The 56484-nt window shown below is 66.7% G+C and carries 53 protein-coding genes, 1 tRNA gene and 1 pseudogene (1 of these 55 only partly in view); 20 read left to right on the top strand and 35 right to left on the bottom strand.

All coding sequences use genetic code 11. The features are described 5' to 3' along the window. Positions 1–288 carry the 5' portion of a thioredoxin gene (gene trxA / locus EPN51_RS00840; RefSeq protein WP_293035009.1) on the bottom strand. It extends 87 nt beyond the left edge of the window, so 288 of the gene's 375 nt are visible here — the first part of the coding sequence; its start codon is at positions 286–288; its stop codon lies off the left edge, out of view. Between the two features lie 104 nt (positions 289–392). Beyond that, on the bottom strand, positions 393–773 hold the full coding sequence (locus EPN51_RS00835; RefSeq protein WP_293035007.1) for a carboxymuconolactone decarboxylase family protein: 381 nt from the start codon (positions 771–773) through the stop codon (positions 393–395). A 196-nt stretch (positions 774–969) separates the two neighbouring features. Here EPN51_RS00835 and EPN51_RS00830 point away from each other — a divergent pair, with 196 nt between their 5' ends. Together EPN51_RS00830 and EPN51_RS00825 are read left to right on the top strand one after the other, a co-directional pair. After that, positions 970–2427 carry an FAD/NAD(P)-binding oxidoreductase gene (locus EPN51_RS00830; RefSeq protein ID WP_293035005.1) on the top strand — a complete coding sequence of 486 codons (1458 nt, stop codon included), beginning with the start codon at positions 970–972 and terminating at the stop codon, positions 2425–2427. A gap of 11 nt (positions 2428–2438) precedes the next feature. Further along, positions 2439–2612: a hypothetical protein gene (locus EPN51_RS00825; protein WP_293035003.1), complete on the top strand. Its 174-nt coding sequence runs from the start codon at positions 2439–2441 to the stop codon at positions 2610–2612. Between the two features lie 46 nt (positions 2613–2658). Here the strand turns inward: EPN51_RS00825 and EPN51_RS00820 are convergent, their stop codons facing one another. Genes EPN51_RS00820 through EPN51_RS00795 form a run of 6 tightly spaced genes read right to left on the bottom strand, consistent with a single transcriptional unit; the run spans position 2659 to position 9440 of the window. Then, positions 2659–3858, bottom strand: a complete 1200-nt coding sequence (locus EPN51_RS00820; RefSeq protein WP_293035001.1) for an acyl-CoA dehydrogenase family protein — start codon at positions 3856–3858, stop codon at positions 2659–2661. Beyond that, the gene (locus tag EPN51_RS00815; protein ID WP_293034999.1) at positions 3858–4904 is read right to left on the bottom strand and encodes an acyl-CoA dehydrogenase family protein; all 1047 of its coding nucleotides are present in this window, start codon (positions 4902–4904) and stop codon (positions 3858–3860) included. The genes EPN51_RS00820 and EPN51_RS00815 overlap by 1 nt, the downstream gene beginning before the upstream one ends. Before the next feature lie 2 nt (positions 4905–4906). Beyond that, positions 4907–5737: an amidohydrolase family protein gene (locus EPN51_RS00810; protein ID WP_293034997.1), complete on the bottom strand. Its 831-nt coding sequence runs from the start codon at positions 5735–5737 to the stop codon at positions 4907–4909. Continuing rightward, entirely contained in the window at positions 5734–7371 is a 1638-nt protein-coding gene (locus tag EPN51_RS00805; RefSeq protein ID WP_293034995.1) for an acyl-CoA synthetase, read from the bottom strand. The genes EPN51_RS00810 and EPN51_RS00805 overlap by 4 nt, the downstream gene beginning before the upstream one ends. Positions 7372–7393: 22 nt before the next feature. Beyond that, positions 7394–8596, bottom strand: coding sequence for an amidohydrolase family protein (locus EPN51_RS00800; protein WP_293034993.1), 1203 nt, complete (start codon positions 8594–8596; stop codon positions 7394–7396). Between the two features lie 19 nt (positions 8597–8615). After that, positions 8616–9440 carry an enoyl-CoA hydratase gene (locus tag EPN51_RS00795; protein ID WP_293034991.1) on the bottom strand — a complete coding sequence of 275 codons (825 nt, stop codon included), beginning with the start codon at positions 9438–9440 and terminating at the stop codon, positions 8616–8618. A 262-nt stretch (positions 9441–9702) separates the two neighbouring features. On the opposite strand from EPN51_RS00795, the gene EPN51_RS00790 reads away from it, so the two are divergent. Beyond that, on the top strand, positions 9703–9942 hold the full coding sequence (locus tag EPN51_RS00790) for a CsbD family protein (RefSeq protein WP_293034989.1): 240 nt from the start codon (positions 9703–9705) through the stop codon (positions 9940–9942). Positions 9943–10024: 82 nt separating this feature from the next. On the opposite strand, the gene EPN51_RS00785 is transcribed toward EPN51_RS00790, so the two are convergent. Both EPN51_RS00785 and EPN51_RS00780 read right to left on the bottom strand, forming a co-directional pair. After that, complete coding sequence (locus tag EPN51_RS00785) at positions 10025–11041, bottom strand: dihydrodipicolinate synthase family protein (RefSeq protein ID WP_293034987.1); 1017 nt, start codon at positions 11039–11041, stop codon at positions 10025–10027. Positions 11042–11085: 44 nt separating this feature from the next. After that, positions 11086–11883: an SDR family oxidoreductase gene (locus EPN51_RS00780; protein WP_293034985.1), complete on the bottom strand. Its 798-nt coding sequence runs from the start codon at positions 11881–11883 to the stop codon at positions 11086–11088. A 191-nt stretch (positions 11884–12074) separates the two neighbouring features. Here EPN51_RS00780 and EPN51_RS00775 point away from each other — a divergent pair, with 191 nt between their 5' ends. Further along, the gene (locus EPN51_RS00775) at positions 12075–12875 is read left to right on the top strand and encodes a TetR family transcriptional regulator (RefSeq protein WP_293034983.1); all 801 of its coding nucleotides are present in this window, start codon (positions 12075–12077) and stop codon (positions 12873–12875) included. Positions 12876–12894: 19 nt separating this feature from the next. Here EPN51_RS00775 and EPN51_RS00770 read toward each other — a convergent pair whose 3' ends face one another. Beyond that, positions 12895–13803 carry an enoyl-CoA hydratase/isomerase family protein gene (locus tag EPN51_RS00770; protein WP_293034981.1) on the bottom strand — a complete coding sequence of 303 codons (909 nt, stop codon included), beginning with the start codon at positions 13801–13803 and terminating at the stop codon, positions 12895–12897. After that, positions 13800–14495, bottom strand: a complete 696-nt coding sequence (locus EPN51_RS00765; RefSeq protein WP_293034979.1) for a hypothetical protein — start codon at positions 14493–14495, stop codon at positions 13800–13802. Before EPN51_RS00765 ends, EPN51_RS00770 begins: the two co-directional genes overlap by 4 nt. A gap of 167 nt (positions 14496–14662) precedes the next feature. Here EPN51_RS00765 and EPN51_RS00760 point away from each other — a divergent pair, with 167 nt between their 5' ends. The 6 genes from EPN51_RS00760 (at position 14663) to EPN51_RS00735 (ending at position 21759) form a co-directional block, all read left to right on the top strand. Beyond that, the gene (locus EPN51_RS00760) at positions 14663–15484 is read left to right on the top strand and encodes an enoyl-CoA hydratase-related protein (RefSeq protein WP_293034977.1); all 822 of its coding nucleotides are present in this window, start codon (positions 14663–14665) and stop codon (positions 15482–15484) included. 104 nt (positions 15485–15588) lie between these two features. Further along, on the top strand, positions 15589–16401 hold the full coding sequence (locus EPN51_RS00755; RefSeq protein WP_293034975.1) for an enoyl-CoA hydratase/isomerase family protein: 813 nt from the start codon (positions 15589–15591) through the stop codon (positions 16399–16401). Beyond that, complete coding sequence (locus EPN51_RS00750) at positions 16392–17198, top strand: enoyl-CoA hydratase/isomerase family protein (RefSeq protein ID WP_293034973.1); 807 nt, start codon at positions 16392–16394, stop codon at positions 17196–17198. Before EPN51_RS00755 ends, EPN51_RS00750 begins: the two co-directional genes overlap by 10 nt. Continuing rightward, positions 17198–18667 (top strand): AMP-binding protein, encoded by a 1470-nt coding sequence (locus EPN51_RS00745; protein WP_293034971.1) that lies wholly within the window; start codon positions 17198–17200, stop codon positions 18665–18667. Before EPN51_RS00750 ends, EPN51_RS00745 begins: the two co-directional genes overlap by 1 nt. After that, the gene (locus EPN51_RS00740) at positions 18657–20228 is read left to right on the top strand and encodes a class I adenylate-forming enzyme family protein (protein WP_293034969.1); all 1572 of its coding nucleotides are present in this window, start codon (positions 18657–18659) and stop codon (positions 20226–20228) included. Before EPN51_RS00745 ends, EPN51_RS00740 begins: the two co-directional genes overlap by 11 nt. After that, positions 20221–21759 carry a class I adenylate-forming enzyme family protein gene (locus EPN51_RS00735; RefSeq protein ID WP_293034967.1) on the top strand — a complete coding sequence of 513 codons (1539 nt, stop codon included), beginning with the start codon at positions 20221–20223 and terminating at the stop codon, positions 21757–21759. Before EPN51_RS00740 ends, EPN51_RS00735 begins: the two co-directional genes overlap by 8 nt. Here the strand turns inward: EPN51_RS00735 and EPN51_RS00730 are convergent. Beyond that, on the bottom strand, positions 21752–22468 hold the full coding sequence (locus EPN51_RS00730) for a TetR/AcrR family transcriptional regulator (protein ID WP_293034965.1): 717 nt from the start codon (positions 22466–22468) through the stop codon (positions 21752–21754). The two genes, EPN51_RS00735 and EPN51_RS00730, sit on opposite strands and share 8 nt — an antisense overlap. Positions 22469–22558: 90 nt before the next feature. On the opposite strand from EPN51_RS00730, the gene EPN51_RS00725 reads away from it, so the two are divergent. Then, complete coding sequence (locus tag EPN51_RS00725) at positions 22559–23971, top strand: NAD(P)/FAD-dependent oxidoreductase (RefSeq protein ID WP_293034963.1); 1413 nt, start codon at positions 22559–22561, stop codon at positions 23969–23971. Positions 23972–24007: 36 nt separating this feature from the next. On the opposite strand, the gene EPN51_RS00720 is transcribed toward EPN51_RS00725, so the two are convergent. From EPN51_RS00720 to fabG, 6 genes are all read right to left on the bottom strand, one after another. Then, a complete protein-coding gene (locus tag EPN51_RS00720) occupies positions 24008–24370 on the bottom strand; it encodes a hypothetical protein (protein ID WP_293034961.1) in 363 nt (120 codons plus the stop codon). 76 nt (positions 24371–24446) lie between these two features. Then, positions 24447–25121, bottom strand: a complete 675-nt coding sequence (locus EPN51_RS00715; RefSeq protein WP_293034959.1) for a GntR family transcriptional regulator — start codon at positions 25119–25121, stop codon at positions 24447–24449. A gap of 4 nt (positions 25122–25125) precedes the next feature. Further along, positions 25126–26319, bottom strand: coding sequence for an acyl-CoA dehydrogenase family protein (locus tag EPN51_RS00710; RefSeq protein WP_293034957.1), 1194 nt, complete (start codon positions 26317–26319; stop codon positions 25126–25128). 17 nt (positions 26320–26336) lie between these two features. Continuing rightward, positions 26337–27536, bottom strand: a complete 1200-nt coding sequence (locus EPN51_RS00705) for a CoA transferase (protein ID WP_293034955.1) — start codon at positions 27534–27536, stop codon at positions 26337–26339. Continuing rightward, the gene (locus EPN51_RS00700) at positions 27536–28759 is read right to left on the bottom strand and encodes an acetyl-CoA C-acetyltransferase (protein ID WP_293034953.1); all 1224 of its coding nucleotides are present in this window, start codon (positions 28757–28759) and stop codon (positions 27536–27538) included. Before EPN51_RS00700 ends, EPN51_RS00705 begins: the two co-directional genes overlap by 1 nt. Then, positions 28756–29505 (bottom strand): 3-oxoacyl-ACP reductase FabG, encoded by a 750-nt coding sequence (gene fabG / locus EPN51_RS00695; RefSeq protein WP_293034951.1) that lies wholly within the window; start codon positions 29503–29505, stop codon positions 28756–28758. The genes EPN51_RS00700 and fabG overlap by 4 nt, the downstream gene beginning before the upstream one ends. A 113-nt stretch (positions 29506–29618) precedes the next feature. On the opposite strand from fabG, the gene EPN51_RS00690 reads away from it, so the two are divergent. From EPN51_RS00690 to EPN51_RS00675, 4 genes are all read left to right on the top strand, one after another. After that, entirely contained in the window at positions 29619–30815 is a 1197-nt protein-coding gene (locus EPN51_RS00690) for an acyl-CoA dehydrogenase family protein (RefSeq protein ID WP_293034949.1), read from the top strand. After that, positions 30812–31633 carry a mycofactocin-coupled SDR family oxidoreductase gene (locus EPN51_RS00685; RefSeq protein WP_293034947.1) on the top strand — a complete coding sequence of 274 codons (822 nt, stop codon included), beginning with the start codon at positions 30812–30814 and terminating at the stop codon, positions 31631–31633. Before EPN51_RS00690 ends, EPN51_RS00685 begins: the two co-directional genes overlap by 4 nt. A 50-nt stretch (positions 31634–31683) precedes the next feature. Further along, a complete protein-coding gene (locus EPN51_RS00680; RefSeq protein ID WP_293034945.1) occupies positions 31684–32112 on the top strand; it encodes a pyridoxamine 5'-phosphate oxidase family protein in 429 nt (142 codons plus the stop codon). A 63-nt stretch (positions 32113–32175) separates the two neighbouring features. Beyond that, positions 32176–35493 carry a LuxR C-terminal-related transcriptional regulator gene (locus EPN51_RS00675; RefSeq protein ID WP_293034943.1) on the top strand — a complete coding sequence of 1106 codons (3318 nt, stop codon included), beginning with the start codon at positions 32176–32178 and terminating at the stop codon, positions 35491–35493. Here EPN51_RS00675 and EPN51_RS00670 read toward each other — a convergent pair. The 4 genes from EPN51_RS00670 to EPN51_RS00655 form a co-directional block, all read right to left on the bottom strand. Further along, a complete protein-coding gene (locus EPN51_RS00670) occupies positions 35479–36558 on the bottom strand; it encodes a phosphotransferase (RefSeq protein ID WP_293034941.1) in 1080 nt (359 codons plus the stop codon). The two genes, EPN51_RS00675 and EPN51_RS00670, sit on opposite strands and share 15 nt — an antisense overlap. 87 nt (positions 36559–36645) lie before the next feature. Continuing rightward, the gene (locus EPN51_RS00665) at positions 36646–38391 is read right to left on the bottom strand and encodes an ABC transporter ATP-binding protein (protein ID WP_293034939.1); all 1746 of its coding nucleotides are present in this window, start codon (positions 38389–38391) and stop codon (positions 36646–36648) included. Beyond that, positions 38388–41003 carry an ABC transporter ATP-binding protein/permease gene (locus EPN51_RS00660; RefSeq protein ID WP_293034937.1) on the bottom strand — a complete coding sequence of 872 codons (2616 nt, stop codon included), beginning with the start codon at positions 41001–41003 and terminating at the stop codon, positions 38388–38390. Before EPN51_RS00660 ends, EPN51_RS00665 begins: the two co-directional genes overlap by 4 nt. After that, complete coding sequence (locus tag EPN51_RS00655; RefSeq protein WP_293034935.1) at positions 41003–41188, bottom strand: hypothetical protein; 186 nt, start codon at positions 41186–41188, stop codon at positions 41003–41005. Before EPN51_RS00655 ends, EPN51_RS00660 begins: the two co-directional genes overlap by 1 nt. Before the next feature lie 95 nt (positions 41189–41283). Between EPN51_RS00655 and EPN51_RS00650 the strand changes: the two genes are divergently transcribed. Next, entirely contained in the window at positions 41284–41709 is a 426-nt protein-coding gene (locus EPN51_RS00650) for a DCC1-like thiol-disulfide oxidoreductase family protein (protein WP_293034933.1), read from the top strand. A 10-nt stretch (positions 41710–41719) separates the two neighbouring features. Here EPN51_RS00650 and EPN51_RS28935 read toward each other — a convergent pair. Together EPN51_RS28935 and EPN51_RS00645 are read right to left on the bottom strand one after the other, a co-directional pair. Continuing rightward, positions 41720–42076, bottom strand: a pseudogene (locus EPN51_RS28935) (hypothetical protein). A gap of 63 nt (positions 42077–42139) precedes the next feature. After that, positions 42140–42223: transfer RNA gene (locus EPN51_RS00645), tRNA-Leu, on the bottom strand. Positions 42224–42323: 100 nt separating this feature from the next. Here EPN51_RS00645 and EPN51_RS00640 point away from each other — a divergent pair. Further along, positions 42324–42704 (top strand): hypothetical protein, encoded by a 381-nt coding sequence (locus tag EPN51_RS00640; protein WP_293034931.1) that lies wholly within the window; start codon positions 42324–42326, stop codon positions 42702–42704. Continuing rightward, positions 42701–43051, top strand: a complete 351-nt coding sequence (locus tag EPN51_RS00635) for a DUF3817 domain-containing protein (RefSeq protein ID WP_293034929.1) — start codon at positions 42701–42703, stop codon at positions 43049–43051. The genes EPN51_RS00640 and EPN51_RS00635 overlap by 4 nt, the downstream gene beginning before the upstream one ends. A 169-nt stretch (positions 43052–43220) precedes the next feature. Here the strand turns inward: EPN51_RS00635 and rdgB are convergent, their stop codons facing one another. The 9 genes from rdgB to clpS form a co-directional block, all read right to left on the bottom strand. Then, complete coding sequence (gene rdgB / locus EPN51_RS00630) at positions 43221–43829, bottom strand: RdgB/HAM1 family non-canonical purine NTP pyrophosphatase (RefSeq protein WP_293034927.1); 609 nt, start codon at positions 43827–43829, stop codon at positions 43221–43223. 248 nt (positions 43830–44077) lie between these two features. Continuing rightward, the gene (locus EPN51_RS00625; protein ID WP_293034925.1) at positions 44078–44680 is read right to left on the bottom strand and encodes a DUF4395 domain-containing protein; all 603 of its coding nucleotides are present in this window, start codon (positions 44678–44680) and stop codon (positions 44078–44080) included. Positions 44681–44855: 175 nt separating this feature from the next. Beyond that, a complete protein-coding gene (gene rph, locus EPN51_RS00620; RefSeq protein WP_293034923.1) occupies positions 44856–45635 on the bottom strand; it encodes a ribonuclease PH in 780 nt (259 codons plus the stop codon). A 24-nt stretch (positions 45636–45659) separates the two neighbouring features. Further along, on the bottom strand, positions 45660–46442 hold the full coding sequence (locus EPN51_RS00615; protein ID WP_293034921.1) for a cyclic nucleotide-degrading phosphodiesterase: 783 nt from the start codon (positions 46440–46442) through the stop codon (positions 45660–45662). Between the two features lie 72 nt (positions 46443–46514). After that, positions 46515–47330, bottom strand: a complete 816-nt coding sequence (gene murI, locus EPN51_RS00610) for a glutamate racemase (RefSeq protein ID WP_293034919.1) — start codon at positions 47328–47330, stop codon at positions 46515–46517. Then, a complete protein-coding gene (locus tag EPN51_RS00605; protein WP_293034917.1) occupies positions 47327–47998 on the bottom strand; it encodes a rhomboid family intramembrane serine protease in 672 nt (223 codons plus the stop codon). The genes murI and EPN51_RS00605 overlap by 4 nt, the downstream gene beginning before the upstream one ends. A gap of 63 nt (positions 47999–48061) precedes the next feature. Continuing rightward, a complete protein-coding gene (locus EPN51_RS00600; RefSeq protein ID WP_293034915.1) occupies positions 48062–49111 on the bottom strand; it encodes a P1 family peptidase in 1050 nt (349 codons plus the stop codon). Positions 49112–49127: 16 nt separating this feature from the next. After that, positions 49128–49709, bottom strand: a complete 582-nt coding sequence (locus EPN51_RS00595) for a DUF2017 domain-containing protein (protein WP_293034913.1) — start codon at positions 49707–49709, stop codon at positions 49128–49130. A 24-nt stretch (positions 49710–49733) separates the two neighbouring features. After that, positions 49734–50039 carry an ATP-dependent Clp protease adapter ClpS gene (gene clpS, locus EPN51_RS00590; protein WP_293034911.1) on the bottom strand — a complete coding sequence of 102 codons (306 nt, stop codon included), beginning with the start codon at positions 50037–50039 and terminating at the stop codon, positions 49734–49736. Between the two features lie 66 nt (positions 50040–50105). Between clpS and EPN51_RS00585 the strand changes: the two genes are divergently transcribed. After that, positions 50106–51413, top strand: coding sequence for a nicotinate phosphoribosyltransferase (locus tag EPN51_RS00585; protein ID WP_293034909.1), 1308 nt, complete (start codon positions 50106–50108; stop codon positions 51411–51413). A gap of 8 nt (positions 51414–51421) precedes the next feature. Further along, a complete protein-coding gene (locus EPN51_RS00580) occupies positions 51422–53446 on the top strand; it encodes an ATP-dependent DNA helicase (RefSeq protein WP_293034907.1) in 2025 nt (674 codons plus the stop codon). A 10-nt stretch (positions 53447–53456) separates the two neighbouring features. On the opposite strand, the gene glgP is transcribed toward EPN51_RS00580, so the two are convergent. After that, a complete protein-coding gene (glgP, locus tag EPN51_RS00575) occupies positions 53457–56114 on the bottom strand; it encodes an alpha-glucan family phosphorylase (protein WP_293034905.1) in 2658 nt (885 codons plus the stop codon). Positions 56115–56484 lie beyond the last annotated feature (370 nt).

Below are 56484 nucleotides of genomic sequence, written 5' to 3'. Positions count from 1 at the left end.
CAGCACCACCGCTGACATTGCTCCCGGCTGGCTGTAAACGAGGATGCCCTCCCGGAACGCCATGATGGTCGGCACGGAGCGGATGCCTACGGTCGCCGCCAATTCGCGCTCGGTATCGGTGTCCACCTTGGCGTGGACGACGTCCGGGTGATTTTCCGCGGACCGTTCGAAGACCGGGGCGAATGCCCGGCATGGTCCGCACCACGGGGCCCAGAAGTCAACGAGCACGACGGGGCTCGCAAGTATCGTCGACTCGAAATCGGCGCCGGTCAGTGTTTTGACGGTCATGGTTGTTCCTTTCGGGTTGTGAAGGTTACGACGGGATCTGGGCCGAAGAGGCCCAGCGACCCCGACACGCGGGCTGACTAACTGCCCCGCGCGACCGGGCGTACTCATTGGGGCGATCCCGGGACGGTATCCGAGGTCTTGTCGGCGAATTCGCAGAAAGCGGTGTAGGCACGGGCACCGTAAATCGTGGCCGGCCCACCATGCATGAGGATGCTGACGCCGATCGCCTCGGCGGCCTCCTCCTTGGATGCGCCGGCGCGCGCCGCCCCCTGGGCGTGGGAGGCAATACAGCCGTCACATCCGGCTACGACGCCGATCGCCATCGCGATCAGCTCTTTGAACTTTTTGTCCAAGGCGCCCGAGGTCAGTGCGCCATTGCTCATCTCGGCAAAACCCCGGTACACGTCCGGGATCATCTTGCGCAGGGCGCGGTGCTGTGGGTTGAGGTCGTCCAGCACCTGCTGGTAGTGGTTGTGTTCCGTCATGACTGTTACAATACCTATACGGGTAGGGGTATTCCTGCTGGTGCATCTGAATCGTCTTTTGGTGCACATATACCTCCGCCAATAGAGTCCATCGGCCCTAGAGATGCGTGGTCGCGGGAGCGCAATCTGACCTCGGAGTGCCCGGCGTTTCACACGCGGAGCAACCCGAGGCGCCAATTTCGACAGAGGAGCAGCAATGGCACGAGTCGTGATCCTCGGCGCTGGTATCGCCGGGCATACCGCCGCTCTGCACCTGCGCCGATGGCTAGGTCGCAGTCACGAGGTCGTCGTGATATCCCCCAACGCCGACTGGAACTGGATCCCGTCGAACATCTGGGTCGGCGTGGGCCGGATGGATGCAGCCAAGGTGCTTATTCCGCTCAGGCCGATCTACCGGCGCAAGGGCATTGCGTTTCATCAAGCGCTTGCCACGGCAATCCATCCGGAGGGCACTGAAGACGAGTCGGCACCATCGGTGGACTTCACCTACACCGATGAGAAGCACGACGGCCAGACCGGCACCATGACATACGACTACCTCATCAACGCGACCGGACCGCGACTGAACTTCGCGGCTACTCCGGGGCTCGGGCCTGCCGGCCACTCATACTCGGTGTGCACCGCGGCCCACGCCGTCGAAGCGGCGCAAGCGCTCGACCAGGTCATCGCCAGAATGAAGGCCGGCGAGAAGCAGCGCCTCGTCATTGGCGTCGGACACGGCACCTGCACATGCGAGGGCGCGGCGTTCGAGTACGCCTTCAACGTTGAGCACACCCTGCGAGCCGCCGGCGTGCGACACCTCGCCGAAATCGTCTACCTCACAAACGAGTACGAACTGGGCGACTTCGGCGTCGGTGGCATGAGCTTTGTCGAGAAGGGCTTCATGCAGTCCAGCCGGCTGTGGACCGAGTCGCTGTTCCGCGAGCGCGGTGTCAGGGCCATCACCCAAGCGGCCGTCCATGAGGTGATGGACGGCAAGCTGCGCTACGAACAACTCGACGGCAAAGAGCACGAATTAGATTTCGACTTCGCCATGCTGCTACCCCCTTTCAGGGGAGCCGACCTCGCGGCATACGACAAGCGCGGCAACGACATCAGCTCCGTTCTGTTCGCACCGTCAGGTTTCCTGAAGGTCGACGCAGACTACTCGGGCAAGCCGTATGACGAGTGGTCCGCCGAGGATTGGCCGTACACCTACGAGTCGCCGGCCTACCCGAACATCTTCGCGCCCGGCATCGCGTTCGCGCCCCCGCATCCCATCTCTCGGCCGCGCTCGAGTGCCAACGGAACGGTCATCACCCCCAGTCCGCCGCGCACCGGTATGCCGTCGGGCATCATGGCCAAGACGGTTGCCGAGACCATCCACGATCGAATCACCAAGGGAACAACCAGTGTTGCGCACCGCGCCTCGATGTCGAGCATGGGCGCCGCGTGCGTTGCGTCGGCAGGCACCGGCTTGCGCGAGGGCTCGGCGGCCGCGATGACAATGTTTCCCGTTGTCCCCGACCCGGTGAAGTATCCCCAAACGGGTCGTGACATCGCTGGCACCTCCGGTGAGCTCGGCCTGGCTGGCCACTGGATCAAGCTGCTGTTGCATCACCTCTTCATCTACAAGGCGAAAGCCCGCCCATTCTGGTGGCTGATCCCTGAGTGAAAGGCACTCCGATGGACGACGAAACCAATTATTCGGACGTGAATGCGCTGACGGCCGAGCGCATTGGCGACGCACCGCTGCCCACCCCTGCGACGCTGCGGATGCGTCAGAACATCATCGTCCAGTTCGGGCGTTTCATCAGTATCAACCTCAAGATGCTGCGGATCATCTACGGGCACGGCTGACGGGCCGCTCGGGTTCGGGCCGCACCCACCGGGGGCAGTGGCAGGTTCAGGAAACCTTCTGGACCGGCGGCGCGTAAGCCGCCTTACCCAGGCCCAGCATGTACTGCGCGATCATGTTGCGGAACACCTCGAGGGTGCCACCGTAAATCCCGACCAGCGGCGCGAACCGGAATACATACTCCGACGCGCCGTCGTCGGCCGCCCCGTCGGTGCCGATCGGCAACGTGGACGCCGTGCCGAGGATGTCCATCAGCTCCGGAGCGATGTCGCGCATCGTCTGCGCGAGGGCGACGCGCCCGAAGATGCTGGGCGCACTCAGCGACGCTTCCATCCGCGCGGCGCTGCGCCCCAATCGGTACGCCACCGCCGCATCGTCAATGAGCCTGCGCCCGCCTTCGTCCCGCTCTGCCACCCTGCCCGCGGCCTTGTCCAGGGCGTCGGCCATGAAACCGGCCTGGTGCATCATGATCGACACGTCCTGCAGCCCGTCCGGGGCGGCCGCCACCGCGCCGTGTTCGACGTTGAGCGGCTCGCGCAGCACCGTCCAGCCGGCGTTCACCTCGCCCAGCCGGTACTTGTCGTCGACACGCACGTCGCTGTAGTAGACGATGTTGGTGCGGTCACCGTCGACCGTGCGGATGCCCTGGATTTCGATGCCCGGGGAATCCAGCGGGACCAGGAACATGGTCAGGCTCTTGTGCTTCGGGGCATTCGGATCGGTGTTGGTGATCAGGAACACGTACCGGCAGTTGTGCGCTCCGGTGGTGAACATCTTGGAGCCATTGATAATCCAGCTCGACCCATCCGCCTCCCGCACCGCCCGCGTCTTGCAGGTGGCGATGTCGGATCCGCCCTCGGGTTCGGTGTAGCCCAGACACAGCCGAACGTGTCCGCTGAAGACGCCCGGCAGCACTTCATCCCGCAATTCGCTCGACCCGAACCTCGCGACCGAACGGGCCACCATGGCGGTAGTGCCCCAGGTCACCCAGGGCACGTGCGCGCGCCGCTTCTCCAGCTCCCAGATGCGGCGATGCACCCGGCTGAAGCCGCCGTCGGCCTCCGGCTTCCATTCCCGTTCCAGGTAGCCGGCGGCACCCAGCGCCAGGTGCACCCCTTCGTTGAAATTGTCGCCCGTTTCGCGGTCCCGGCGCTTGACGTCGTCGGTCACATGGGTGCGCAGGAAATCGCGTGCTTCGTCCAGGAAACGCTGATCGTCGTCGGACAGCGTGACACGTGAGAAATCCACTATGCGCCCCTTCCGCTTTCGCGTGCGGCGACGAGTTCGCCGATGTACTTCGCGCTGGCGCCGGGGTCCCCACCGGCCAGGGCCCAGCCGCGGGCACGCACCAGGTACGCCGTCGCGGCCGCCTCCGCCGAAACACCAAGACCGCCTTGCACGTGCACCGCCATGGTCGCGGCCTTCGCCGCTTCTTCCGCCATGAACACGAACGCCGAGGGGGCCAACTCGGGGCGCTCGTCGGGCTCGTTGTCCAAGAACCAGGCCGCGCGCCGCGCCAGATTGCGACCACCCTGCACGGTGATCGCGATGTTGGCCAGTGGATGCGAGATGCCCTGCAGCGTCGAAATCGGCACGCCCAGCGTGTAGCGGGTCTTGGCGAATTCGGCGGCGATCGTCATGGTCTCCTCCACCAAGCCCACCAACGCCGCGGCGGACAGCACCCGCCACTCGTCCAGCGCGCGTTGATATTCCGCTGAGGCGTCGGGTCCGCTGGCCAGCACGGTGCGCGTGTCGGCGCTCGCCGGATCCACCCAGGCCATCGGCAGGCGGCCGATGTTGTCCACCTTCGTCGGGCGGGTGCCGAAGGTCAGCGCGACCACTTCCGCGCCGTCGCGCACGATGATCTGATCGGCGATCGATCCGGTGGGCAGCAGCCGCGCCCCGGAGGCGCTGTCGTGCCGCGGATCGAATGCGGCGAGTCGCTTGCCCTGCACGACATCGGGTTCCACCACGCCGAGTCGAGCCAGCAGACGCGCCGCGCAGACCTGGTCGATCCACGGCACCGGCGCCAGTGACCGGCCGATCTCCTCGGCCACCAACGTCAGGTCGACGAGCGTCGCACCGTCGCCGCCCGCTGATTGCGGCAGCGCCATGGTCGTTGCGCCCATGGCGCACAACCGCTCCCACAGGTTCTTGTCAAAGCCGGTTTCCTCCGCGGCGCGCACGGTCTCGATCGGGCAATGCGTCTTGAAGAAATCGCGATACGCGGCCTGCAACGCCTCGTGATCCGAGGTCAGGCTGTAGTCGAGCCTGCGTAGTTCGTAGCGGTCCATTCTCAGCGTTCCTCCTGGCCACCGAAGAAGAATTCTTGCGCATTGTTGTAGAGATAGTTTTCGAGCACGTCGGCGGGCAGATCCAGCGCAGCCGCCTCGGGCACGACGCGCTGCATTCTCAGTACCGGCCAGTCGGAAGCGAAGATCACCTTGCCCTGTCCACGGGTCCGCATGTAGTGCAGCAGGCTCTCCGGCAACCGCTTGGGCGACCACGCCGACGTCATCAGGCGCAGGTTGGCGTATTTGATCAACAGCCTGATCGCGATGTCCCACCAGGGATCCGCGCCGTGGATCATGCACAGTTTCAGCTCCGGGAATCGCACGCAGACCCGGTCGAGGTGGATCGGATTCTGCACTTCCCCAGGGATGGGCGGCCCGGGAATACCGGTGTTGATACACAACGGAAGCTCGAGCTCGGCGCATTTGGTGTAGAGCGGGTAATAGACGGCGTCGCTGGGCGGATACTGGCCGTCGCCCCAAAAGCTCGGCCCCACAGCCGCATACGCAACGGGCACGTCGTTGACGATGGCAGAAAGTTCCCGCAGGGAGGGCATCGGTCGCAGTAGGTTCACCCCGCCCATCGCCAGGGCGAACCGCTCGGGCCTCTCCTCGACGAATTTTCGCGCGGTCACCGACGGCTTGGCGAGGTTGTCCATCAGGATGGCTTTGCGCACACCCTGGGCGTCCATTTCGTCGAGCAGCGCGGACAACTCGACGGGCTCGAACATGGACTGGGGGCCCTTGAAGTAGTCGTCACGCACCTTGAGCATCCAGGTCGGTTGCTTCTCGGTCTCGCCGAAGTGCACATTGACCAGGCAATCGATTGCTTTCATGTGGACATCGGCGCCTTTGCTGTTGCTGGTGTCGAAGCGTGCCGTTTCGCCCAACGGTAATCGGCCTTTCCGTTGCCCAAGCGCTGGACGTGATCGACGAAGAGGAACTCCTTGGGCGTCTTGAACCGCGCCAATTGCGTGGTGCAGTGCGTGTGCAGTTCACCACCCGTCGCGGTGGCTTCCGCACGGAGTTCGACGAGGGCGACGATTTCTTCTCCCCAGCGCTCGCTGGGGCGCCCGACCACCAGCGCGTCGGCGATCGCCGGGTGGGCGCGCAGCACCTCTTCGACTTCCTCGACGAAGACTTTCTCCCCGCCGGTATTGACCACCAGCGAGTCACGGCCGAACAGCCGCAATGTGCCGTCGGGCTCCAACCCGGCGCGGTCGCCCGATATCACCACCCGCTTGCCGTCGATCTCGGGAAAGGTCTTGCGGGTGGCGTCGGGATCGTTGAAGTACCCCAACGGGATTCGCCCTTCCCTGGCGACCCAGCCCACCTCGGGCTCGCCCGGGGAGAGGAAGTGGCTGTAGTCCTCGGAGAGAATCAGCCCGCCTTCCCGCAGCGTGAACGTGTCGGATTGCGTATCGCGCCGGCTGTGGCCGAATCCCATGTTTCCGGTCTCCGATGAGCCGTAACCGTTGATCACCGTGACCTGGGGGATCAACTCCACAAGGGCGCGTTGGTATTTCGGGTTCGTTGCGGCGCCCCCGGTGCCTATGGCGTACAGCGACGACAGATCGTAGGAACCGCGGCGCAGTTCGGCCACCAGCGGCGCGGCGTAGGCGTCGCCGACCATCGTCATCAAGCCCACCTTCTCGCGCTGCGCCGTTTCCAACACCGATCGCGGGTCGAGTTTTTTGCCGGTGTCGTACATCACCACGGGCGTCCCGGCCATGATCGCCGAGAACGCGGTCCACATGCCGGCCGCGTGCATCAGCGGCGACACCGCGAACCACGGTGCCCCGGCCGCTCCGCGCACCTTGTCGTGGATCTCGGCAGCGCAGGCATGGTCTGCCCCCACCATCGACGACACATAGATGTCGGACTGCCGCCAGAGCACACCCTTGGGCCGGCCGGTGGTGCCGCCGGTGCAGATCATCAGCAGGTCATCCGGCGACGGGATCACGTGCTGGTCGGTATCACCCTGCGCCAGAGCATCTTCCAGCGTCACCGCACCCGGTAGTTGCGGGGCATCACTGCCGTCGTCGACCGCGATCAACAAATCGGTGCCGTCACGGTTGAGGACGTCGGCGAACCTTGCGCCCAGCGCGCGGTGGTAGATGATCGCCCGAGGCCTGACGTAATCGAGAAGTTCGCCGACCTCGCGCGGCGTGTAGTAATAGTTGATGTTCACCGGGACGGTCCGGGCCTTGAGGCACCCGATGACCATGTCGGGGTACAGATCGTTGTGCATCACCAGCGCAACCCGGTCCTGCCCGCATTCCCAGTTCCGCAGGGCCGCCCGCTCCCGGTGGGCGCCGAATCCCTTGCTCGCCAGGAAGTTCGCCAGCCGCCGGGTGCGGTCCGCCGACTCGGCGAAGGTGCTGCGGCGCTCGCCGCACACCGTCATCGTCCGATCGCCGACGACGCCGGCGATTTCGTCAAGAACCGCCCCGATGGTCCATTCACTCACGGAAGTAACCGGGCCCCGATCATCAAACGGCCGAGCCGACTTGGACGCCAAGAAGGTCTAGGGCGTTGTCTCGCATGATCTTTCGAATATCGGATTCACTAAATCCCTGCAGCTCCTCGGTGAACGACACCGGTGTCTCGAGGCCTTCCCCGTGCGGCCAGTCGGAGCCGAACAGGATCTTGTCGACGCCGATGACGTCGGCCAGCTCCGGTAAATCGTCCTCGTAGTAGGGGGCGATCCACACATTGTTGCGCAGCTGCTCCACCGGGTCTTCGGGAAAATGCTGGGGCTGGGTGTTGGCCGCCTTCTTCAGGCGCTTGACCAGCCGATGCACGAAGTACGAACCGTTTTCGATGCTGACCGCCTTGAGATTCGGATGACGGGTGAACACGCCGTGCACGATCATCGAGGCCATCGTGTCGTGAATGGCCCGGTCGTCGAGGAGCACCTGATCCAGAGGATCCTTCGCGCCGAAGCCCTCGAAGGTCGACTTGCCGCCCCACAGCGCGGCGATCGCCAGATAGCCGCTGTCGGACAGGTGGAATCCCACCGGAACCCCCGCCTCGGCCAGCCGGGCCCACACCGGGTCGTGGCTGGGGTCACCCAGCGACCGGGGCTTGACCAGCCCGGGCACCGGCGCCGGCCGCACCAGCACCAGCTTGGCGCCGCGCGCCAGCACGAACTCGACCTCCTCGACGGCTTTGACCGGATCGGCCAGCGAGATGATCGGGGCGGAGATGATCCGGTGATCGGGACGGTCGAAACCCCAGTCCTCGTCGAGCCACAGGTTGAAGGCGTGCACCGACGCCATCATCGCCTCGATGTCGTGCTTGAGCGCCTCCTCGACCCCGCACGCGAACGTCGGCAGCATGAACACCGTCTCGATGTCCTGGGTATCCATCACCGTGATACGGGCGTCGCGGTTCTGGTACTCGGGGTGCTCGGCCAGTCGCTCGACCTTCATCAGCGACGCCGGGTCGACGCCTTCCGGGATCTCGCCGCGGAACAACAGGTCAAGGCAACCCGGCACGATGATCGGATCGAAGGTGACATTCGGTATGAAGTGGTTGATGCGGTCGCCCATCAAGGCCCAGCTGCGTTTGCCGTCGCTGACTATCTGCACGCCGCGGCGTTTGAACTGCTTATCCAGGTGGCGGGTGAACGAGTCGACCGGCTCGTAGTAGTGGTTGTCGACGTCGATCGCTCGATAGTTCAGCGTGGTCATGATGATCCTTTCCGGCTGGTTAGGGGGCCAGTGGCGGGAACCGCGGTGGCCGCTTCTCCAGGAAGCTCGTGATGCCTTCGACAACGTCGGGCCGCAGCAGCGACTCGTGCATGAGTGTTTCGGCGCGGGCGCTGACATCGGCGACATCGCGCAACGCGTCGCCGTAGGCCTGGCGCTTGATCACCGCGAGGGACGCGGGTGAACAGTTGCGGGCGATGTCTTCCGCGTACGCCATGGCGCGGGGCATCAACTCGTCGGGTGTGACAGTTTCCTTGACCAGCCCGAGTTGCGCGGCCTCCTCGGCGAAGAACGTGCGCCCGCTCAACAGCAAGTCCATCGCCGCGCCCCAACCGGCGAGCCGCGGCAAGATCCAGGAGATCCCGTACTCGGCGATTAATCCGCGGCGGGTGAACGCGGTGGCGAATTTGGCTCCGGCGGCAGCGAACCGGACGTCACACATCAGGGCGTGCGTCAGGCCGATGCCGACACAGGCGCCGTTAACGGCGGCGATCATCGGCTTGCGCAGTTGGGTGAGGAAGTGCGGGTGGCGGTCGCCGACCAACTTGGTGACGTCGGTGTCGCCGTCGCCCAGCTTTTCGTCGATGGACCCCGCGCCACCCAGATCCGCGCCGGCGCAGAATCCCCTGCCGGCCCCGGTCAACACGATCACCCGGACCGCGGGGTCGGCTTCGGCGCGGTCGATGCTCGCGTAGAAACCCCTCGAGATGTCGGGGCCCCAGGCGTTGAGCCGCTCGGGCCGGTTGAGGGTCACGACCGCAACACCGGTTTCAGCGGTCTCATAGAGCACCGCCTCATCGGTGACCACACGGTCGGCGGCGCTCATCAGACCGTCCCCTCATAGCTGATCAACTGGCGAGTTTGTACCCATACTGTATACCTATCGGTACTGCATTCCACAACCGCGGCCACGCGCCCGTGAACCGCAACTAAACTGCGATTTTCGGTCGTCGGCCCGCCGCTGCGATCGCCCCCGGATCGACGGTCGGCGACTGTTGTGGTGATGGACATGTCGGCGCCATGTTTGCATCGACCGGGTGATCGGGAATGCGTACAAGAGCCAATGATCACGTGGGGAAGGAGACGCAATGGTTGACACCAAGAGCGGCCCGGTCGAGTTCGTTCGGGGCATCGTGGAAGAGGTTCTCGGCAAGACCAAGCAGGTCGTCGGCATCATCATCGGCCACAACGCCCTGATCGAAGAGGGCAAGGCTCAGCAGGACAAGGCGGACGCGCAGCGCAGCGCTGGGAAGAAGGAAGTCGCCGCCGAGAAGGCCCGTGGCAAGGCCAAGACGTACGAGGAACGTGAGCGGGCCGAGCAGCAGTAGACGGCCGGCTGAGGAAGCGGGCCCGGTTACCCACCGGGTCCGCTTCGCTTGGGTGATCCCTTCTACTGCAACGTAATCCGTCCTACCGCAGCACGGTTTCGATCAAACCCAGGCGCCGGTAGGCGTTCTCGATCTGGGCCCTCGCGTCGGCGGGCAGTTCGGCTTGCGGGGGGCGGGAATGCGGACACGCACCGATCGGCAGGCCCAGTAGCGACGCGGCGTATTTGAATGCGCCGCCCCAGTGGGTGAAGTAGTCCGCTCGCCCCGGGTAGCACGTCCACCACGATCCGATGTCGAGGTCGAACTGATCCAGCCCCGATTCGCGGCCGTAGTCCATGGCTTCGACGAGCTTGTCGCTGAGCATCAAATCCCAGTATTCGGAGAACAATCTGCGCTCGGGCGTCTCGAACAGATAGCCCGCGGTACCCAGTTGCGCCGGGCACACGATCCCGTCGCGCAGCCATCCGGCCCGGTACACCGTCTTATCGCACTCCCACACCGCAAGACCGGGCGCCAGCTCATGCAGCATGCGGCTGCTCGCCGGGCGGAAGGCGCCCTCCTTGGTGGCGCACACCGCGGGCACCTCGTCATAGATCCGTGCGCTCTCGGCGGGGGTCAACACGTATCCCGATGACGGCGAATTGAACATGCCCAAAGCGATATTCGTGCGCGCCGCCACGTAGTGGAAAAAGCGCAGCACGCCTTCACCGCCGTGGGCCTCCATCATCGGCGTCTGGATGTAAACGATGTCAGCGCCCGCCCCCTGGGCGTGCAGCGTCAAATCCAAACAGTCCTTCGCCGACATGGCCGCCGTGCATGCCTGCACAACCACACCGGGGTTGATGGCGCGCGCCTCCTCGACCGCCACCTCCAGCAGGCGTTTCCGCTCGTCGAGGGTCAGCGACCAGAACTCGGCGATGCCACTGGTGCACCACAACATTGGGTGCCCGAGGTCGCCGACGCAGTAGCGCACCAGCGCCCGGTAGGCATCCCAGTCGATGTCGTCTCCGTCGGTGCCGCAGAACGGGGTGTAGAGGGAGTCACCGATCCCCCGCAATGCGCCGGGCGCCCACGCACGCGCCTCTGCTGCCGTAGCCACAGTCGACTCCTTCTGTCTGCCAATCGATTTCTTTTTACCCGCGGTTAGGTGAAGTCCGAACCGCCGTCGACGTTGATGTTGGCTCCGGTCATGTAGGAGTTGCGCCGCGAGGCGAGGAACGCGGCGACCGGGCCGATTTCTTCCGGAAGGCCCGCCCGCGGCATGTGCGCAGGATGACCGAAATGCTTGCCAATGGCCTCCATCAGGGCATAGGGATCGTGGCCGTCGACGCCCACCGAATCCGCCCAGCCGACCAGTGATTCCGACGCGATGCTGCCCGGGGATACCACGTTGACCAAGATCTCGTCCTTGGCCAGCAGCAGGGACAGGTTCTTTGAAACGCTCGTCAGCATCGATTTCGCCGCCGTGTAGGCGGGCAGCATGACACTTTGTCGCTGAGTCGAGTGCGCCGAGAAGTTGACGATCCGCGCCCATTGCGCCTTGCGCAGCAACGGAAGCGCCGCACGCACACAGCGCACCATGCCCAGCACCCCGTCTTCGACGGATTGACGCCATTGGTCGTCGGTCAGATCCTCGAAGGTGCCGGCAGCGCCCGGCCCCACCGTAACCACCAGAGCGTTGAGCTCGCCGTCCCAGCGCTGGGAAAGCTCGCCGAACACCTCGCCGACCGCGGCGTCATCCCCGATGTCGGCTGCGAGTCCGAGAGCGTCCGGGCTACCACGTTGCGTGAGATCGGTCACCGCGGAGTCGAGCGCGTCGCGGCTACGGCCGACCACCGCGATACGGGCACCCTCATCGGCGAGGCAGCGCGCGGTGGCCAAGCCCATACCGCGACTACCGCCGACCACCACCGCGGTGGCATTCGCCAGCCCTAGATCCATTGCGTAATCCGTAGCCCTAACCTGGCCATTCTCGCCTGTCCAGTGGATTTACCAAAAAGCCTACGATAGGTATTACAGTAGCAGAGGGAAAATACGACACGTAAGCGTATACGCAGGTCAGAACAGAAGAGCCGGTAAGTTTGACTTTACCGGCAGCACCGCTGCCAGACCGCATGCACGAAACAGATTTGATGGAGGTGCCCGTAGTGGCAAAACAGGCAACCGCCGATAAGCGCCAACGACGCGAGCGCGGGTCCATCAATCCCGACGACATCATCAGCGGCGCATTCGAACTCGCGGAGCAGGTGTCGATCGACAACTTGAGCATGCCGCTGCTCGGCAAACATCTCGGCGTCGGTGTGACGAGCATCTACTGGTACTTCCGCAAGAAGGACGACCTGCTCAACGCGATGACTGACCGCGCCCTGGGCAAGTATGTGTTCGCCACTCCCTATGTCGAAGCCAGCGACTGGCGGGAGACCCTGCGCAACCACGCACGCCTGATGCGTAAGACGTTCATGGGTAACCCAATTCTGTGCGACCTGATTCTGATTCGGGCGGCCCTGTCGCCGAAAGCGGCGCGGATGGGCGCACAGGAGATGGAAAAAGCGGTTTCCAATCTGGTGGAGGCCGGGCTGTCGCCGGAGGACGCGTTCGACACCTATTCGGCGGTTTCGGTTCACGTCCGCGGATCAGTGGTGCTGCAACGGCTCTACGAGAAGAACCAATCGTCGGATATCGGGCCCCGCGCCATCGAGGACGCCGTTGCAATCGATCCCGAAAAGACCCCGCTCCTTGCCCAAGTGACCCGGATAGGACACCGGATCGGGGCCCCCGACGAAACCAACTTCGAGTACGGGCTCACCTGCATCCTCGATCACGCCAGCCGGCTGATCGACGAGAGCAACGGATCAAAAGGCAAGGCGGGGGCGAGCCGGCAGCGCACGACATCGACTGCGCGAGGGCGGTCCAAGGCCCCGGCGAATCGCTAGCCGTATCCGAAAACGCTTGTCACGACTCGGGTTCCGGCACGTGAAAGTGCTCGTCACGTAGCCGGAAGGCCTCCCTGGCGCCGTGCTGCGCGCGGGTTTTGACGAAATTGAACTCACCCGGCCCGAATTGCAGGTTGGTGCCGAAGGCGTGGAACAGATAGCTGGCGACCTCTTCACCCTGGTAGGCCTGGCTCTGCTCGACAAGCCGGAACGCCTCCTTGGCGATGACGACCCCGTCGGCCGGCATCTTCGCCGCCTTCTCGGCCCAGTAGCGCGCCCGGGCCGTCACCGAGCCGGGATCGCAGGTGTCCGTGAAGATTCCGAGGTGTTCGATCTCGCCCGCCTCGATGATGTCGCCCGTCAACAGCAGGCGCCGGGCCAGCACCGGCCCGAGCCGGTGAAAGAACATGTGCAAGCTGCCCAGGGCGGGGCCCAGGAAGCGGGTCGCCGGCATGCCGATCCGGGTGTCACGCGCGATGACCGAGATGTCGGTCATCAGTGCCATCTCGAAGCCGCCGCCGAGTGCGTAGCCGGCGATCTCCCCCACCGTCACCTTCGGGAAGCCCATGAAGTTGTGATAGAAGCCAAAAGATTTGCGGTCCACGGTAAGTCGCCGACGCTGACTCGGGCGACGTTTGGCGGCCCGCTCGTCCGCGACCCCCTGCTCCGGTGGCGCGGACGAGCCGTACCACCCGTAGGCATTGTTCATGTCGGCGCCGGTGGAAAAGACTCCCTCCGCTCCGCGCAGTAGCACCACCGTGAGGTCGTCGTCGTCGGCAACCCGATCCAGACAACGGGCGACGGCCTCGCGCATGGTGGCGTCGTAGGAGTTGCGTCGCTGGGGATTGTTCAGCGTGATGGTCGCGATGCGCCGCTCGAGATCGATGTCGAAAAGCACACGATCGTCAGAGGTGCTCGAAGCGCTCATTTATCGGACTCCTTTCGGCGCCTGCCGAACCGCGATCCGGCAAGCTTCTCCGGCCGTGACGCCAGCGTGTTGACCTCGCCCGTACACAGCACTTCGTCGTCGAGCAACAGTCGCGCGGTCGACGTGATGCCCCGTTCGCCCGCCGAGCGGGCGATGTCGAATCGCAGCTCCGTCAACACCGGTGTGGGCCTGCGGAAGGTCACGGCCAAGGATCGGGTTTTGCCGGAAAGGCCGGTGACGCAATTGTGGTGCTGGATGACGCAGTCGAAGAAGACGCCCAGGAATCCGCCGTGCACCAGTCCCGGCGGTCCTTCGTATATCAGCGGGAAATCGACGCGTCCCGAGGCGTTCTCGGAGTCGAGTCGGGTGAACCGGTACTCGGGAAAACACGGGTTGTAGGCGCCGATGTCGGTCGCGTGGCTGAGATAGACGCGCCGGGGATCGTCGGGCATCTCGCCGATGCGCGGGGCGCTGTCCGCCGGCGCGGCGGCGGACAGCTCGCTCTCCCACTCGGCGAACCTCTCCAGCATCGCGTCCACCGCGCGGTGCGGATGCTCGAGGGACACCAGCAGTGAGCTGAGCCGGCGCATGGCAGCGGCGGCGGCCACGGTCTGGGCCAGCGGCGCCTCGCCGAATCGGGCGTCGTCGCTGCGCGTCGACGCGGGGGCGGCGTGCCCCTCCTCGATCGCCATAGGCGCCGCTCCTCCTCATCGCTTCGCATCGTCGCCGGCGGGGGCCATGATTCTCTCTTTCACCCCGTAGTTTCGCAGGCAGCGTATCCTTGCTAACTTATACAGCGTATCAATCGTATTGCCTACTGTATGGGTAACCGTAACGGCGGAGAAAGGCCGGGTCGACGGTGAGTCAGGGGGCCGACGCGGCCGGAGCCGATGGTTCGGTGGCAGTGCACCGAGACGGTGCGGTCTTGCGGGTCACGCTCGATCGCCCATCCCGGCGTAACTCGTTGACGCAGTTGATGATCGGGACTCTAGTGGACTCGCTGACCGACGCCGCCTCGGACGATTCGCTACGTGCCGTACACATCCGGGGCGCCGGAGACGATTTCTGCGCGGGCGCCGACTGGGTGGCCGCCAACGATCCCGGCGGGCAACGGCCGCGCACCGGTGATCTGGTGCGCCGGATTCCGCACGCCGCCCACCGCGTGATCGAACTCGTCGCCGGCATTCAGCTGCCGGTGGTGTGTAGCGTGCGGGGGTGGGCCGTGGGATTCGGCTGCAATCTCGCGCTGGCCGCTGACTTCACCGTGGCCGCCGACGATGCGGTGTTCTGGGAACCGTTCATCGATCGTGGATTCAGCCCGGACTCGGGATCCACCTGGCTGCTGCCCCGGCTCGTCGGCCTGGCGCGGGCCCGGCGAATGCTGCTGCTCGGCGCGAAGGTGGGCGGACACGACGCGGCCGACTGGGGACTGATTCACCAGGCGGTCAGCGGCCCCGAACTCGACCGCGCCGCCGAGGAGTTGGTGGGCCGGCTGGCCTCCGGCCCCACGGCAGCGATCGGGCTGGCCAAGCAGGCCCTGAACTTCGGCCAGCACGCAACGCTGAACCAATCGCTGAACCAGGAGTTGTTCAACCTGGAGTTGTCTTGCCGAACAGGCGATTTCAAGGAGGGCCTGGAGGCCTTCCGGCAGCGACGGGATCCGGATTTTCGTGGACGCTAGCTCCTGGGCGCCGAGTGTGGGCGCTACGCACCGGAATTGCCTCAACTCCGTCCATAGCCCCCACGCTCGTGGGCCGCACCGGGCGCCATACGAAGGGATGATCGATGCCCACTGATTCGTTCGACACGATCAAGTACGAGGTCGACGGGCGCACCGCGACGATCACGCTGAACCGCCCGGACGCCCTCAACGCGCTCAGCCCGCACATGATCAGCGAGCTTCGGGCCGCCTACGACGAGGCCGAAAACGACGACAGCGTCTGGCTGACCATCGTCACCGGCACCGGCCGCGCGTTCTGCACCGGCGCCGACGTCAAGGAAATTCCCGAGGACGGCAAGGTGATCTACGAGCGGCCGTACCTGTCGACCTACGACCAATGGGAGGCACCGCAGGAGGGGACGCCGCCGTTTCGCAGCACGGCCAAGCCGGTGCTGACCGCTGTGAACGGAATCTGCTGTGGCGCCGGCATGGATTGGGTCACCACGACAGACATCGTCATCGCGTCCGAGCAGGCGACATTTTTCGATCCGCACGTCAGCATCGGGCTGGTGGCGGGCCGCGAGCTGGTGCGGGTGTCCCGGGTGTTGCCCCGCTCGGTCGCGCTGCGGATGGCGTTGATGGGCAAGCACGAGCGGATGAGCGCCGAGCGCGCCTACGAGCTGGGCCTGATCAGTGAAGTCGTCGAGCACGACCGCCTGCTGGACCGCGCCCACGAGATCGCCGACATCGTCAATTCCAATGCGCCACTGGCTGTCCGGGGCACCAGGCTGGCCATCCTCAAGGGCCTGAATGTGCCGCTGCACGAGGCGGAGATTCTCGCCGAGACGTTCCGCGAGCGGGTGCTGCGAACCGAGGACGCGGCCGAGGGCCCCCGGGCGTTCGTGGAAAAGCGCAAACCGAATTGGCAGTGCCGGTGAGCAAGCCGATGAAGTTCGAGACCATCCTGCTCGAGGTCGACGCCGCCGACCACGTCGCCACCATCACGCTGAATCGGCCCGAGCGGTTGAACGCGTTCAACCGCATCATGTGTGAGGAGATGGCCCGCGCCTGGCGGGTCGTCAAACTCGACGAGTCGGTGCACGCGGTGGTGCTGCGGGCCGCCGGCGACCGGGCGTTCAGCGCCGGGCTGGACATCAAGGAGTCCTACGGACAACCCGAAAACGTCTGGAACCACGAAGATCCCGGCGAAGCCCTGAGCCCCAAATGGCAGAAGATGTGGAAGCCGGTGGTCTGCGCGGTCCAGGGCATGTGCACGGCCGGCGCGTTCTACCTCGTCAACGAATCCGACGTGGTCATCTGTTCGGACGACGCCACGTTTTTCGACTCCCACGTGTCGGCCGGCCTGGTCTGTGCGCTGGAACCGATCGGCCTGATGCGGCGCGTCGGCCTCGGGGACACGCTGCGCATCGCGCTGATGGGCAACGACGAGCGGGTCAGCGCCGACACCGCGCTGCGGATCGGATTGGTCTCGGAGGTCGTCTCTTCCGAGCAGCTCTGGAATCGTGCCCATGAGATCGCGGCGACCATCGCCGCCAAGCCGCCGACGGCGACTCAGGGCACGGTGAAGGCGATTTGGGAATCGCTGGACAAGCCGTACCGCGCGGCGCTGGAACAGGGCCTGATCTACACCCGGCTGGGAAATCCGCTGGGCACCGCGGAACTGGCCGCGCAGCAGGGCCCCGGCGGCGCCAAACGCACACCGACGATCCGCTGATGACGCAACATCCACTCATCCAGCGCATCGCCGATGTGCTCGAGCTACAGCCGGACGCGCACGCCATCGAGTATGGCGGCCAATGGGTCTCGTGGGCTCGGGTCAACGCCCTGGCTCGGCGAGTGGCCGGGCTGGCCGCCGGCACCGAAGTCGGGATGCTGCTGCGCAACCGGCCGGGGCACGTGGCGGCCTTTCTGGGCGTGCTGCTGGGCGGTGGAACCGTGGTGGTCGTCAACCCGTCTCGAGGCGACGAGCGCACCAAGGCCGACATCGCGCGGCTACAGCTTCCCCTGGTCGTGGGCGAGCGCGACGACCTGACGGCGCTGGTGACCGCGGGCACCCCGACCGCCGCGATCTCGGGCCTGCTTGACGATGTCGACGTGTCTGGGCGACCCAGTACCGCGCCGGCTCCGCCGACCGATATCGCGGTGCGCATGTTGACCAGTGGCACGACGGGCCCGCCCAAGCGAATCGACCTGAGCTACGACATGCTGGCGCGCAGTGTGATGGGCGCCGAACCCGATCGCGCACCGGCGCCCACCGGGCTGCGGCGCGGCGTCGCGATCGTGAACTCACCGCTGGTGCATATCGGTGGCGTATTCCGTGTGCTGCACTGCGTCGCCGAGGCCAGATCGTTCGTGCTGCTGGAACGATTCGAGCTCAACGCCTGGGCCGAGGCGGTGCGCAAGCACCGGCCCCGCGCGGTATCGCTGGTACCGGCGGCCCTGCGCACCGTCTTGCACTCCGATGTGCCGCGCGCCGACCTGGACAGTGTCCGGGCCGTCACCTGCGGCACGGCGCCGCTGTCTGCCGACGACGCCGACGCTTTCACCGAGAAGTACGGCATCCCGGTACTAACCTCTTATGCCGCAACCGAATTCGGCGGCGGAGTGGCGGGCTGGACCCTTCCCGACTATCAGCGGTACTGGGAAACCAAACGGGGCAGCGTCGGCCGGGCCAATCCGGGCGCACAGCTGCGGGTGGTCGCCGACGACGGAACACCGCTAGGCCCGGACGCCGTCGGCCTGCTGGAGGTCAAGACGGGGCAGCTGGGCCCGGCCGCGCAATGGATGCGAACCACGGATATGGCGCGCATCGACGCCGACGGCTTCCTCTGGATCGTCGGTCGCGCCGATCAGGCGATCATCCGCGGCGGGTTCAAGGTGATGCCCGACGACGTTCGCGCCTCGCTGGAGAGCCACCCCGCGGTGGCGGGCGCGGCGGTGGTCGCCCGGCCCGACGAGCGGCTCGGCGAGACGCCGGTCGCCATGGTCGAACTGCGCGAGCCGTCTGCTGTCGACACCGCTGCGCTGGTGGAGTATCTGCGAGAGCGCCTGGCGCGCTACGAGATTCCCACCGAGATCGCGATCGTCGACGCCATTCCGCGAACACCGTCGGGCAAAGCCGATCTCGGCGCGATCCAGGACTACTTCCGCGAGCCCGCGGCCCTGCGCAACCATGCGTTCTGATTCTTTGACGGTCGCCGCGACGTTGCGACATCAAGCCCGTCTGCGCGGGGATCACCCGCTTCTGGTCTGCGACGATGACCGCATCGGATACGGCGAAGCCGATCGCCGCTCGGCGGAACTCGCCGGCGGTCTGATTACCCTCGGCGCCGGCAAGGGAACCCATGTCGGGCTGCTCTATCCGAATGGACCCGACTTCGTCGTCGGGATGTTGGCGGCCGCGCGCATCGGTGCCGTGCTGGTTCCGTTCTCCACTTTCGTCACCGCCCGCGAACTGCGCGAGCAGCTGGTCGACAGCGACGTCGAAATTCTGCTGGCCGCACCGTCTTTTCGCTCGCACGACTATGTACAGCGGCTGTCCGAGGTTCTTCCGGAGGCCGATTTCGCTTCCGGTGAACGGTTGTTGTGTGCGGCAGCGCCGCAATTGCGCCGCGTGGCGTTCACTCGCGAAACGGTGTGCGCGCCGGCCGGCACCATCGATCCGGCGGTGCTGCGGGCGATGGAAGACGATGTCTGCGACTGCGATCCGCTGGCGATCGTCTACACGTCCGGATCGACCAGCGCGCCCAAAGGGGTGGTGCACACGCACGGCGCGCTGCTCGGGCATCAACAGAACCTCAACGCGATCCGGGGATTGACCGCTTCGGACAAGCTGTTCTGCAATTCACCGTTCTTCTGGATCGGCGGGTTCGCGTTCGGCCTGCTCGCCACCTTGGTGGCCGGATCGACCCTGGTGTGCTCCAACGCCACCTCCGATACCGACGGAGCCGGGGCCACCCTGGACCTGCTGGAGGCCGAAAAGCCGACCATGACCAACGGGTTCGCGGCCGGGGTCGCTCACCTGGCCGACCACCCGAGCTACGCCGAGCGCGATCTGTCGTCGATGCGGCGCGGCAACCTCTACCCGATCATGTCCCCCGACACCCGGCCGGCCGATCCGGAGCTGCGGCACAACATGCTCGGAATGACCGAGGCCGGTGGCGTCGTGCTGATCGACCAGGACGAATCCGACCAACCCGAAACGCGGCGGGGATCATTCGGCAAGCCCGCCCCCGGATTCGAGACGATGCTCACCGACCCCGACACCGGGCAAAGCGTTGCCGTCGGCGAGGTCGGCGAACTGTGTGTCCGCGGGCCTTACGTGATGCAGGGCTATTACAAACGCAGTCGCGAGGACTGCTTCGACACCGACGGCTGGTTCCACACAGGTGATTTGGTGCGCAAAGATGCCGACGGATTCGTCTATTTCGTGGGCCGGCTGAGCACGATGATCAAAACGGCGGGAGCCAACGTATCAGCGGCCGAGGTGGAGAAGGCCATCGCCCGGGTCATCGGCGCGGAGGCTCACGTCGTGGGCGTCCCCGACACCCATCGAGGAGAGCTGGTTGCCGCGGTGGTCGTCCAACCGGATTTCGACGAAGCCACGCTGCGTGAACGGCTCAAAGGGGAGCTGTCGTCGTACAAGATTCCCAAGCGGTTCGTCGCCCTTGCGCGCGCCGACGTACCACTGCTGTCCAGCGGCAAGGTCGACAGGCAGCGACTGACAAGGCTCTTCGATGCCTAGCACCATCGATCAACTGGTGAGGTTTCGGGCCGAGAACGACGCGGACACACCGATGGTGATCGATCCCATCTCCCGGGTCAGCTACCGCGAACTCGACTCGACCACACGTGAATTGGCTGCGGCATTCGTCGAGGCCGGCGTGGGCAAGGGCACTCGGGTGGGACTGATCATGCCCAACGGCACCCGCTGGGTACAGGTCGCCATCGCGCTGACCCGCATCGGCGCCGTTCTGGTTCCGCTGAGCACGCTGCTGCAAGCCGGCGAGCTTGTCGCGCAGCTGCGCGTCGCCGCCGTCCAGTTCCTGGTGAGCGTCGAGGAATTCCGCGGCCATCGCTATCTCGACGACCTCCATACGGTGCCGCGATCCGAACGGCCGGCGTTACAACAGCTTTGGTCGATCGGCCAGCTCGACAACGCCCCGGTGAGCGACGGGGCCCGGCAGATCATCGACGCCATGACCGAAACAGTCACCCCCGCCGACCCGCTGGTCATCATGTTCACGTCGGGTAGTAGCGGATCGCCCAAGGGGGTCCTGCACTCGCACGGCAACGCGCTGGGCGCGGTGCAGTCGGGGCTGGCGGCGCGGTGCATCACCGCCGGAACCCGCCTGTATCTGCCGATGCCGTTCTTCTGGGTGGGCGGGTTCGGCAGCGGAATCCTGTCCGTTCTGTTGGCCGGCGCCACCCTGGTGACCGAAGAAATCCCCCGCCCCGAAACCACCCTGCGCCTACTGGAGCGTGAGCGTGTCACGCTGTTTCGGGGCTGGCCCGATCAGGCCGAAGCACTGGCGCGGCACGCCAGCTCGGTCGGCGTGGATCTCTCGGCGCTGCGACCGGGAAGCCTGGAAGCGCTGCTGGCGCCCGAGCAGCGGGCTCAGCCCGGTGCTCGGGCGGCGCTGTTCGGCATGACCGAGGCGTTCGGGCCGTACTGCGGCTACCCCGCCGACACGGACTTGCCCGCCACGGCGTGGGGCAGCTGCGGAAAGCCGTTTGGGGGCATGGAAGTCCGTATCGTCGACCCCGAAAACGGTGAGCCTGTCGCAGCGGGAACCGCCGGCATGATCCAGATCCGCGGACCGCACACGCTGCGAGGCATCTGCGGTCGCAGCCGCGAAGAGCTGTTCACCGCCGACGGCTTTTACCCCACCGGTGACCTCGGACATCTCGACGAGAATGGGTTCCTGTTCTACCACGGCCGATCCGACGACATGTTCAAAGTCAGCGGTGCGACCGTCTACCCCGGCGAGGTCGAGCGCGCACTGCGCAGCATCGACGGCGTCAACAATGCCTTTGTCACCAATGTGCCGGGCACCGCGGGCGAACGGGTCGGCGCGGCGGTGGTGTGCGGAGACGCGCTGACCGCCGAGCAGCTTCACGCGTCGGCCCGAAAGCTGCTGAGCGCCTTCAAGATACCCACGGTGTGGCTGCTGTTGAGCTCCGACGACGATGTTCCGCGCGGCGGCACCGGGAAGGTCGACATTCGCCGGCTCCGGGAGATATTGGCCGACGCCGGCGCCCACGGTGTCACCTGATCCGGGGCAACGGGACGCGGTCACCGACTTCGCCGTTGTCGTCGCGCAGTGCCGAACTGGCCAGTCCCTCCCGAAGCAACCAGCGGGCCAGTTCTAGCGTTTCGGCGATCTCCGACTCCGAGAGCCGAATCCCCTCGGGCTGCAGGCGCAGGGCGATCACGCCGTTCCATGCCCCCCATAGAAATCTGGTGAGGCGAATCGAATCGACCGGCCGTGCCTCCCCCGCCGCGATCGCGTCGTCGATCTGCCCCGCGAACCGGCGGAGCAGTTCCCCCACCCGATCGCCGATCTTCGCCTCGGGTCCGTCGTCGCCGGAAAGTGGTGCCGTACCCGGATTCCGGTAGGCCAGAAAGTGGAAGGCGCCCGGATGGTCCACGTGGAACCGAAGGTATGCGTCACCGCCGGCCAGGACGCGCTGCAACGGCGTCATCGTCGGGTCAGCACTGCGCGTCATGTACTCGGTGAATAGCTCCAGCGATCGATCGACCAGATGCAGGTAGACACCGCGCTTGTTGTCGAAATGGGTGTAGATCGTCCCGACCGACACGTCGGCGGCGGCAGCGATCGCCTCGATGCGGGCCCCGTCAAAGCCTTCGCGGCTGAACACCTCCTCGGCAGCGTCCAAGATCGCGGCACGGGTTCGGGCCCGTCTGCGTTCGGCGCGCGCCGCCGCGCCGTGGGTCCTTGCGGAAGTGCTGCCACCGGGCACGCGCCAAGGATAGGTCAGCGAGTAGATCAGAAGTTAATTCAGAAAATGAACGCTCTTGTAATATGAGCTCCCACCTGGCATTCTCCCCCTATGCACGAACGCACGGACGTCGTCATCGTCGGGAGCCGCTGCTCGGGGACCGCCGCCGCCATCGCTTTCGCGCAACGGGGCCGCGACGTCATCGCGCTCGACGGCGCATCGTTCCCGTCGGACACGCTCTCGACGCATCTCTTCTTCCCGCATCACTGGGCCGAACTGGAACTCCTGGGTGCCCGCGATCGTGTGCTGCGACTCGGCGCGCCGCTGCACACGCGCGCCGGCCTCGGGGCCCCGGGCGTGGACGTCGTCGGCGCGTTCGACACCTACCGGGGCCAGACTTCCGGGAGTTGTGTCCGCCGCCCCGGGTTGGATCTCGCGCTGGTGGAGACCGCTCGTGCGACCGGAGCCGACATCCGCGAACGCACCCGGGTGATCGATCTGCTGCGCGACCCGGCCGGTCGTGTCACCGGCGTCCGATACCGCGGACGCGACGGCTCCGAGGGCACCATCACCGCAAAGCTGGTCGTCGGCGCGGATGGCCGCCGCTCCACGGTGGCCCGCCTGGTCGGCACCACCGAGCACCACCGCTGGGAGAACCAGCGAATGATGGCCTACGCCTATTACGAGGACGGCCGTGAGGATCTGCGCAACCTGGCGATGCAATGGCGCTACGGCGACGATCTCGTCACGGTATTTCCTTGTGATGGAGGACAATCGGTGGCGCTGTTGATGCCGCCCGTGGCGCGCGGCGACGAGTTCCGCAACGATTCCGAGGCCGCGTTCCTCGACGCGATTCGGCGGGTTCCACCGTTTGCCGACCGGTTGCGCGGCTGCACCCGCGTCGGCAAGGTCCGGGTCTCCTATTCACACCCGTCGTACTTCCGGCATTCACAGGGACCGGGCTGGGCGCTGCCGGGAGACGCCGGCCACTTCAAAGATCCGGTGACCGCACAGGGCATCCGGGACGCGTTGCGCTTCGGCCGGCTGTTGGGCGAGACGGTGGCGCCCCACCTTGACGATCCCGCTGCACTCGACCCGGCACTGGCTGCGTGGGAGAAGGACCGCGACAAACAGTGCCTGCCGATGTACCAGTGGGCGAATCAGCTCGGCCGCGACGACGCGGTGTCCCCGATCGAGGACGCGGCCTATCGGTGGTTCGCCGCCCAGCCGGGCGGCGCAACGCAGTTGCTGGATGTGTTCTCCCGAAACCGCCCGGCGACAGACGTTTTCACAGCAAGCCGGTTGATCCGCTGGACCTTGGCGGCCGCACGTAACCCCGAGGTCGACCGCGGGATCCTCTGGCGCACCGTTCGCAGAGACGTGCGGCGCGAAGTGGACCGCATGATCGAACAGCGGCTGTTCAACCGCCGCCGGGCCGCGTCAGCCCGGAATTTTCGTGCGTGCTCAAAGAACGGGAAATCCACCGACCGTTCTGCCGCCTCGTGGGAAATCCAGCCGGCCTGAAGCGCATTCGGGCCGGCCGGACGCCGATAGCGCGCTTTAGGGGACCCGCGTCCAGGGTTGACAGTTCTGCGACTCGAAGGCCTTGACCGCGGAATTGATGTTCGCGTACATCGGACCGATAGAGGTATTCGTCTGGAGCACATGGTCCTTGTTCGCATCGGGCGTGCTGTAGGTGAACCACGAACACATCGAGTCCTGGGTTGGCACATTGTTTATCCAAACCCCAAAGGCCGAACCCGAACCGCCCGTGTGGTACAGGCCCGGTGCGATATCAGGCCCCACGACAAAAACACCGTTGCCGGGGATCGGGTCGACCGGGTCAGCGAGCGCCGGCGGTGTCAGGGCGATGGCGATCGCAGTCGCAACGAATAGGGCCGATGCGCGAAGCGATGCGGGCATCTTGTTCTCTCCGTTCGTTGCCCACCCTGATCGCAGCGTATGCCCAGCCCGGCTGTGCGACAAGAGATGGTGGCAGCTACTCGTCCACCACCACACCGCGCGCGATCAGGTGATCGATCAACGGGACCGCGCCGGCGGCGAGATGCTCCGACATCGCCGCGCGCGCCAGCTTGTCGTCACGCTTTTTGAGCGCGGACAGGATTCGCCGATGGTCCCTCATCGACTGCTCGGGCCAGCCCTCGATCGCAGGAAACACCGATTCGGGCGCATACCGGGTGATTTGCGACATCAGCTGCGCCAGCTTCGGCGAATCGGCGGCAATGTTGATGGCCCGGTGAAATTCGTGGTTCAGGCCAACGGTGTGCTCGTGTTCATCACCGGCGTAGGCATTCTCCAACTGCGCCTGGATCTCCTTGAGCTCGCGAAGTTGGTCGTCGGTGATGTTGACCGCGGCCCGCGCGGCCAGCTCACCGCCCACGTGCGCCTGCACATTGGCCACATCGGTGACATCGCGCCCGGTAACCGGCAACACCACGAAACCCCGGCGCGGCTGCTGGGCGATCAGGCCTTCGGCGCGCAGCGCGAACAGGGCCTCACGTACCGGTGTGACACTGATACCGAGTTCCGCGGCCAGCTGATCCAACCGAACATACGAGCCGGCGGCATAGGTGCCGTCGAATATCCGGCTGCGGATCAAGCGCGCCACATCCTCGGAAAGTTGAGGCCGCGCAGCGAAATCCGGAACGCTCATCGTTTCACACCCGATATTCGGCGAGCAGCCGCTTGCTGATGATGTTCTTCTGGATTTCGCTGGTCCCCTCACCGATCAGCAGGAACGGCGCGTCACGCATCAGCCGTTCGATCTCGTACTCCTTGGAATAGCCGTAGCCGCCGTGGATCCGGAAGCTCTGCTGAGTGACCTCGGCACAATACTCGCTGCACAGGTACTTGGCCATCCCGGCGGCGACGTCGTTGCGCTCCCCCGAGTCCTTCAGCCGCGCCGCATTCACCATCATCAGGTGTGCCGCTTCGACTTTGGTCGCCATCTCGGCCAGCTGGAAGGCGATGGCCTGATGCTCGGCGATCGGCTTGCCGAACGTCTCGCGTTGTTGCGCGTAGCGCACCGCGAGCTCGAAAGCGCGAATCCCGACCCCGCAAGCCCGCGCCGACACGTTGACCCGGCCGACCTCGATGCCGTCCATCATCTGGAAAAAGCCCTGCCCCGTTGTCCCGCCAAGAACGTCATCGGCACTGGCCTGGTAGCCGTCGAAAATCATCTCGGTGGTATCGATGCCCTTGTAGCCCAGCTTGTCGATCTTACCCGGAATACGCAGGCCTGCAACGACTTCCCCGAAGCCGACCGGCTTCTCGACGAGGAACGCGGTCAGGTTGCGGTGCGGCTTGTCCGAGCCCTCGGCCGTGCGTACCAGCACCGCCACCAGCGTCGAGGTGCCGCCGTTGGTCAGCCACATCTTCTGGCCATCGATGGTGTAGGTGCCATCCTCGTTGCGCCGGGCCCGGGTGCGGATCGCGGCGACGTCGGAGCCCAGCCCGGGCTCCGACATCGAGAAGGCGCCGCGCGTCTCGCCGGCTGCCATGCGGGGCAGGAAGCGTTGCTTCTGCTCGTCGGTGCCGTGCCGGCGCAGCATGTACGCCACGATGAAGTGGGTGTTGAGCACCCCGGACACGCTCATCCATCCGCGCGCAAGCTCTTCGACGCACAGGGCGTAGGTCAACAGCGATTCGCCCAGGCCGCCATACTCTTCGGGGATCATCAGCCCGAACAGGCCCATGTTGCGCATCTGGTCGACGATGGCCTGCGGGTAGGTGTCGGCGCGTTCCAGCTCGGCCGCGTTGGGGATGACTTCCTTCTCGACGAATTGCCGCACGGTGGCGATGATCTCGGTCTGGACTTCGGTCAGTCCCAGGGTCTGGGCAAGTTTGGTCATGGTTACCTTCCGGCTGCTCAGCGCTCGATGGTCTTCGCGTTCGTCAGGCGCTCGATGTCGGCGGCGGTCAGCCCCAAACGCGTAAGGACGTCGGCGGTGTCTTGTCCCAGGGCGGGCGCGGGCGAGGGGGCGGGATGCGCGCCGTCGATCGCGGCCGGCAGGCCGGCCGCGAAGTAGTCCCCGAGGCCCGGTTGCCGCAATCGCGAAAACAGCGGATTGTCAGTGACCTTCGGCCCGGCCGCGACCTCGGCGAAGGTGCGGTACCGCTCGAACAGCACCGTGGTGTTCGACAACGCGGCGGTGATCTCGTCGGCGCCGTGATCGGCGAACCAGGTGGCGAACAGGCCGGACAGCACGTCGCGGTATCGGTACCGGTCGCCCTCGGACCCGAAGTCGACCCCGAGCGCCTCGGCGACCGCCGATACCGCGGCATGCGTGCCCGTGACCTCGACCAGATCGCGAAAGTGTCGGTTGGTGAGGGCGACGACCATGAACCGGGCGCCGTCACGACTGGTGAAGTCCTGCCCGTACTGGCCGTAGATGGCGTTGCCCAGCCGTTCGCGTTGTGTCCCAGTGACTTGCGGCTCGGTGAGCAACCCCAGATTGGCGGCGGTGGCCAGCGCGACGTCCTCCAGCGCCAGGCTGATCTGGCTCCCCGCCCCGGACCGGTCACGGCGACGGACGGCGGTGACGACGGACAGCGCGGCGTACAGTCCGCAGCACACGTCCCAGGCCGGCAAAACGTGATTGATCGGACCGGCATGATCGGCCGGGCCCGTGACGAGCGGATAGCCAAGACCGGCGTTGACCGTGTAGTCCACCCCGGTGGAGCCGTCGCCGCGGCCGAGCAATTGGACATGGATGACGTCGGGACGCTTGGCCGCCAAGACATCGTGGCTCAGCCAGGACAGCCCGGCGGCGTTGGTGACGACGATACCGTCGCCCTCGACGATCAGCCGCTGGACCAGTGCCTGGCCGTCGGTGGAGCGCAGATCGATGGTGGCCGAACGTTTTCCCTTGTTCAGGCCGGTCCAATAGATCGAGGTACCGTCGGCCGCCAGCGGCCACCGTTGCACGTCGGAAGCACCACCGATCGGGTCGACCCGGATCACCTCTGCGCCAAGCTGACTCAGCGTCATGCCGCACAGGGGCGCAGCGACGAAGCTGGACACCTCGATGACGGTGAGGCCGTTCAGGGGCAACCCCGGATCGGCCATCACGATGCGACCCGCTCGAAGACGGCGGCAAGACCCTGGCCGCCGCCGATGCACATGGTCTCCAACCCGTAGCGCGCCTGCCGGCGACCCAGCTCGCGCGCCAGCGTGGCCAGCATCCGTCCGCCCGTTGCGCCGACCGGGTGGCCCAGCGAGATCCCCGAACCGTGCACATTGGTCCGCTCATGGTCGGCGGCCCCGAAATTCCATTCCCGCAGCACCGCAAGCGCTTGCGCGGCAAAGGCTTCGTTGAGCTCGATGAGGTCGATATCGGAGAGCTGTAAGCCCGCCCTGGACAGCGCCACCTCGGTCGCGGGCACCGGCCCGATGCCCATGATGTTGGGCGCGACCCCCGCCACCCCCCACGACACCAGGCGCACCAACGGCGTCAGGCCGTATTCGTCGGCTTTCTCCGGCGTGGTCACCACACACATCGAGGCCGCGTCATTCTGTCCGCTGGAGTTACCGGCCGTGACCGTTGCCTGCGGATCATCCTTCAGCAGAACGGGTTTGAGCTTGCCCAACGAATCCACCGACGTGTCCGCACGCGGGTGCTCATCAGTGTCGATGACGTCGTCACCCTGTCGGCCGGGAATGATCACCGGAACTATTTCCGAGGCCAGGACGCCGTCTTTCTGCGCGGCCACCGCACGCTGGTGCGACCGAACCGCGAGCTCGTCCTGCTCCTGGCGTGAAATGCCGTACTGGCGGCGCAAATTCTCGGCCGTTTCCAGCATGCCGCCGGGTACCGGGTAGTGCCGGCCGCCGGCCGTCGTGCGTCCCCGCGCCAGCCCGTCGTGCACCCGAACGCCGCCGCGGGCTCCGCCCCAGCGCATATCGGTGGAGTAGAAGGCGACGTTGCTCATGCTTTCGCAGCCCCCGGCGATGACCAGGTCGTGGTCGCCGTTGCCCACCTGCAGACACGCCTGGATCACCGCCTGCAGGCCCGAACCGCAACGCCGATCGACCTGCATGCCCGGAACCGTCACCGGCAGGCCGGAATCCAGCGCAACCACGCGCCCGATCGCCGGTGCATCGCTGTTGGGATAGCAGTGGCCCAGGATCACGTCCTGCACGGCGTCGGGCGCCAGCCCGGTTCGCTCGAGCAACCCTTTCAGGGCGGTGACACCCAGGTCGACGGCGGTCAGCGCCTTGAACATTCCGCCGTAGCGACCGATCGGAGTCCGCACCGGCTCACAGATGACGGCTTCACGGAGCGCACTCACAGGTGTCGGCCGCCGGTGATCTCCATGACGGTTCCGGTCATGTACGACGACAGGTCGGACGCCAGGAACAACGCCACGCTGGCGACCTCGCTGGGCTCACCGGCCCGGCCCATCGGCACCTCGGCGACCTTCGAATCCCAAATGCGCTGTGGCATGGCCTCTGTCATGGCGGAACGGATCAAGCCGGGGGCGATCGCGTTGACTCGCACACCCAAATAGGCCAGCTCTTTGGCGGCCGCCTTGGTCATGCCGACGATGCCGGCCTTGGCCGCCGAGTAGTTGGTCTGGCCGACCATGCCGACCTTCCCCGACACCGAGGACATGTTGATGATGGCGCCGCGCTTGTTTTCCCGCATGATGGCGGCGGCCAGCCGGGTGCCGTTCCAGGTCCCCTTCAGGTGTACGGAGATAACCTGATCGAATTGCTCCTCGGTCATCTTGCGCATCGTCGCGTCCCGGGTGATCCCCGCGTTGTTGACCATGATGTCCAGGCCGCCGAAACGCTCGACCGCGGTCTGGATCAGGGTCTCGACATCGGACGCCTGCGTGACATCGCAGCGGACCGCCACCGCGACGTCATCACCGCCCAACTGCTTGGCCGCCACCTGGGTTTCCTCGAGATTGACGTCGCCGAGCACAACTCGCGCTCCCTCGGCGACAAAGCGCTCCGCGATGGCCAGACCCAGTCCTTGCGCTCCACCCGTGATTACCGCGGTCTGACCTGTCAACAACGACACCTGGATCACACATCCTTCTCTATTATCGCCACCCACCGGGCGCCTCAAGGCAAATATCATATTTGATATAGGATTCTGCCCTGAACCGGGGTGCCCCGGATCGGGAGAGGAGCGTGGAGCCAATGGCCACCGCCGAGTTCGCCGAAGTCTCGGACGAAGACTTCCGCGAGATCCTCGCTCAGACAAGGCAATTCGTCCGCAGCGCGGTCGTCCCCCGCGAGCAGGAGATCCTCGACACCGATCGGGTCCCCGACGACCTGCGCGACGAAGCCAAGAGGATGGGCCTGTTCGGCTACGCGATCCCCCAGGAGTGGGGCGGACTCGGCCTCAACCTCATGCAGGACGTCGAGCTGGCGATGGAGCTGGGCTACACGTCACTGGCGCTGCGTTCGATGTTCGGCACCAACAACGGCATCGCCGGACAGGTTCTGGTCGGGTTCGGAACCGACGAACAGAAGTCGCGCTGGCTGTCGTCGATCGCATCCGGCGACGTCGTCGCCTCCTTCGCGTTGACCGAACCCGGCGCCGGATCGAACCCGGCCGGCCTGCGCACCAAAGCCGTTCGCGACGGCGACAATTGGGTGATCTCCGGTCAGAAGCGCTTCATCACCAACGCGCCCGTCGCCAACCTTTTCGTGGTATTCGCCCGCACCCGGCCGGCCGACGACAAGGGACCCGGGATCGCGGTCTTTTTGGTTCCGGCGGACACCGCCGGAGTGCAGGTCGGCGCCAAGGACGCCAAGATGGGTCAGGAAGGCGCATGGACCGCCGACGTCAGCTTCGATGACGTCCGGGCGGACAGCGGCGCGCTGATCGGCGGCAGCGAAGACATCGGTTATCGCGCGGCGATGACCTCGCTGGCTCGGGGGCGAGTGCACATCGCCGCCCTCGCCGTGGGCGCCGCCCAACGCGCGCTCGACGAATCCGTCGCGTATGCCGCCACCGCGACGCAGGGCGGGGCGCCGATCGGAAGCTTTCAGTTGGTGCAGGCGATGCTCGCCGACCAGCAGGCCGGGGTGCTGGCCGGCCGGGCGCTGGTGCGTGACGCGGCGCGGCTGTGGGTCACCGACCAGGACCGCAGGATCGCCCCGTCGGCGGCCAAGCTGTTCTGCACCGAAATGGCCGGCAACGTCGCGGATCTCGCGGTGCAGATACACGGCGGCAGCGGCTACATACGTGGCGTTCCGGTCGAACGCATCTACCGCGACGTGCGCCTGCTACGGCTCTACGAGGGCACCAGCGAGATTCAGCGCCTGATCATCGGATCGAACCTGGTCAAGGCGGCGGGGCGGGCCACCACAACGAAGGAGCGTCAATGAGCGGCAAGCTTGCCGGAAAAGTGGCATTCATTACCGGCGCGGCACGCGGCCAGGGCCGGGCGCACGCGGTGCGCATGGCCCGAGAAGGCGCCGACATCATCGCCGTCGACATCGCCGGCAAGCTTCCGTCCTGTGTTCCCTACGACCCGGCGAGCCCGGACGACCTGAGCGAAACCGTTCGCCTGGTTGAAGAAGCGAACCGCCGGATCATCGCCTCGGTCGTGGACACCCGCGACTTCGACGGCCTCCGAAAGGTCGTCGACGACGGCGTCGCCGCACTGGGGCGCCTGGACATCATCGTCGCCAACGCCGGGGTCGCCGCACCGCAGGCGTGGGACGACATCACGCCGGAAAACTTTCGCGACGTCATGGACATCAACGTGACCGGCACCTGGAACACCGTGATGGCCGGCGCGGACAAGATCATCGAAGGCGGCCGCGGCGGTTCCATCATCCTGATCAGTTCCGCCGCCGGTATGAAGATGCAGCCGTTCATGATTCACTACACCGCCAGCAAGCACGCCGTCACCGGGCTGGCGCGGGCCTTCGCCGCCGAGTTGGGTAAGCATTCGATCCGGGTGAACAGTGTTCATCCCGGACCGGTGAATACGCCGATGGGATCGGGCGACATGGTCACGGCGGTGGGCAAGACGATGGAAACCAACCCGCAGCTCTCCCACGTCCTCACGCCGTTCCTGCCGGACTGGGTGGCCGAGCCGGAGGAGATCGCCGATACCGTGTGCTGGCTGGCCAGCGACGAGTCGCGTAAGGTCACCGCCGCGCAGATCCCGGTCGATCAGGGCTCGACGCAGTACTAGGACCTGCCCGTCCGGGAATAGATCGTCGGGCATCCGCGCTTTCAGGCCACATGAAAGCCTTCACCGAAACCGAGCGTCAGGAGTTCCTGGCCGCCAAGCGCGTCGGCGTGCTGTCCGTCGCGGCCGCCGACGGCCGGCCGCCGGCCAGTGTCCCGATTTGGTACGACTACACCCCGGGCGGCAACATCCGGATCATGACCGGGCCGTCCAGTCGCAAGGCGCGGCTCATCGAGCGGTCCGGGGTGGTGACGCTGGTCGTCCAGCGCGAGGAGCCCCCGTATCAGTACGTCGTGGTCGAGGGCGCGGTGGTCGACACCACCAACCCGGCCCCGGCCGACGTGCAGGAAGCCATCGCCATTCGCTACCTCGGCGAGGAAGGCGGGCGGGCGTTCGTCCGCAGCATGGAAGGCGTCGAGGAGGCGCTGTTCACCATCCGGCCGGATCGCTGGCTGAGCGCCGACTTCACCGGCGACCTCTGAGCTCGGAGATCTACGCGCATACGCCGATGTATTGCGGCATGCGCAAAGCTCATGCTGGCTAACATGAGCGAGATCGATCCTCGGGCGGAAATCCCTCCCTTGGACTGGAGCGACGTGGCCATGAACGAGCCTCTGCCGACCGGCACTGTGACGTTGCTGCTGGCCGACGTCCAAGGCTCGACACGATTATGGGACTCCCAGCCGTCGGAGATGACCGCTGCAATCGCCAACCTGGATCGAACGCTGGCCGAGTTGGTCGGGGTGCATCGCGGCGTCCGCCCGGTCGAGCAAGGTGAGGGTGACAGCTTCGTCATCGCATTCGCTCGAGCATCTGATGCGGTGGGGTGCGCGCTCGCATTGCAACGCGCGCCCCTGGCTCCGTTGCGGTTACGGATCGGCGTGCACACCGGCGAGGTGCAGCTGCGCGACGAATACAACTACGTCGGGCCGGCCATCAACCGGACTGCGCGGCTTCGCGAACTCGCGCATGGAGGCCAGACGGTGTTGTCGGGCACCAGCAGCGACCTGGTTGCCGACGTGCTCCCTGACGACGCCTGGTTGGCCGACCTGGGCACTCATGCGCTGCGGGATCTGCCCCGAGCCGAACGGGTTGTGCAGCTATGTCATTCCGATCTCTGCAACGAATTTCCCCCCCTTCGAAAGCACGAAGCCGTTGCTGCCCAACATCTTCCAGTCGAGCTAACCAGTTTTGTGGGGCGAGACGCCGAGATGAGCGAAGTCCGCAACATGCTTGCGCGGAACAGATTGGTGACCTTGACCGGCGCGGGCGGCGCCGGCAAGACCCGACTGGCGGTGCAGATAGCGGCCCTCGTCGCCGGCGATTATGCCGACGGAACCTGGTATGTGGACTTGGCACCGCTCACCGACCCCGACCTGGTGCCCATCGTGGCTGCACGCGCGCTGGGGCTGCCGGACCAACCCGGGCGTTCTTCGGAGAAAAGCCTGCTGCAATTCATCGGCGGCGGGCACATGCTGGTGGTGCTCGACAACTGCGAGCATCTGCTGGATGCCAGCGCGGGACTGGCCAGTGCGTTGCTGCGGGACTGCCCACGATTGACCGTGCTCGCGACGAGCCGCGAGCCGATCGGCATCAGCGGCGAGGTGACGTGGCGGGTGCCGTCGTTGTCGCTGGCCGACGACGCCGTCCGGTTATTCAGCGATCGCGCCGCCCAGGTGCGTCCCGGGTTCACCATCAATGACGACAATGCGGTTGCGGTGAACGAGATTTGCCGCCGCCTCGATGGCATGCCCTTGGCGATCGAGTTGGCGGCGGCGCGGGTCCGCGCGTTGTCGCCCAACGAGGTCCTTGCCGGCCTGCAAGATCGGTTCCGGTTGCTGACCGGCGGATCGCGGACGGCGGTACGTCGCCAGCAGACATTGCGTGCCTCGGTGGATTGGTCGCATGCGCTGTTGACCGACCCGGAACGGATATTGTTCCGCAGGCTCGGGGTTTTTATGGGTGGGTTCGACCTCGAAGCCTGCCGAGAAGTAGTCTGCGACAACGACTTGGCGTCGCACCAGGTGTTGGATGTGCTCGCGTTGCTCATTGACAAGTCGCTGGTGATTGCCGAATCCACTGACGGGGCAACGCGATATCGGTTGCTCGAAACGATCCGCCAGTATACGCAGGAAAAGCTCAGCGAATCCCCGGAAGCCATCGCTGTTCGAGGCCGACACCGCGACTATTTCAGCGCCATGGCAGCGACACTCGACGCTCCCGGTGACACCAGTCTGGAACTCCTGCTTGACCAAGCTGAAGCCAACATTGACAATCTACGAGCCGCATTCGCATGGAGCCGCGAGAATTTCGACACCGACAGCGCACTACTCCTCGCCACGTCGCTGCAGCCACTCTGGCTGACACGAGGGGGGCTCAAGGAGGGTTCGGACTGGCTCGACGCGGGTCTGGCCGACGCTGAGGTCAATGGCACAGATGTGACACCTCGGGCGATGGCACGGGCGTTGGCCGACAAGGCATTCCTGGATAATATGCGTGACGCGGAAAGCTTTGCGCGAGCACAGCGTTCGCTGGCCATCGCGCGTGAGCTGGACGATCCGGCGCTGCTGGCGCGCACTCTCACCGCTTGCGGCCGCCTCGCCGCCTGGGACGCCGAACTGGCCCGGCCATACTTGTCCGAGGGAGCCGACTTGACCCGAGCCATTGGCGATCGGTGGAGGCTAAGCCAGCTCCTCTACAGTCAGGCGCTCACCTCCATAGTCGGCGCGGGAGACCTCGACGGAGCACTGACGGCCGCCATGGAGGGCCGCAAACTCGCCGAAGAGATCGGCGACCGGGGTTATTCGCGCGGTTGCCGGTGGTGTCTCACCGGAGTGCAGTGGGTCCGAGGCGATATCGCCGGGGCCGAAGCGCGGCATCGCGAATTGGTAATCGAAGCGGACGCGGCGCACGCCCTGATCTGGCAGGTCAATGCCCGGGCGGCCCTGGGCCACGTGCTGGCCCACAGCGGTCAGGCGGACGCGGGACGGGCGATCGCGCTCGAGGCGCTCGACGACGCCGCGGGAATCGGCCAGTACCAGGAAGGTGTCGTCTACGCGGCGGTGGCTTTCGCGGCGCTGGCCGGTGGCGACGTGGGCGCGGCCACCGATGCCAGCGATGCCGCTCGCGAGCGGTTCGCCGGCTTTCCGCTTGCGAGCACCATCAACAAGCCCTCGGCCCAGGCCGCGCTGGCCCGTGGCGATCTGACGTCCGCGCGTCGCTTCGCCGACGAGGACGTTGCGGCCGCGGCGGGTTGGTTCACGGTGCAGGCGCTGCTCAATCGGGCGCGCGTGGCCTTGGCGGAAAACGAGCCCGGGCAGGCCGAACGCGATCTCCACGACGCGCTGACCCGCGCCGCGGAGACGCAAGCCCACTTGTTCGTTCCCGATCTGCTCGAGTGTCTGGCCGCGCTGGCCCACGTTGGTGGGAGCCACCTGGAAGCGGCGCGCCTTTTCGGCGCGGCCCACGCGGTCCGTCAGCGCACCGGCGTGGTGCGCTTCCGGGTGTACGACGCCGAATACGCCGCATCGGTGGACGCGACCCGTGAAGCGCTGTCGGAAAACGAATTCGACGCCGGCTGGGCGGCCGGTACGGCCCTGTCCACACAAGAGGCGATCGCGTACGCGCGCCGCGGACGGGGAGAACGCAAACGCCCGCTCAGCGGCTGGGACTCACTGACCCCCATGGAGCACGATGTCGTCCGCCTCGTTGGCAAGGGGTTGGGCAACAAGGATATCGGCGACCGGCTGTTCATTTCCCCGCGGACCGTGCAGACGCATCTCACCCACGTCTACGCCAAACTCGGGCTCACCTCGCGCGTGCAATTGGCGCAGGAAGTGGCCCGCCGCTCAGTGCCCGATTAGCTCCAGCGTCCCCAGCTCCCGGATCGCCTGGCAGCCGCGGCTGAGCATGGCCAGGACCATGTCGTCGCCGCGCTCGGTCGCGGCGGCGAACGCGAACCCCAGCGCCGAGATCAGCGGTGCCTGCAGCACCCCGAGGCGGTAATCACGCCAACATGTTTCGCGGTCGTAGTCGCTGACCCCGCCGGCCGTCAGCGCGCGATGGTAGTCGGTGACCAGCTCTTCCTCGATGCCGGCGCGCAGCCGCGCATTGAGGCTGGTTGCTGTGAAGTAGGCGAGATCCCGGGTCGGCAGACCCACGCCGAGCGTCTGCCAGTCGACCACGCTGACCCTGGTTCGGTCCGGATCGAACAACAGGTTGTCCAGACGGTAGTCGCCGTGCAGCAACGCGAATCGGTCGTACTCGGACAGCAACCACGGTGTGATCAAACCCATTGCCGCACTGAAGGTATCGCGGTCTTCGGCGCTCATGCGATCGCCCAGCTTGTCCAGCGTGATGTCGGCGCTCATCTTCGCCACCTCGCCCATGCCGCCCGCACCGGCCTCATCCGGCCGGCCGAACGCGATGCCCGGGAAATCAAGCCAGACGGGGTCACACCAGCTGGGCGCGTGCAGGCCGGCCAGCGCGTCAACCGCAAGGCGCGCTTCGGCTTCACCGCAGCCGATGAGCTGATCGCCCTGCACCGCAGGCGCCTGATCGGCGAGCAGCAGGGCAAAATCCATTGCGTCCTCGGTGATCTCGGAATAGAAGCATTGCGGCGTCGGCACCCGCACCCGATCCACCACCGAGGAATAGAACGCGCATTCGCTGCGGTAGCCGATGACCACCCGGTCGCGCACCGTGTCGTCCTGGGCCGGCAGCTTGATCACAAACGTCTGCGGCAGGTCACCGGGATCCGTCGCGTAGCGGGCGGTCACCCGGTAGGTGGCCCCGGTCTGTCCGGTGCCGATCGCGACCACGTCCACGTCGGCGACCTCGACGGCCGCGCCGCGCCCACTGAGCGCGGCCGACAACCACGCCGGGGTCACGTCGCCGGGGTAGCGCGGTATCGACAGCACAACACTCATAAGCAGCACGCCTCCTGTACGCAGACAGCTCCGTCCGACTGACCAACTGTAAGGCATACCGCAAGAGTTGCGGTCAGCCGTGGCAATCTACTCGGCCAGAATGCGCCATTCGGCTGCCTCGTGCTGCTGCCGCCAGAATTCGTCGAAACGACCGCCCGCAGCGAGCAATTCGTCGACCGTACCGTCCTCGACCACCCGCCCGTTGTCGAGAAACAGGACTCGGTCGGCGTGGCTGATGCTGGCCAAACGGTGCGCAACGATCACCTGGGTGCGCGATTGCGGGTCGGCGGTGAGCGCGTCGACCACGGCGGCTTCGTTCTCGGTGTCCAGCGCGCTGGTCGCCTCGTCTACCAGCAGTATCGGTGCGGGTTTGAGCAACGCGCGGGCGATGCTGACGCGCTGCCGTTCACCGCCGGAGAGGGCCGAGCCGGCTTCACCGACGACGCTGCCGGCGCCGTCGGGCAGCCTTGCGACGAGCTCGTCGACGCGCGCGAGCGTCACCGCCCGCCTGAACCGGTCATCGGCGGCGCCGGGGTCTCCGGCGAACACGTTGTCGCGGATCGACCCGTGGAACAGATAGGGATGCTGGAACACGACGCTGCTTGCCGCGCGCCGCGCTTCGGCGTCCAGGGTCGCCGCGTCGACGCCGTCGATCAGCACCCGGCCGCGGGTGGGCTCGTGCAGCCCGGCGATCAGCGCCAGGATGGTGCTCTTGCCCGACCCGGACGGTCCGACGATCGCCGTCGTGCCTCCCGCCTCCAAGGAGAAGCTCACCCCGTCGAGCACCAGGTCGGTGGTACCACCGACAGCTGGGTACCCGAACACGACGTCGTCGAATTCGATACGCGGCGCCGCGGCGCCCGACAGTGTCGCGGCGCCGGCGTTCATCAGCGGTGCGGTGAGCACGGCACGAATGTTGTCGAGCGTGGCGCGGGTGCTTTCGAGCGCCGGCGCCAACTCGCTGATGGTGGTGAACGGCTCGAGGTAGCGCACGATGACGACGATCAATGCGATGGCCTCGGCCACCGTGAGCGTTCCGTTCACCGTCAGCGCGGTGGTCGCGCCGGCCAGCAGGATCAGGGCCAGCTGGCTGGCGAGGCTGAACAGCAGCTGGCCCGGGACCTGCATGGAGAGCAGGCGCATGGTCGCGCCGTGCTGTGCGGCCAGCGCGTCGCCGACCATGCTTCTGGCCGGCTCGACGCGCCGCGCGGCGCGCAACGCCTGCTGGGTTCGGGCGAATTCGATGATCCGTTCGGTGAGCGCGCTGTTGGCCTCGGCCGCGGTGGAATCGGCGCGACGCGCCAGGCGTGCCGACGCCCACAGCGCGCCCAACATCAGCGGCAGGCCGCCCAGGGCGGCGAGGCCCAGCTGCCAGGAGACCGGCAACAGGACCACCGCGATGGCGGCGGGCAGCAGCACGGCCGAGATCAGCGGTGTGAGCAGGTTGACGACGAGGCCGACGAGTTCCGGGCCGGTCGCCGCGATCGCCTGGCGCGCCGTCGCGGTGTGCTCGGCGGTGAACCAATCCAGCCGCACGCCGGGCAGGCGGTCCGCCACGTCATGCTGGCTGTGGTCCAGCACGGCGAAACCCAGGTTGAAGCCGATGCGCGCTGTCGCGGTGTCGATCACCCAGCCCACCACGGTTGCGGCGGTCAGCCAGCCCAGCCAGACCATCGCGCGCTGCGGGACGTCACCGAACAACGCCCCCACCAGGGGGACCAGCAGGACGGTGGCCACCGCCCGCACGACGACGGAGATCAACGCCAGCACCGTGTAGGCGATGACCCGGTTGCGGCGATCCACCGGGACCAGGCTCAACCACGTGCGAATCATCGGGCACCCTCCCCGGCCGCGCCGGCGGTCACCTGGTCGCGGCGGCCGCTCTCCCATAGCCGTCGGTACCGGCCGTCGGCGGCCAGCAACTCGTCGTGGGTGCCGCGTTCGACGATGCGGCCGTGGTCGAGCACGACGATCTGGTCCGCCCGGGTGATGGTGTGCAATCGATGGGCGATCACCAGCACGGTGCGGTCCTGCGTCAAACGGTTGAGTGCTTGCTGCACAAGATATTCCGATTCCGGGTCGGCGAACGCGGTGGCTTCGTCGAGGATGAGAACTCCGGTGTCGGCCAGGATCGCGCGGGCGATGGTGAGGCGTTGGCGCTCCCCGCCGGACAGGCCGCTACCGGCGCCCAGCATGGTGTCGTAGCCGTCCGGCAGCCGCATGATGCGGTCGTGGATCTGCGCCTCGCGCGCCGCCTGTTCGATTTGTGCCGCGGTGGCATCGGGCACGGCCAACGCGATGTTTTCGGCCACGGTGCCGTGCACCAACTGCGTTTCCTGCAGCACGAATCCGACCTGGGCGTAGAGCTGGTCGGCGGTCATCGACCGAATATCCTGTCCCCCAACGTGTATCGAACCCTGGTCGACGTCGTTGAACCGGGCCAGCAGGGCGGCCAGCGTCGACTTGCCTGATCCAGACGGTCCGACCAGCGCGGTGACGGTGCCGGGCCGCAAGGTCAACGACACGTCGTGGATCACCGGGACGCCCGGGCGGTAACCGAAACCGACGTTGTCGAACACCACCGCCTTCGACGATTCCCCGTTGGGTTCACCTTGGTCGCGCACGGCGAGTTCGGGTTCGTCGAGCGTGTTCTGCAGTCGCCGGGCAGCCAACATGCCGACGCGGATGCCGCCCAGGCCGTAGGCGATTCCGAGCAGTCGCGCGCCGAAGGTGGTGCCTAGCAACAAGAATGGCAGCAGGTTCACCGGATCCATCCGGCCCCCGACGATCAGCAGGGTGCCGGTGGCCGCGATGAGCCACAGGAAGGTCGAGGGGCGGGTGACCAGATCCATGAACGTCTTTTTGCCGGCCAGCGGGCGTTGCCAGGCGACCAGGAAGCCGACGTATTCGTCCAGGCGGCGCCGGAAACTCGACGCGGCGGCACCGCCGAAGACGCGGATCACCGGCTGGCCTTCCAGGTAGGCGCCGGCCTCGCCGCTCATCGTCTCCGCCCAGCGCTGCGACTGCGGGATGCGCGGGCCCGACTGAATCGTGAGGGACGACGTCAGCACCAGGTAGACCAGGACGGGCGCGAACAACACCAGCGCCACCCGCCAGTCGACTACGAAGAGGTAGACCAGCACCGCAACGGGCGCGACGGCCGCGGCGACCGCATCCGGGATGGCGTGAGTGACCAGGTAGTGCAGGGACAGCGTGTCGTCCTGTAGCAGCTGTTTGATCGAGCCTGACCCGCGGGCGGTGAACCAGCCCAGCGGTAGCCGAGACAGCTTGCGCAACAATCCCGAACGCAGATCGCGGGCGAATCGTGCATCGACAACATGGAGCCAGAGGGTGAGGGCGGCACCGAGTAAGGCCCCCAAACCCAGCAGCGACACCGCGGCGATGCCGATGTTCCACAGCCGGGATGCGGGCGCCCCTGATACCAGGAGCCGGGCCAGCTCGACCAGCAGCACGAACGGCGCCAGTTGCACCAGCGTGATCACCGCCTGCAATACGCCCGACAAGATCAGCGCCGACCGCAGCGGCGCGAGCAATCGCCCGGCGGCCTGGGCACGCCAGTTTCCGCGAGACACCGGGGTGGGCGTCGTGTCGGGAACCTGCTGAGCCGACTCCAGCTGCGCCGCAACCTCTTCCGGAGCGACGGTGGGCGTGGCATTTTCAGAGCCCTCGGGTTCATCACCGCGGCGGGTGCCCATCGCACGCCCGGCACTCCAGTAGGCCTGGGCGTGTACCTCGGATTTGGGAAAGCCGAATTCGTCGCGCAGCCTGGTCCGCACCTGCTTGAGTGTCGTGGCCTCTGGCGTCGCCCACGCGTACCAGTCGGACCAATCTCGGCTTTCGATCGCCGCGGCAAGGGATTTCTCGTCGTGGCGTGCGACCCAATGCAGTCGCAGCCGGGGGTGCTGCGCGATCGGGATCAATGTGTCGTTGTCGTCGTGCTTTTCGAGGTACATCTCGATCGGGACGTCGTCGGGGACGACGCCGATGATCCCGTTCATTCCCGGGATGGACGCCGAGTCACCGATGAGCAGATATCCGGCCGGCTGCTCGTCGGGCACGTCGAACCGGGACGAACCCATCAGCGCCATGACGGCGATGGTGGCGCCGGGCTTTACGGTGCGCGCCCAGAGCGACGCCGGTCCGGCGGGATCGTGCAGCACGATGTCGACCGCGAAGCGCCCGGCCGCAACGTCCGCCTCCGAAATCGTGTAGGCGCGCTGGAACTCCGTTTTCGATCCGTCCGGGTCCGGGAACCAGAACCGCAGCCATGCGGCCGGTTCGGCATCCACGTCTTCGAACAGCGTCGGCGACGTCATACGCACGCGCACGAAGTGCGGCGCGATCCGGACGGTTTCGATCACCGTCGCGGTGTGGTCACGCGCGCCGAAGCTGCGCAACATCACACCCTGGATTCCGCGTGCCATTAGCGGTCCTCTCTCGCGGCGCTCCGCGCGCCGGCGGCCTCGCCGATCCGACGCCCCGGCGGGATCACCGCCACCCCGCCACGGATCGGCGCGGCCAGCGGGGGCCGCACGAAGTGTGAATTCGACACCTGCGGCAGCCTTCGCGCGGGCGGCACCCTGCCACGGGTCACCGGCCGGCTGGTCACGGCTTGGTACGTTACCCCACAAACTAAGGGTTGCCTTACCAAAGGTCAACCTCGGTGCCTGTCAATCCCCGGCGGCCGTCAGTAACCTGGGAAACATGAGCGGTGACTCAGCGGCGCCGGTGCTCCTGTACGACGGTGTCTGCGGTGTGTGCAACCGGTCGGTGCGCACGATACTTCGCCTCGACCCCGCCGGTCCGCTGCGCTTCGCAGCCCTGGAGAGCGTCTTCGCCAAGGCGATCGTCAAGCGGCACCCGGAGATCGGAGACGTCGACTCGGTGGTGTTCGTCGATGACCCCGGCCGGCCCTCGGAGCGCGTGGCCGTCCGGTCCGAGGCCGCGTTGCGCGTGGTGGACTATCTGGGCGGACCGTGGAGGGTGCTCAAGGTCGCCCGTCTCGTGCCGACGCCCGTGCGCGACTGGCTCTACGATCGGTTCGCCGCGATCCGGTATCGGGTCTTCGGCAGGTACGACAGTTGTCCATTGCCCGCACCGGAGGTCCGCGCCCGCTTCGTGGCGGACTGAGCCACACCGGTCAGCGGCCGGCGCCGGCGGCCAGGTCCGCTTCGGATTCCTCCCGCTTGAGCTCGGCCAGCTTGTGGTCCTCGGCCGCCGCTTGGCGGTGCTCGCTCGCAGACCCTGCGGTGCACATCCGGGTGGGGCACGCCTTGTGCGACGCAGCAGTCTTGCACCTTGGCGATCCGCTCGTGCTGGACCGCCGATTCCTCGAGGCTGTGCGCCGCGGACAATCCCGCGCACGCGGCGCGTTCCCGGGCCGCGGCGACTCGGCGTTCCGCGAGCTCGACATCTTCTGCGCTAAACGCTTTTCACCTCGTGGTGACGGCTTGTTTGCGGTGGGCATAGCGCCTCCCCTGTGTCCTGTGGGTTCCATGTACCCGGCATCGAGGGTTTGACGCTTACACCGCGCAAGATTTCCGTCTCCGGTGTTGAACAGTGCGGGCGGAGGGACTCGAACCCTCAAGCTCTTTCGAGCAATGGCACCTAAAACCATCGCGTCTGCCAATTTCGCCACGCCCGCGGCGTGCCGATGATACCGCCGGGATCCCTCGGACCAGGTCGAGCCATCGCCCGGCTCGACGAATTCGCCGGGCCCAAATCCCGAGCGGTACGGTCGAGGGGTGTCCACTACACACCGTCGCAGATCCGCGTTGATCGCCCTGGTGATCGTCGCGGCGTGCGGCTGCCTGGCCCTGGGCTGGTGGCAGTGGACCAGGTTCCAATCCGTCTCCGGCTCATTTCAGAATCTCGGCTACGCACTGCAATGGCCGCTGTTCGCGTGGTTCTGCGTGTACGCGTACCGCAAATTCGTTCGCTACGAAGAGGAACCACCACAGCCGCGCAGCGCCGGGGCCGTGACGGAGATACCCGCCGGGCTGCTGCCCGAGCGACCCAAGCCCACACCGCAGACACCCGACGATCCGGCACTGCGGGAGTACAACGACTACCTGGCCGAACTCGCCGCGCAAGATGCCGAAAAACAAAAGAGGACAACCGCATGACCACACCGGAGACGCCCCGAGGACCAGTGCCCGCAGCGCCGGTCGACAAGATCCGCACCGCCTTGCTCGGCTACCGGATCATGGCCTGGACGACGGGCCTGTGGCTCATCGCGTTGTGCTACGAGATCGTCTCGCACCTGGTCTTCGACCACGAGATCCGGTGGATCGAAGTGGTTCACGGCTGGGTCTATTTCATCTACGTCTTGACCGCGTTCAATCTGGCGGTCAAGGTCCGCTGGCCGATCGGCAAGACGGTCGGCGTGCTGCTGTCCGGCACCATCCCACTGCTCGGCATCATCGTCGAGCACTTCCAAACCAGGGACGTCAAAGCCCAATTCGGTTTGTGAGTCACATCGGCCACAAGCGTGGCTCCCGGGGGCGGCACCCGGAATGCCCGCCTCATAGCGACAACGCGAGCGGACGACTCGTTGTCGCTATGAGGCGGGCACTTCGCCAGTCACCCTGCGCAGCGTCTGGTGTGACGGGTATTGCCAACGCGCCGCGGAGTACCGCGGTTCAGCCGTCGGAGGCCAGCGTCTGAAGCGCCGGCAACAGCAGCCGCAGCGCCCGACCGCGATGCGAGTCCGCGTCCTTCTCCACCGGGCTCAGCTCCGCCGCCGTGCGATCGTGCCCGTTGGGCACGAACACCGGGTCATAGCCGAAGCCGCCATCGCCGCGCGGTTGGCGGGCAATCCTGCCGGGCCACTCGCCGCGGACGACGACCTCACCGGAGGCCGACACCAGCGCGCAGGCGGACACGAACGCCGCGCCGCGCCGCTCGTCGGGCACGTCGCGCATCTGCGCCAGCAGCAACGCGGTATTCGCGCCGTCGTCGCCGTGGTTGCCCGACCAACGCGCCGACAGCACCCCGGGCATGCCGCCCAGCGCGGCCACCTCCAGCCCGGAATCGTCTGCGACACTGGGTAACCCGCTCGCACTGAACGCGTCCCGCGCCTTGGCCAACGCGTTCTCCTCGAAGATCGCACCCGTCTCCGGCGCCTCCTCGAACGGGGCCACATCGTCGAGCGACACCAACGTCAATCCCGTCAGGCCGCCGGCATCGAGCACCCGGCGCAACTCGGCCAGCTTCTTCGGGTTGCGGCTGGCGACCAGTAGGCGGGTCATCGCTTACTCCGAAACATGCCGTCACCTCCGCGAGAGCTACCTACGCACGCGCCAAACAAATTAGCCCGAATCGCCGCGCGACCTTCGCCCGCGGCTCAGCCCGGCGACGTGACTCTTGCGCCGTCGAGGACATTCCGAGTCATAAGGTTTTACAACGCCGCCGAACGCGGCGCAATGTGTTACCCCGTCATACGATCACTGGGCGCGGCCGTCGTCTGCGGCTCGCGGCCGCGAGCCGGCTCCGGGACCTACGCGCGACTTTCCAAGTTTATTGCCGGACTGTCTTGATTTATTGCCGGCCGACGGGAATCTATTTCCCTCACATAAGGGATTTCGCAGTCTTGACAACCCCAAATCAATTTGTGCATATAACAACCCACACAAAATCCCAACGTGGCCTCCGACCACGTCAGCACAAAGCAGACCGCAACAACAGCGGCCAGCGCTACCGGCGACGCTTCTAACAGGCGCATGGCAAGACACGTCGCCGCTAAACCGGCACCGAGCAACCATGCGAACCGTTTTGGTCGCGTTGGTTTCCACACCGGACGAACGCCCATCGTCAACGCCGTGCCGAGAATTCCAGTCGGGCTGAATGGAGTTAATCCGGTAGCCGCGGCAGCCAACATATCAAAAAGCACGAAGGGACCGACGATGATCACCGGATCGGTTTCCGGACGCATAAGCAATAATGCGATCGTGATTGCCGAGATAATATTCAGCAAGCCTGCCCTTGCACGGGTCGCCACTTCGTTGATGCGCGGTTCCGCATGTGCGTGCGTCGTCTGCCCCATCGCCCACCACGGCGTATTCAGGAAAGCGTGTTCAAGGGGGCCGGGTCGACTAACCATGAATTGATCCTAGAAATGCGGTGAAATATGCTTTGGCAAACCTTAGTTGCCGTGAATTAGTTTACCATAACGGTATTGTGCGCGACTCTGGCCGACCACTTTGCGTCGACGACAATGGCAACGCTGCCGCCCGCGGACTCGAACTGCTCAATTCAGGTGGCGACCGATAGGCGGGTCAGCTGCCGAACGCCTTCGGCACCGGAGCCCCCTCCGGGAGCACACCGGGGTATGGCTGCTGCAGCGCCTCGCGCTGGGCGGCGAACAACTTGTCGCAGGCGGCCAGCGCAACGTCGAGCAGTTTGTCCAGTGTCGAACGCGGGAAGGTCGCCCCTTCACCGGTCCCCTGAACCTCGACGAGGGTGCCGGTGTCGGTGGCGACGACGTTCATGTCCACCTCGGCGCGGGCGTCTTCCTCGTAGGGCAGGTCCACCCGGACCCTGCCGTCGACCACGCCGACGCTGACCGCCGCGATGGCGCACGACAACGGCCGGGGATCCGACAGCTTCCCCAACGCCCCGAGGTAGGTCACCGCGTCGGCCAACGCCACGAACGCACCCGTGATGGCCGCGGTGCGGGTGCCCCCGTCGGCCTGCAGCACGTCACAGTCGACGGCGATTGTGTTCTCCCCCAAGGCCGCCAGGTCGATGCAGGCCCGCAGCGACCGCCCGATCAGCCGGCTGATCTCCTGGGTGCGTCCCGACAGCCGGCCCTTCACCGATTCGCGATCCGAGCGCGTGTGGGTCGCCGACGGCAACATCGCGTACTCCGCGGTCAGCCACCCCAGACCCGACCCCTTGCGCCAACGCGGCACGCCCTCGGTCACGCTGGCGGTGCACATGACCTTGGTGTGGCCGAATTCGATCAGTACCGAACCGGCGGGGTGATCAGTGAAACCGCGGGTGATGACCACGGGCCGAAGTTCGTCGTCAAGGCGGCCGTCTTCTCGTCTCGTCACGACGCCAACCCTAACGTGGTGTCCTCAGACCCTTTCGGAGCGGCGGATATCGAACGTCTCACCGCACACCACCGCATGCACGGGGCCATCGAACTCCGCCTTCGCCTCGCTGATCACATCCTCACGCGAGGTCCACGGTGGGATATGGGTGAGCAGCAGTTCGCGAACACCGGCCTCGGCCGCGGCGCGGCCGGCCTCGGTGCCCGACAGATGCAGCGCGGGCGGACGGTCCGCCGAGTGCGTCCAGGAAGCCTCGCAGAGAAAAACATCGGCATCACGAGCCAACTCGACGAGCTGATCGCAGGCGCCGGTGTCACCGCTATAGACGAACGATGCGCCCGAGGGATCGGTGATCCGCAAGCCGTAGGACTCGGTCGGATGAGCCACCACTCGCGGCACCACCGTCACCGCCCCGATCGTCACCGGCTCGCCGTCGACCCAATGGCGAACGTCGAAGATGTCCGAACAATCGTCGATCTCACCGCCGTAGGGTGACGACGCCGCGCCCAACCGCGACCAGGTATCGCCGGGCCCGTACAGCAACGCCTTACCGAGCGGGCGCGTCGGGTGGTAGCGCCGCCATACGAACAGTCCGGGCAAATCCAAACAATGGTCGGCGTGCAAATGCGACAAAAGCACATGCACGGAACCGGGATCGGCATAGCGTTGCAGCGCGCCGAGAACGCCCCCGCCGAAGTCGATGACCAGTGGCGGAGTGTCCGGTGCCCGAAGCAGATAACCCGACGCAGGCGAATCCGGACCCACCACGCTGCCGGAGCAGCCGAGCACGGTTATTCGCACGGACACTACTGTGCCATGCCCGATCGGACCATGACGAAAACATCGTCGCATTCGTGCCACCAGAATCCCGCCCGGTCGTCAATCAACGCGCACCTGCTCAACGGGCTGGACTCCGGACACGGCGGGACCGAGGAATCGCGCGGCCAATTTGGTGAATGCGTCGGGGTCGCCGGTGGCTTCAAAGACCCGAGTCGCGGGCGACGCATCATGGGGGCGAAGCAAGTCCCGTTCGGTCAGCACCCGAAGCACTTCCTTGGCGGTTTCCTCGGCGCTGGAAACCAACGTCACGTTGTCACCCATCGCCAATTGGATGAGCCCCGACAACAGCGGGTAGTGCGTGCATCCGAGCACCAGCGTGTCGACCTGCGCCCGCTGTAGCGGCTCCAAGTAGCCCTCGGCCAATCCGAGCACCTGACGCCCGCTGGTCACGCCGCGCTCGACGAAGTCGACGAACCGCGGGCAGGCCACCGCGGTGATCTCGGTGTCGCGGGCGCCGGCGAACGCGTCCTGATAGGCGTGCGAGTTGATGGTCGCCTGCGTGCCGATGACGCCGATGCGTCCGTTGCGCGTGGTGGCGACCGCGCGGCGCACCGCGGGCAGGATCACCTCGACGACGGGCACGTCGTAGCGTTCGCGAGCATCCCGCAGACAGGCCGCGGACGCCGTGTTGCAGGCGATGACCAACGCTTTGACGCCGCGGCCGACAAGGTCGTCCCCAATGGCCAACGCGTGCGCACGGACTTCGGGGATGGTCAACGGGCCGTAGGGTCCGTGGCCGGTGTCGCCGACGTAGATGATGTCCTCGTCGGGCAACTGGTCGATGATCGCCCGCGCGACGGTGAGTCCCCCGACACCGGAGTCGAAGACCCCCACCGGCGCAAGTGGTGAGCTCATGTCTTGGGCCGCGGCGACACGGCGCCGGCCGTCCTTCCCGCCCGTGCCTTGCGTTCCGGCGCAGACAACAGATAGGCGGCCACGACGCCGGCGACCGCCCCGCACAGGTGGCCCTGCCAGGACACGCCGCCGCACAGGCCGAGCACCGGCATGGCGCCGAGCAGGACGCCGCCGTAGACGAACATGACGAGCAGCCCGATGATGATGTTGGACATCCGGCGGACGAATATCCCGAACACCAGCAAGAAGGCCAGCCAGCCGAAAATCAGCCCGGAAGCCCCGATGTGGTCGGTGGGGCCGCAGCTGCTGCCGACGTCGCCGATGAGCCAGGTGCCGAAGCCGCCCAGGATCCACACGATCGCGGTCGCCCAGACGAACCGGGACAGCCCGGCCAGCGTCATGAGGAAGCCCAGGACGAGCAGCGGCACGGTGTTGGCCATCAGGTGCTGCCAGCTCTCATGCAATACCGGTGCGAAGACGATGCCCCACAGGCCGTCGGTCTCCAGTGGCCTGATGCCGTTGGCGTCCAGCGAATGCCGGGTCATCTGGTCGATCAGCTCGACGAGGTAGAGCAACGCGACGAAGGTGAGGATCGTGGCAGCGCCCACCATCGCCGTGGACCGCTTTTTCGTCTGGGCGGCGGGTGCTCTCGGAGCGGTCTTACCCATGGCTGCCCTTCCAGCGTGTTTCCAGCACCGTCAAGGCTACCGGCGCGGCGTTCGGCCGGTTCCTCATCGGCCCAACGCGCCGGGCAGCACGTCGCGGAAGCTCGGTATTCCAGCGATCGATTCGGCGGCCAGCACGCCGCCCAGCACCGCTTGTGCCAAGCAATCGGCCGCGGCGACACCGACCTCGGCGACCAGCCGCGTCTCCGGAGAGAACGCGGCCGGCGCATCGGCGGGGGGCTCGACTTCGACCGCCCCGGTGGCCAGGACGAACACCGTGTCCCCGTCGACCGGCGTGTGCGCCGGGCGGATGCTGCGCGCCAGGCCGTCGTGCGCGGAGATGGCCACCCGCCGGCACGCCGCCGCACTCAGGGCGGCGTCGGTGGCAACCACCGCGATGACGGTGTTGAGGGGGTTGTCCAGCGGGTCCGACGCGGACCGCAACTGAGCGAACGCTTCGACCTGCGCGGGCGGCGGCGGTTGGAGTCCGAACTCCCGGATCGAGTCCGCCATCCACGGCAAACCGGTGGCCCGGTCGACGACCTCGCCCGCGGAGTTCACCACGGCCACCGCTGCGACGGTCACACCGTTCGGCAGCACCCGCGAGGCGGTCCCGACCCCGCCCTTGAGCGCTCCCGCCCGGGCCCCCACCCCGGCGCCGACGGTCCCGACACCCATCGCTGCGCCCCCTGTGCCCTCGTCAGCGGCCGCGCAGGCCAGGTAGCCGAACTCGGCCGTCGGGCGGCACTGCCAGCCACCGACCGGCAGATCGAAGATCACCGCTCCCGGCACGATGGGCACCACGCCCTCGCCCATCGCCACGCCACGTTCGTGTTCCTCCAGCCAGCGCATGACACCGTCGGCGGCGGCGAGGCCGTAGGCACTGCCCCCGGCGAGCAGCACCGCGTCCACGAACCGCACGGTGTTGGCCGGGTCCAGCAGGTCAGTCTCCCGGGTGCCGGGCGCGCCGCCGCGGCAATCGACGGCGCCGACGGTCCCCGGTGGGGGGAGCACCACGGTGACGCCGCACGCCCAGCCGGCTCCCAAGCAGGCGTCAGGATCCAACCGCTGATAGTGGCCGACGCGGATGCCACCGACGTCGGTGATCGCGTTCATCCGGCGCCCGTCACGGTCAACGGGACCCCATCAGCACCAGCACCAGGTACTCCTGCAGGACCGTCAGCCACTGATACACGTCGAAGTGCACGGCCAGTGGATGATCGGCCGGCAGCCGCTCCGGGCCCTCCGGTCCGACCTCGAGCATGACTCCCAACGTCAGCCGGATGTCGTTGACCGCCGCGATCCAACAGTTTGCGTCTTCCTCGCTCAGTTCGAACCGGCCACCATCCTCGGGGACCGTGCTCAGTAACCGCTGTGCGGCAACGCGTTTGGCGTCGACGATGCCCGGCTCATGCAGGCTGCGCAGCGCGGCGTTCAGGCTGTCCGCGGCATCGGGGGGCGTGGCGTCCTTGCCGTCGTCTCGGTAAAAGTCGGGCAGCAGCCGGCGCAGCGTGGGATCTTTCGGCGGTTCGGCGTTGCCGGTCTTCATGCCGGTGATTTCCTCGAGTTCGTCTGCCGGCGAGGAAGATTCACGCTCATCGAGCAAGCCGATCATCGCGGTGGCCAGATTTTTGAGCAGGGCTGCCTCATGGGACGCCAGGGCGGACCGAAAACGGGGACCGTCCGCGGTCTCGACGCGCTTCCATTTGCGCACAGGAAATCGCCAGCGCCTCGAGTTTCAGCGGTCCTGCTGCAGCGTCGCCCACAAACCCGCGGCGTGCAGCTTGGACACATCGACTTCCATGGACTCCCGGCTGCCGGCGGACACCACGGCCTTTCCTTCGTTGTGCACCTGCAGCATCAGTTTGGTGGCGTGCGGCTCGCTGTAGCCGAACAACTTCTGCAACACGTATGTCACGTAGGTCATCAGGTTGACCGGGTCATCCCAGACGATCGTGACCCAGGGACTCGCCGTGACCTCTACCGGCGCGGACTCGCGTTGTCCTGTAGTGCCCGGCTTGGTGGGCGCTGACATAACAACCATGGCGTACACGATACCGAGGGATGCACGACGTTACCGAGCCCAGATGGCAGCCGATACCGTTATGGAATGAACGACCCGGTCGTCACTGGGCTGCTGACCGACAAGTACGAGTTGACGATGTTAGCGGCAGCGTTGCGGGACGGCAGCGCCAATCGCCGGACCACCTTCGAACTCTTTGCCCGCCGCCTTCCCGAAGGGCGTCGTTACGGCGTGGTCGCCGGAACCGGCCGGCTGCTCGAGGCGCTGCCGCAGTTCACCTTCGACGACGAGGCCTGCCAGTCGCTGGGGCAATTCCTCGACCCAGATACGTTGCGGTACTTGCGTGATTTTCGGTTCGGCGGTGACATCGACGGCTACGCCGAAGGCGAGCTGTATTTCCCCGGATCCCCGGTGCTGTCGGTGAACGGGACATTCGCCGAATGCGTGGTGCTCGAAACGCTGGCGCTGTCCATCTTCAATCACGACACCGCGGTCGCGTCCGCCGCCGCCCGGATGGTGAGCGCGGCCAGGGGGCGCCCGCTGATCGAGATGGGATCACGGCGAACCCATGAACACGCGGCGATCGCCGCGGCCCGTGCCGCCTACATCGCCGGCTTCGCCGCAACCTCCAACCTGGAGGCCCGGCGCTGCTATGGAATACCGGCCGAGGGCACCTCCGCGCACGCGTTCACCATGCTGCACGCGCGCACCGACACCCCCACGGAATCGACCGAATTGGCGGCCTTTCGGGCACAGGTTGAGGCGCTCGGCGTCGACACCACCCTGCTGGTGGATACCTATGACGTGACGACCGGGGTGGCCAACGCCGTGACCGCCGCCGGCACCGGCCTCGGTGGGGTGCGCATCGACTCCGGTGAGCTGGGGGTGCTGGCCCGCCAGGTGCGTCAGCAGCTCGACGAGCTGGGAGCCACCCGGACTCGCATCGTGGTCTCCGGTGACCTCGACGAGTTCTCCATCGCCGCGCTGGCCGCCGAGCCGGTGGACAGTTACGGCGTCGGCACGTCGCTGGTGACGGGCTCGGGCGCGCCCACGGCGAACATGGTTTACAAGCTCGTCGAAGTGGACGGCCTGGTGGTGCAGAAGCGCAGCAGCCACAAGGAATCCCGCGGCGGGCGTAAGGAGGCGCTGCGCACCTCGCGCAGCTCGGGCATCATCACCGAGGAGATCCTGTATCCGGCCGGCCAGCAGCCCGACGTCGGTGAACCGGCGCGGGTGTTGACCATCCCGCTGGTCCGCGGCGGGGAGTTGGTGTCCAAACCGAACATCGGCGCGGCGCGCGAGCTGGTAGCTTCCGGGCTGCGCAGTCTGCCGTGGGAGGGATTGAATTTGTCGCATGGCGAACCCGCGGTCACGACGATGCAGATCCGGGCCTGACCAAGGGAGTGACCACGTCCGACGTGTCCGTGTCCGTGCCTGAGCTGCTGGCCACCGCCGTGGCCGCGCTCGGCGGCAGTGAACGCGGCGGCCAACAGGAGATGGCCGCCGCGGTGGCGCAGGCCTTCGCGACCGACGAGCACCTGGTCGTACAGGCCGGCACCGGCACCGGCAAGTCGCTCGCCTATTTGGTGCCCGCGATCGTGCACGCTCTGAACGACGACTCCCCCGTTGTCGTGTCGACGGCCACCATCGCGCTGCAGCGCCAGCTGGTCGATCGCGATCTGCCCCGGTTGATCGATTCGCTGGCCGATGCGCTGCCGCGCCGCCCGCGGTTCGCGTTACTCAAAGGGCGACGAAACTATCTGTGCTTGAACAAGATCCACAACGGCGGCGCGGCCGACGGAGACGAAGCCGACGACCGGCCGCAGGAGGAACTCTTCAACCCCATCGCGGTCAGCGCCCTGGGCCGCGATGTGCAACGGCTCACCGAGTGGGCGTCGACCACCGAATCCGGTGACCGCGACGATTTGAAGCCCGGCGTTCCCGACCGATCCTGGTCGCAGGTCAGTGTTTCCGCGCGGGAATGCATCGGGGTCGCTCGCTGCCCGTTCGGCGCCGAATGCTTCTCCGAGCGGGCGCGTGGTCAGGCCGGCCGCGCCGATGTCGTGGTCACCAACCATGCGCTGCTGGCCATCGACGCGGTGGCCGAGTCGGCGGTGCTGCCCGAGCACACGCTGCTGGTCGTCGACGAGGCACACGAGTTGGTGGACCGGGTGACCTCGGTGGCCACCGCGGAGCTGACGTCGGCCGCCCTCGGTGTCGCCTCGCGGCGGATCAGCCGGTTGGCGAGCCCGGAGTTGATCCGGCGCCTCGACGCGACGACGGCCAGCTTCGCCGCGGCCATTCACGACGGCACGCCGGGCCGCATCGATCGTCTCGACGAGGAGTTGGCGACCTACCTGACGTCGCTGCGCGACGTGGCGAGCGCGGCGCGCTCCGCGATCGACAGCACGAAAGACCCCAAGGCGGCGTCGGCACGCGCCGAAGCCGTTGCGGCACTGAGTGAAATCTCGGACACCGCGTCACGCGTGCTGGCCTCGTTCGGCCCGGCCATCCCCGACCGCACCGATGTGGTCTGGCTGGAGCACGAGGAGAACCGGGGCTCACCGCGCCCGGTGTTGCGGGTGGCCCCGCTGTCGGTCGCCGGCCTGCTGCGCCAGCGCGTGTTCGCGCGTTCGACGGTGGTGTTGACGTCGGCGACCCTGACGATCGGCGGGTCATTCGATGCCATGGCCGCGGCGTGGGGCCTGACCGCCGGCACGAACGACGACGGCGACGCACGCTGGCGCGGCCTGGACGTGGGTTCGCCATTCGAGCACGCCAAGGCCGGAATCCTGTACGTGGCCGCGCACCTGCCCCCACCGGGGCGCGACGGCGTTGGCTCGGCCGAACAGCTGGCCGAGATCGCCGAGCTCGTCACCGCCGCCGACGGGCGCACCCTGGGGTTGTTCTCGTCGATGCGGGCGGCCCGCGCGGCCGCCGAGGCCATGCGCGAACGGCTGTCGACGCCGGTGCTGTGCCAGGGCGACGACAGCACGTCGGCGCTGGTCGAGCAGTTCAGCGCCGAGCCGCAGACCTCGCTGTTCGGCACGCTGTCGCTGTGGCAGGGCGTCGACGTGCCCGGGCCGTCGCTGTCGTTGGTGCTGATCGACCGCATCCCGTTCCCCCGCCCGGACGACCCCCTGCTGAGCGCCCGGCAGCGCGCGGTCGCCGCGCGCGGCGGCAACGGCTTCATGGCCGTCGCCGCCAGCCACGCGGCGCTGCTGCTGGCGCAGGGGTCGGGCCGGCTGTTGCGCCGCGTCACCGACCGCGGGGTGGTCGCGGTGCTCGACTCACGCATGGTCACCGCCGGTTACGGCGGCTATCTGCGAGCCTCGCTGCCGCCGTTCTGGCAGACCACCAACGGGACACAGGTGCGCGAGGCGCTGCAGCGGCTGCGTGCCGGCTCGGAACAGGGTCTGTCGGCCTGAGGGGTCTGGCCTAGCGGGCCAGGGTGACCAGACCGAGTTCGTTGCCGGCCGCCAGTAGCGGATGTTGCGGCAGCACACGCACCGTGTATCCGACCGATCCCGCCAGCGGGAGCGGCGTTGTCGTCGAGAACACCTGGTTGCCTCCCTCGGCGGTACCGGTATACGACATCTCGGCGGTGACCGGCTCCAGCAGCGCGTCGCTGGCGTCGACCCGGCCGACCACCGCCTGCACCGTGACCTCGTCGGGCGCCAGCCCGGCCAGCTGCACGGTGGCGGTCAGGGTCAGCTTGGAGCCGAGCACCGGAGTGTCCGGCAGGCCGGTGCTGTCGACGTCGGTGATCACGATCTTCGGCCATGCCTGGTAGGCGCGCCGGCGATAGGCGGCCAGCTCGCGGGCGGCGCCGAACTCGCCGCCGGCTTCGGCGCCGTCGGCGGGCGCGATCGTCTTGCGCAGCGATCGCGCCGCGGGTATGTAGTACTGCTCGACGTAGTCGCACACCATGCGGGAGGCGAGGACCTTCGGACCGAGCGTTTGCACGGTGTGGCGCACCATTTCGATCCACCGTGGCGGCACCCCGTGTTCGTCACGCTCGTAGAACTTCGGTGCGACGGCTCCCTCGAGCAGCGTGTAGAGCCCACTGGACTCCAGGTCGTCGCGACGCCCCTCGTCGGCCACACCGTCGGCAGACGGTATCTCCCAACCGTTTTCGCCGTCGTACCATTCATCCCACCAGCCATCGCGGATGGACAGGTTCAGCCCGCCGTTGAGTGCGCTCTTCATTCCCGAAGTGCCGCAGGCCTCCAACGGCCGCAGCGGGTTGTTCAGCCAGACGTCGCAGCCCCAGTACAGCAGCCGCGCCATGGACATGTCGTAGTCGGGTAAGAACGCGATCCGGTGCCGCACCTCCGGCCGGTCGGCAAAGCGCACCACCTGCTGGATCAACGCTTTGCCTCCGTCGTCGGCCGGGTGCGATTTGCCGGCGACGATCAGCTGGATCGGCTGTTCCGTGTCCAGCAGCAGCTGCTCCAGCCGGTGTGGGTCGCGCAGCATCAGCGTCAACCGCTTATACGTCGGCACCCGCCGAGCGAACCCGATGGTCAGCACTTCGGGATCGAAAGCCGTTGCTATCCAACCCAACTCGGCGTCCGATGCGCCGCGCTCCAGCCATGATCGGCGCAGCCGGCACCGCACGTCGTCGATCAGCAGTGACCTCAGCTGCGAGCGAATCCACCACAGATGGCCCGCATCGACCTCCTTCAGGCGCAGCCACACCCCGGGATCGCTGAACGAATCCGACCCGGCCAGCTCGCGGCCCAGCTGCAGCCATTGCGGCGCCGCCCAGGTGCGCGCGTGAACTCCGTTGGTGATCGACCCGATCGGCACCTCGTTCGTGTCGAATCCGGGCCACAGTTCGTTGAACATGGCCCGACTCACCCGGCCGTGCAGCGACGAGACCCCGTTGGCCCGCTGGGCCAGGCGCAGGCCCATATGAGCCATGTTGAATTTGGCCGGGTCATCCTCGGCTCCGAGCGCCAGGATGCGCGCCGTCGGCACCCCGGGCAGCAACATGGGCGCGCTCGTGGCATCTGCTGTCGCGCCTTTCTGGCCGGATTCCGATTCGTCTTCGGAGCCACGATCGTCGTCGAAGTACAGCCGCACCATGTCGAGGGGGAAACGGTCGATGCCGGCGGGCACCGGCGTGTGGGTGGTGAACACGGTGCTCGAGCGCACGACCGCCAGCGCGGTGTCGAAGTCCAAGCCCGGACCGGTCATCAGCTCGCGAATGCGTTCCGCGCCGAGGAACCCCGCGTGCCCCTCGTTCATATGGAACACCTCGGGCGCGGGCATGCCGTGGATGGCGGTGAAGGCACGGATCGCCCGCACCCCGCCGATGCCGGCCAGGATCTCCTGCCTCATCCGGTGTTCCTGGTCACCCCCGTACAGGCGGTCGGTGACGCCGCGCAGATCATGCTCGTTCTCGGGGACGTCGGAATCGAGCAAGAGCAGCGGAACCCTGCCCACCTGCGCAACCCAGATCCGGGCGCGCAACTGCGCGGAGTCCGGCAGCATCAGCTCGACCAGGGCGGGATCACCGGTGGCATCGGTCAGCAGCCGCAGCGGCAGCCCCTGCGGGTCCAGCGACGGGTAAGTCTCGTGCTGCCAGCCGTCGGCGGTCAATGACTGCCGGAAGTAGCCGGAGCGGTAGTAGAGGCCCACGGCCACCAGCGGCACACCCAGGTCCGATGCGGACTTCAGGTGGTCACCGGCAAGGATTCCCAAGCCACCGGAGTAGTTGGGCAGCACTTCGGCGATGCCGAACTCCATCGAGAAGTAGGCGACGGCGTCCGGCATTTCGGCACCTTGTTCCCGCTGTTGCTGATACCACAGCGGGCGACTCAGGTAATCGTTCAAGTCGGCGGTCAGTTCATCGAGCCGGCGAAGGAATGTCTGGTCGATCGCCAGCTCGTCGAGCCGGGCCGGGTTGACCGCGCCCAGCAACGCCACCGGGTCGCTGCCGCACCGCTGCCATAGGTCCGGGTCGATGGTCGCGAAGAAATCCTGGGTCGGCTTGTCCCACGACCAACGCAGGTTGGTCGACAGCTGGTCCAGCGCGGTCAGACGCTCGGGAAGGTGAGCACGGACGGTAAACCGGCGGAGGGCTTTCACGCGTCCCTACCTTACTGAGGATTCCGGCCCGCGCACTGCGGTGGGAACACCGCTTTTCGTTCGCTTCCCTTGGCGGGGTGTGACCGAAGACTAGGGTGGGTATCGGTTAGTTACTGGGGTCGCAACGGAGCTTCCCCACACAGAAAGTTCCCCACGACAGGAAGTTTCCCGACGAGCGGCATTCCGCACGGAGCACACCGCGGGTTTGGCCGCACACAGTTGGAACACCCCCGGTGACGATCGCGGCCCGCGAGGCGGGCGGCGGAGGAACCGGGCAGATCGAACACCCCCGGTGACGATCGCGGCCCACGAGGCGGGCGGCGGAGGAACCGGGCAGATCGAACACCCCCGGTGACGATCGCGGCCCACG

Source organism: Mycobacterium sp. (genome assembly GCF_004298145.1).
Classification (GTDB): Bacteria; Actinomycetota; Actinomycetes; order Mycobacteriales; family Mycobacteriaceae; genus Mycobacterium.
Note: the sequence above shows the minus strand (reverse complement) of the source record. Positions and strands in the feature narration are given on the sequence as shown.

Excerpts from the sequence above, each read along its gene's own strand:
- EPN51_RS00835 (WP_293035007.1), bottom strand. The coding sequence starts at position 773 with ATGACGGAACACAACCACTACCAGCAGGTGCTGGACGACCTCAACCCA.
- EPN51_RS00830 (WP_293035005.1), top strand. The coding sequence starts at position 970 with ATGGCACGAGTCGTGATCCTCGGCGCTGGTATCGCCGGGCATACCGCC.
- EPN51_RS00825 (WP_293035003.1), top strand. The coding sequence starts at position 2,439 with ATGGACGACGAAACCAATTATTCGGACGTGAATGCGCTGACGGCCGAG.
- EPN51_RS00815 (WP_293034999.1), bottom strand. The coding sequence starts at position 4,904 with ATGGACCGCTACGAACTACGCAGGCTCGACTACAGCCTGACCTCGGAT.
- EPN51_RS00810 (WP_293034997.1), bottom strand. The coding sequence starts at position 5,737 with ATGAAAGCAATCGATTGCCTGGTCAATGTGCACTTCGGCGAGACCGAG.
- EPN51_RS00800 (WP_293034993.1), bottom strand. The coding sequence starts at position 8,596 with ATGACCACGCTGAACTATCGAGCGATCGACGTCGACAACCACTACTAC.
- EPN51_RS00795 (WP_293034991.1), bottom strand. The coding sequence starts at position 9,440 with ATGAGCGCCGCCGACCGTGTGGTCACCGATGAGGCGGTGCTCTATGAG.
- EPN51_RS00790 (WP_293034989.1), top strand. The coding sequence starts at position 9,703 with ATGGTTGACACCAAGAGCGGCCCGGTCGAGTTCGTTCGGGGCATCGTG.
- EPN51_RS00780 (WP_293034985.1), bottom strand. The coding sequence starts at position 11,883 with ATGGATCTAGGGCTGGCGAATGCCACCGCGGTGGTGGTCGGCGGTAGT.
- EPN51_RS00775 (WP_293034983.1), top strand. The coding sequence starts at position 12,075 with ATGGAGGTGCCCGTAGTGGCAAAACAGGCAACCGCCGATAAGCGCCAA.
- EPN51_RS00770 (WP_293034981.1), bottom strand. The coding sequence starts at position 13,803 with ATGAGCGCTTCGAGCACCTCTGACGATCGTGTGCTTTTCGACATCGAT.
- EPN51_RS00765 (WP_293034979.1), bottom strand. The coding sequence starts at position 14,495 with ATGGCGATCGAGGAGGGGCACGCCGCCCCCGCGTCGACGCGCAGCGAC.
- EPN51_RS00755 (WP_293034975.1), top strand. The coding sequence starts at position 15,589 with ATGCCCACTGATTCGTTCGACACGATCAAGTACGAGGTCGACGGGCGC.
- EPN51_RS00745 (WP_293034971.1), top strand. The coding sequence starts at position 17,198 with ATGACGCAACATCCACTCATCCAGCGCATCGCCGATGTGCTCGAGCTA.
- EPN51_RS00740 (WP_293034969.1), top strand. The coding sequence starts at position 18,657 with ATGCGTTCTGATTCTTTGACGGTCGCCGCGACGTTGCGACATCAAGCC.
- EPN51_RS00735 (WP_293034967.1), top strand. The coding sequence starts at position 20,221 with ATGCCTAGCACCATCGATCAACTGGTGAGGTTTCGGGCCGAGAACGAC.
- EPN51_RS00725 (WP_293034963.1), top strand. The coding sequence starts at position 22,559 with ATGCACGAACGCACGGACGTCGTCATCGTCGGGAGCCGCTGCTCGGGG.
- EPN51_RS00720 (WP_293034961.1), bottom strand. The coding sequence starts at position 24,370 with ATGCCCGCATCGCTTCGCGCATCGGCCCTATTCGTTGCGACTGCGATC.
- EPN51_RS00715 (WP_293034959.1), bottom strand. The coding sequence starts at position 25,121 with ATGAGCGTTCCGGATTTCGCTGCGCGGCCTCAACTTTCCGAGGATGTG.
- EPN51_RS00710 (WP_293034957.1), bottom strand. The coding sequence starts at position 26,319 with ATGACCAAACTTGCCCAGACCCTGGGACTGACCGAAGTCCAGACCGAG.
- EPN51_RS00705 (WP_293034955.1), bottom strand. The coding sequence starts at position 27,536 with ATGGCCGATCCGGGGTTGCCCCTGAACGGCCTCACCGTCATCGAGGTG.
- EPN51_RS00690 (WP_293034949.1), top strand. The coding sequence starts at position 29,619 with ATGGCCACCGCCGAGTTCGCCGAAGTCTCGGACGAAGACTTCCGCGAG.
- EPN51_RS00685 (WP_293034947.1), top strand. The coding sequence starts at position 30,812 with ATGAGCGGCAAGCTTGCCGGAAAAGTGGCATTCATTACCGGCGCGGCA.
- EPN51_RS00680 (WP_293034945.1), top strand. The coding sequence starts at position 31,684 with ATGAAAGCCTTCACCGAAACCGAGCGTCAGGAGTTCCTGGCCGCCAAG.
- EPN51_RS00675 (WP_293034943.1), top strand. The coding sequence starts at position 32,176 with ATGAGCGAGATCGATCCTCGGGCGGAAATCCCTCCCTTGGACTGGAGC.
- EPN51_RS00670 (WP_293034941.1), bottom strand. The coding sequence starts at position 36,558 with ATGAGTGTTGTGCTGTCGATACCGCGCTACCCCGGCGACGTGACCCCG.
- EPN51_RS00665 (WP_293034939.1), bottom strand. The coding sequence starts at position 38,391 with ATGATTCGCACGTGGTTGAGCCTGGTCCCGGTGGATCGCCGCAACCGG.
- EPN51_RS00660 (WP_293034937.1), bottom strand. The coding sequence starts at position 41,003 with ATGGCACGCGGAATCCAGGGTGTGATGTTGCGCAGCTTCGGCGCGCGT.
- EPN51_RS00650 (WP_293034933.1), top strand. The coding sequence starts at position 41,284 with ATGAGCGGTGACTCAGCGGCGCCGGTGCTCCTGTACGACGGTGTCTGC.
- EPN51_RS00635 (WP_293034929.1), top strand. The coding sequence starts at position 42,701 with ATGACCACACCGGAGACGCCCCGAGGACCAGTGCCCGCAGCGCCGGTC.
- rdgB (WP_293034927.1), bottom strand. The coding sequence starts at position 43,829 with ATGACCCGCCTACTGGTCGCCAGCCGCAACCCGAAGAAGCTGGCCGAG.
- EPN51_RS00625 (WP_293034925.1), bottom strand. The coding sequence starts at position 44,680 with ATGGTTAGTCGACCCGGCCCCCTTGAACACGCTTTCCTGAATACGCCG.
- murI (WP_293034919.1), bottom strand. The coding sequence starts at position 47,330 with ATGAGCTCACCACTTGCGCCGGTGGGGGTCTTCGACTCCGGTGTCGGG.
- EPN51_RS00605 (WP_293034917.1), bottom strand. The coding sequence starts at position 47,998 with ATGGGTAAGACCGCTCCGAGAGCACCCGCCGCCCAGACGAAAAAGCGG.
- EPN51_RS00600 (WP_293034915.1), bottom strand. The coding sequence starts at position 49,111 with ATGAACGCGATCACCGACGTCGGTGGCATCCGCGTCGGCCACTATCAG.
- clpS (WP_293034911.1), bottom strand. The coding sequence starts at position 50,039 with ATGGTTGTTATGTCAGCGCCCACCAAGCCGGGCACTACAGGACAACGC.
- EPN51_RS00585 (WP_293034909.1), top strand. The coding sequence starts at position 50,106 with ATGAACGACCCGGTCGTCACTGGGCTGCTGACCGACAAGTACGAGTTG.